Below are 54,936 nucleotides of genomic sequence, written 5' to 3' on the forward strand. Positions count from 1 at the left end.
CTTCCCGTCTTCGTCCTCACCACGGGGCTGCTGGCGATGCTGCCCGGAGCGGGTCAGGCACTCATCCTGCGGCAGACGCTCGACGGTGGGCGGCGGGTGGCGTGGGCCAGCATCGCCGGCACCTGTACCGGACTGCTGATCTGGACCACGGCAGCGGCGTCGGGACTGTCGGCGGTCCTGCTGGCCGAACCCCGCGCCTACGCGGCGGTGCGCGCCGCCGGCGGCGTACTGCTGGCCGTCATCGGGGTGAGCACGCTGCTGTCCCTGCGACGGCCCGCGCGCGGCGGCACCGCGCCGGCGGACGGCGCGCCGGCCGGCTACTGGCGGGGATACCTCGCGGGTCTGGCCACCAACCTCGGCAATCCGAAGGCCGGCGTCTTCGCCATCTCGCTGCTGCCGCAGTTCGTCACCCCGGACGGGCCGGTTCTGCTCTCCAGCGTCGCCCTGGGTGCGCTCTGGGCGCTCGTCACCGGCACCTGGTACGCGCTGTTCACCTGGGCCGTCGACCGGGGGCGGAGCCTGGTCGCCAGGCCGACCGTCCACCGACGCCTCCAGTTGGTGACCGGGTGCGTGCTGCTCTGCCTCGGTGCCGGCGTCGCCGCCGGCGTCTAGCCGCGAAATGCGCTGACGTGCCACTCCCGACCGAGTTCAGTCGGCGGGCTTCTCCCAGACCGAGACGTGCTGACGGCTCTCGCTGGTGAACGGCGCCCGGTTCCACCCGTCCCAGCGGTCCCGCAACCGCAGCCCGGCGAGCTGGGCCATCAGGTCGAGTTCCGCCGGCCACACGTACCGGAAGGGGATCGACCGGTACTCCCCGCGACCGTCGACGATGCGGACGTAGTTGGAGCTGGTCGCCTGGGTGGCCACGTCGTAGATGTCGTACGCCCATCCGGTCGGGGAGACCTGGAAGGGCACCACGTTCTGCCCGGGCGGGAGCCGGCGCAGCTCGGGGACCAGCACCTCGATCACGAAGCGGCCACCGGGGGCCAGGTGCGCGGCGGCGTTGCGGAAGCAGGCCACCTGGGCCTCCTGGGTGGTCAGGTTCATGATCGTGTTGAAGACCAGGTACGCCAGGGAGAACGTCCCGTCCACCCGGCTGGTGGCGAAGTCGCCGATCGTCACGCCGATCGCGTCGCCGCCGGGCTTGGCGCGCAGCCGGTCGACCATCGCCCGGGACAGGTCGATGCCGTGTACCGGTACACCGCGGGCGGCCAGCGGCAGCGCGACGCGTCCGGTCCCGACGCCCAGTTCGAGGGCCCGGCCGGCGCCGGCGAGCTCGGCCAGCACGTCGACCGTGGCCGCCACGACGGCGGGGTCGAACATCTCGCTCGTCCGGTCGTCGTAGGTCGCCGCCACCGCTTCGCCGAAGTATCCGTCCGCATCCCGCATCGCCGGACCGTACCGCCGGAGCCGGCGGCGGCGCCCGTGATTTACCGGTCGTCCCAGGGGCGCGCGATCCAGAGGTACGCCACGGGCCGCGGGAGCCGGCCGGTGGGCTAGTCCGGCCCGACCGCTCCGTCCACCTCGGAGGGTCCGCCGGTGAGTGCGCCGTGCGCCTCGACGGGCAGCTCGCGGAGCCGGTCCATGCGCGCGTTGTGCCGGCTCGCCAGAATGTCGGGCGTGCGGGGCATCATCCTGGACGGCGCGCACGAGAAGATTCCACGGAGAGGGACGTCGCATGGCTGAGGTGCTGTTGTTCCACCACGCGCAGGGGCTGACACCGGGTGTCCGCGACTTCGCCGACCGGCTGAGAGCAGCCGGGCACACGGTGCACACCCCGGATCTCTACGACGGGAAGACCTTCGACACCCTGGAGGAGGGCCTCGACTACGGCCGGACGGTCGGATTCGACGTGATCCTGGAGCGCGGTCGGCTCACGGCCGAGGGGCTGCCCGCCGGGTTGGTGTACGCCGGGTTCTCGCTCGGGGTCATGCCGGCGCAGTTGCTGGCCCAGACCCGACCGGGCGCGACGGGTGCCCTGCTCTTCCACAGCTGCATTCCGACGTCCGAGTTCGGCGGGGAGTGGCCGGCCGGCGTGCCGGTCCAGGTGCACGGGATGGACGCCGACGAGTTCTTCGTCGACGAGGGTGACCTCGACGCCGCCCGCGCCCTCGTCGCAGCCGCCCCCGACGCCGAACTGTTCCTGTACCCCGGTCCGCAGCACCTGTTCGCCGACAGCAGCCTGCCCTCCTACCACGAGCCGGCGGCCGCGCTGCTCACCGAGCGGGTGCTGGGCTTCCTCGACCGCATCGGCTAGTGCCTTGACCACAAACGTTGGCCGGGTTGGTCATGCGGCTCGGCTCGCGGGTTGACCCCAGCGGCGGTGTCGTTCGCTGCGGATCTTGGCGCGGTGGCGGCGTTGGGCGGCCAGGACGTCGGGGTGGCGGGCGTTGGCGTTGCGCCAGCGCAGGTAGGCGTGCAGGCCGCGGGCCAGGACGGTGTGGTTGGGGTAGTCCGAGCCGGCGATGACGAAGGTGCGTAGCGGCCCGAAGTGCGCCTCGATCGGGTTTGCCCAGGAGGCGTAGGTCGGGGTGAAACACAACTCGACCTTGTTCCGGGCCGCCCACTGTCGGATCGCGAAGCCCTTATGCGCGGACAGGTTGTCCAAGATGATGTAGATCGGGGCGCCGTCAGGGCGGGCGGCTCGGATCGACTTGAGTGCGGCGAGGGTGTTCGTCGCCGATTTCTGTCTGCGGACCACACCCCAGAGGGTGTCGTCGCCGATCGAGTAGCAGCCGTGGAACTGCCGCACGCCGTGCAGCTTGTGGTAGTTCGCCGCGAGCCTGCGTGGGCGGCTCTTGGGCTGCCAGCCGACGCCGCCGTGCGGGCGGATCGTCAGCGGCCCGAACTCATCGAACGCGAAGGTGCGGTGCGGGAAGTGCTCGATCACGTGCTCGATACGGGCCAGCTTCTGCTCCCGCTGGGGGTCTGTGGACTCCTTCCACGTCTTCGTGCGTTGGAAGGTGATCTGGTGGCGGCGCAGCACCTGCCGTAGTCGTTCCCGCCCGATGATCACCCTCCGATCAGGGTTGTCAGCGAGGTATTCGGCGAGCTTGCGCACGCTCCAGCAGGTGAACGGCCGTCCCAGCTTGACGGGACGGGTGTTGGCCGTCGCGACGATGAACGCCTCGTCGTCGCTACTGATTCGGCGGGGACGGCCACCCGCCCACTGAGGGTCCAGGCTGGCCATGCCCATCTCGTTGAACCGGTGGATCACCTGCCGAACGGAATCCTCGTCGGCCTGCACGAGCCGGGCGATGACCGGCACACTGTTCCCGCCAGCTGAGGCGAGCACAACCATCGCCCGCCGCAGCCGCACGACCGAGCCGGTGCCCCGACGCACCAGACGCTGCAGCCGCTGACCCTCTTGATCACTTAATCGACGTACCCGAACCGGCTCTGCCACCCCGACAGCCTGACGGCCCCACGCCGGCCCAGCCCTTCACCCAGGCCGGCGTGTCACCAACACCGCCAACGTTTGTGGTCAGAGCACTAGCTGCCCGGCCGCCGGCGTCACCGGCGGGATCGCCTTCGTGCCGCCCCGGTCACCGGGGCGGCGGAACGCTGCCGTCCTCGCCCGTCGGTGGCAGCGAGTCCGGCAGCCCGAACCCGGCGAAGTGCTCGGCCCCCAGGAACGAGGTGATCTCGGCGATCCGGCCGTCCCGCAGCGTCAGCACGTTGATCGACCAGGCCAGGTACGGCCCGGCGCCCTCCGTGCGCAGGTACGACGCCACCGCCGGCTGCCCGTTCGCGCCGGTCGTCCGGTGCCGCCAGCTCCCACACCGGGTCATCGGCAGCTCGCGGGCGAAGTCGGTGACCGCCGCCAGCCCCCGGTACCACTGCGGCAGCGGCGGCATCGACCAGGTGACGTCCTCGGTCAGCAGCGCGACCAGCGCCTCGGTGTCGCCGTTCTCCAGGGCGGTCGCGTAGCCGGTGACGATCTCCCGCAGCCGGGTGTCGTCGAGGCGGCGCAGGGTCCGCTGCTGGCTGACCGGCGGCACCCGGTCGGCCACCAGCCGTCGGGCGCGCGCCAGCGCCGAGTTCACCGAGGTGACCGAGGTGCGCATCATGGTGGCGATCTCGGCGGCGGAGAAGCCCAGCACCTCGAAGAGCAGCAGCGCCGCCCGCTGGTTGCCCGGCAGGTGCTGCAGGGCCGCGACGAAGGCCAGCTCGACGGCCTCGCGCTGCTCGTAGCGTACGTCGGGGGCGGCCGGACCGTCGGCGAGCCCGGCGTCGGGGTAGGGGCCCAGCCAGGCGACGTGGCCCGCCGGGGCGCTGTCCAGCACCGCCCGTTCGCTGGCCGGGCCGAGGTCCACCGGGAGCGCCCGGCGGGCGCGCCCGGCAACCGCGTCCAGGCAGGTACGGGTGGCCACCGTGTACAGCCACGAGCGCAACGAGCTGCGCCCCTCGAAGCGCGGCAGCCCGCGCCACGCCCGCAGGAGTGCCTCCTGCAGGGCGTCGTCGGCGTCGTGGGCGGAGCCGAGCATCCGGTAGCAGTGCGCGTGCAACTCCCGGCGCAGCGGCGCCACCAGGTCGTCGAACGCGGCACGGTCACCCTCGCGCGCCCGGTCCAGCCCGGCGTCGCGGGCGTCGTCGGCGACGTGCGGAGAAACAGCCCTCACGAGCGACGATTCTGCCGTACGACGGAAGTCTCCACTCCGAACGCGCGCACGCCACGACCCGGGAGGACCCGATGAGCAGCACATCCACCGCACCTGTCACCACCGCGACCCTGGAGGTCCCCGACGGGCGACTGCACTACGAGGTACGCGGACGGGGGCCGCTGGTGGCGCTGGTCGCCGCCCCGATGGACGCCGGGGCGTTCGCGCCGCTGGCCGACCTGCTGGCCGCCGACCACACGGTGCTCACCACCGATCCGCGGGGTATCAACCGCAGTCTGTTGCATGACCCGCACCAGGACTCGACCCCGCAGTTGCGCGCCGACGACGTCGCCCGGCTGATCGCCCACCTCGACGCCGGCCCGGCTGCCGTGCTCGGCTCCAGCGGCGGCGCGGTGACCGTCCTCGCCCTCGCCCAGGCCCACCCGGAGCGGGCGCACACCATCATCGCGCACGAGCCGCCGTTGATCGGCCTGCTCGACGACCGCGAGGACCGCTTCGCCCGGGAGGACGCCATGATCGCCACGTACCTGGCCGGGGACCGGCTGGGCGCCGGGCGGCAGTTCCTCGCCAACGCGAACATCGAGCTGCCCGAGCCGGTGGTCCAGGGCATGTTCGGCGGCGAACCCGCCCCGCAGGCCGCCGCCGACGAGCACTTCCAGTACGTCCACATGATCCGCGGGACCACCCGGTTCCAGCCGGACGTCACCGCGCTGCGGAAAGGCCCGACGCGGGTCGTCGTGGGCCTGGGCGAGGAGTCGACCGGCCAGGTCTGCGACCTCACCTCCCGGGCGCTGGCCGAGGCGCTCGGCACCGCGCCGACGATGTTCCCCGGTGGTCACATCGGCTTCGTGGAGGATCCGAAGCGGTTCGCCGCCCGCCTGCGGGAGGTTCTCGCCGAGGGCTGACGGCGGCTGGCGTCGGCCGGTCGATCCTCGGCCGGCTCACCGACCGGCCACGCCGCCTCACCCGTCCAGGCGCTCGGCGGCCGCGGCCCGCACCTCGGCCGTCTCGATCGGGTCGTCGCGCAGGTAACGCAACCGTTCCCGGGCCGTGCCGTCCAGCGCCACCCGCCGGGCCGACAGCAGCCGCACGTCCGCCTCGCAGTCCCACAGGCCTTCGGCGAAGCGCCGTTGCACCCCGGCCGGGTCCAGCGCCGCGTGCGCGCGCAGGTAGGCGGCACGTTCGTAGGAGTGCGGGCTGAACCAGAGCCGGCGCAGCCTGGGCAGGACCTCCCGTGCCTGCGCCCCGCCGATCCGGGCCAGCCCCTCGACGAGCTTGTCGTAGCCGCACCGGTCGTCGTGCGTGTCCAACCAGTCGAGCCCGGACAGCAGCGCCGGGACGTCACCGGCGTCCCCGTGGGCGGCGAGCAGTTGCAGGGCCGGCCAGGTCAGCGGGTGGGCGTCGGCGCGTACCCACGCGCGGGCGGCCGGCAGGGCTGGCGGGCCGACGGCGAGCAGCGGTCGGCTCAGTGGAGCGGCCAGCCCGGCGGCGGCCAGCTCCTCCGCCACGTCGAGCAGGGCTGGTTCGGGTGGGCGGAAGCCCAGTTCGCGCAGGACCATCCGCCACTGGGTGGAGCGGTCCCGGTCGCGCAGTATCTCCAGCAGCACCGCCGACGGTTCCTCCCGCCCGGGCCGGTGCGGCCGCTGCGGTCCGTCGTCGCGCACCGCGTCGGCTATGCGCGGGTCGCGGTCCGCCCAGGCCCGCCACGGCGGGCAATGCCGCCACTCGCGGGCCTGCTCCGGCGCGTCCGGCCGGCGCATCACCGCCGGGTACAGGTCGTCCCACCAGGCCTCGGGCCACGTGCGGGCCACCTGCGTGAGTGCCTCGTTCCACCGGGGCCCCTCCCGGACGTACCGGCGCACCCCCTCGACCGCCTCCTCGACGCCGGCCCGGCCGAGCACGTCGAGGACCTCCAGGGTCGCGGTGAAGGCGTTGTCGTCGTCGTGCTCCTCGGCGGGCGAGTCGTACCAGTCACCCAGGATCGGCTCCAGCGGCAGTGCGAGGTCCCGGACCAGGCGGGCCAGGTAGACGGCGCGCTCGTCCACCACCCACCAGAACCGCCGGTCGCGGCGCAGGCAGTCGCGTACCAGGGCGGGGGCCGCCGGGTCCACCATGGCGCGGTGCGCGCCACGGCCCAACCCGCGCTGCAACGCCCCGGCCAGGGTGCTGGACGGGGCGTAGTGCCAGCCGTGCTCGTCGCCGTCGCTCATCGGGCGACAGTGTGCCGCCCGCGCACCGGGGCGGCATCCGGATTACCCGCCCGGGACCAACGCCCCTGCCGGTCGGCGGCGGGCAGACTGGATACTCGCGCCGTCGCAGCGTGTCGCGGTCGCCGCGCGCCGGGACGCCGTGACACGCCGCATCCCAGTCGGGACCGCAGGAGGTGGACATGCGCCGCGTCGTGAAGCTGCTGTACGAGGCCCAGCGCCGGATGTACCCGGGTGACCGCCCCAGCCGGCTGGCGCGGGTGATGAACCGGGTGGACGCCGCCCAGTTCGCCACCGGGGTGCTCGCCCCGCGCCGCGCGGTCACCCTGGAGGTATGCGGGCGGCGTACCGGCCGGAGGATCGCCGTGCCGGTGGTGGTGGCCGATCTCGACGGTGACCGCTACCTGGTCTCCATGCTCGGCGAGAACGCCAACTGGGTACGCAACGTCCGGGCGGCCGGCGGACAGGCGGTGCTGCGCCACGGCGGGCGGGAGCACGTGCTGCTGCGGGAGGTCGACGTCGCCCGGCGCGCCCCGATCTTGCGCCGCCATCTCCACCTGGCCCCCGGAGCCCGGCCGCACCTGCCGGTCGACCGGCGCGCCCCGCTGGCGGAGTTCGAGGCGGTCGCCGCCCGGTACCCGGTGTTCCGGGTGGAACCCGCGCCGCGACCCTGACCGGTCTCGATCAGGTCGACATCGTGCGTCGGATCGCACCACCGCGTTGACGGCGCCGCCGGCCTCGGCTTCGCTGTGCCCGAGGCGGCGGCGACCGCCCGGAACGGGGGAGACGGGGATGGAATCCACGGTGGAGGAACCGACGCCGCGACGGGGACGCGGGCGCGGGTGGCTGGCGGTGCTCATGGCCGGGGTGCTGGCCGGCGGCGCGGCCGGGGTGCTTGCCCTGCGACCGAGCACCGACGGCCCGTCGGCGGAGGCCACCGCTCCCGCCGTGGCGCCCCGGGACCTGCTGGCCGGGCTGCCGGCGCGGGTGGTTCCCCCGCCCACCCTGGCGGACCTCCCGACCGACCGCGCGGTCGGTCCGGCCGCCTTCCTGTACCACGTCGAGCAGCCGGGCGGCTTCGACGAGGCCACCGGCACCCTCCGCCAGCGCGACATCCACCTGGTCACCCGCGCGGGCCAGCAGTTCCGGGTCGGACGCACCCCGGCGACCGTCGGCCCGGTGAACCAGTCGCTGTCCCCGGACGGCCGGTGGCTGGCCGCACGCCGGGGTGGGCAGTGGTGGATCCGGGACCTCACCGACACGACGGAGCGGGCGGTGCCGACCGGGTACGAGCTGTGGTGTTGGTCCACCGATTCGGGTGCGGTGGTGCTCGCCGAGCTGTCGCAGTCGAGCCGCGCCTTCGCGGTGCTCTCCATGCGCGACGGGTCGTTGCGGCGACTCGACGTGGCGGCCACCCCGCTGACCGACGCGGTCACCCTGGTCGACGGGCGGCACCTCGTCCTGGTCGACCTGACCCCGGCCGCCCCGGGCGCCGGGGCCCGGCCGGAGCTGGCTGTCACGGTGCGGGACATCGACACCGCTGCCACCCGGACCGTGCCGGTGCTGCGGCCCGGGCAGCTGGGTCCCGGCGAGTCCTTCAACGCGATCGTGCCGCTGGTGGACGGCGGCGGAACGCCGGCCCGGGTCTGGGTGCAGGTGGGCCGGCCGGACCTGCAACCGACCGACCTGCCCGAGGGCATGCCGGCGATCCCGGCGAGCGCACTGCTCGGGGTCGACGTCCGTTCCGGGGAGCCCGCCGGGCGGATCGACCTGTCCCCGGTCGCGACGGGCTCCGCCGAAGTGTACGAGGGCATCGTCGGCGCCGATGTCGTGCTGACCCGACGGACCCGGGAGCGGACCGAGCTGGTCGCCGTCGAGCCGGGCGCCGGGAGTCGCCGGGTGCTGACCACGCTGCCGGCCCTCACCAGGGTGCTGGTGCCCGGCCGGCAGTGGTGAGACCGGCTCAGCCGGCGTCGGCCAGGCGGGCGGCGCGGGCGTACAGGTAGCGCTGTTGCGGCAGGTTCATCGACCGCCGAGCCGCCTCCTCGTACGCCGCCCGCGCCGCGCCGAGGTCACCGGTCCGCTCCAGCAGGTGCGCGCGGGCGGCGGGCAGCCGCGGGTCGGCGGCGAGCCGTGGGTCGGCCGCCAGCCCGGCGAGCAGGTCGAGCCCGGCGTGGGCGCCCCGGGCCATGGCCACCGCGACCGCGTGGTTCAGCGCCACCACCGGGTTGTCGGACAGGCCGGTCAGCACCGCGTAGAGCGCCTCGATCTGCGGCCAGTCGGTCTCCTCGGCGCTCGGGGCCTCGTCGTGCAGCGCCGCGATCGCCGCCTGCACCTGGTACGGCCCGACCTCGCCGCGCGGCAGCACCGCGCTGACCAGCGCGACGCCCTCGGCGATCTGGTCGGCGCGCCACCGGCTGCGGTCCTGCTCGGCCATCGGGACCAGCTCGCCGTTCGGCCCCACCCGGGCCGGCCCCCGCGCGTCGGTGAGCAGCATCAACGCCAGCAGCCCGGTCACCTCGGCGTCGTCGGGGAGCAGCCGGTGCAGCATCCGGGTGAGCCGGATCGCCTCGGTGGACAGGTCCACCCGGCGCAGCAGCGGGCCGGCCGTGCTGGCGTACCCCTCGTTGAAGATCAGATAGAGCACGTGCCGGACGGCGGCCAGGCGGGCCTCCCGGTCCGGCCCGGTGGGCAGGCCGAACGGCACGCCGCTGTCCCGGATGCGCTGCTTGGCGCGGGTGATCCGGCGGGTCATCGTGCCCTCCGGGACCAGGAACGCCCGGGCCACCTCGGCGGTGCTCAGGCCGCCGACGGCCCGCAGGGTCAGCGCGATCTGCGCGGCCGGGGGCAGCTCCGGGTGGCAGCAGAGGAAGAGCAGCACCAGGCTGTCGTCCTCCGGGGTCCGGCGGTCCGCCGGGGGAGCGAGCCACTGCTCGGGCGGCAGCCGCCGGGCGACGTCGTCCTCGCGCCGCCGCCGGGCCTGCTCGCTGCGGAGCAGGTCGGTCAGGCGCCGCGCCGCGACGGTGATCAGCCAGGCGCGCGGGTCATCGGGTACGCCGTCGACCGGCCACCGGGTCGCCGCCGCGAGCAGCGCCTCCTGGGTGGCGTCCTCGGCGGTGTCGAAGTGCCCGTAGCGGCGCACCACCGCGCCGAGGACCTGCGGCGTCAGGCGGCGCAGCAGGTCCTCGACGGCGTCGGCGGTCATCAGCCGTTCAGGTCCTCGATGCCCTCGGCGACCGGCCGCACGTCCACGTACTCGCCCTCGGCGTCCGGGTTGACGAACCGCGCGGCGATCCGGGTGGCCCGGTCGAAGCTGTCACACTCCACGATCGTGAAGCCGGCCAGCACCTCCTGCGTCTCCGGGTAGGGGCCGTCGGTCACCACGGGCGCACCCTCGCGCAGCCGGACCCGCCGGGCGTGCACCGGGGCGGTCAGCCCTCGGCCGTCGACCAGCTCGCCCGACTCCGCGATCTCCTTGTGCACCGCCTCCATGTGGGCGTGCATCGCCGCGACCTGCTCCGGCGACATCGGCGGCCGGTCGTCGGCGGGGCGGCCCGCCATCGCGTCGTAGTCCCGCTGCGAGCCGTACAGCATGATCATGTACTTCACGTGTCACTCCTCTCGGCCGGACCCTTGCGGGCCTTCACCGGGTACGTCGAAGCCGAGGGGTCGACGCGGACACCAGGCCGGTCAGGGTCGCGCGGCGATCTGGGCGACGAACGCCCGCCAGGCGGTGGAGGCGAAGGCGAGGGTCGGACCAGTCGGATCCTTGGAGTCGCGGACGGCGACCACGCCGGGGAGATTGTCGGCGACCTCGACGCAGTTGCCGCCGCTGGTGCCGCTACGGGTGGACTTCCGCCACCGTGCGCCAGTCAGTTCCATTGATTCGCTACTTCCTTGATCAGGTCCAGTGACTGCCGCCGCGACAGTGCCTCGTTGCGGACGCTCTCCCACCGTTCGAAGAGCGTATCCAGATCGGACGGCCGGTCCAGGACATCGCCGCCCAGCTGGCTCTCCAGGTGGCCGACCCAACTTCCGTCGGCCATGTGTGCCAACGACAGCGGGCCGGACAGACCGGCGTGAAGGCCGACCTCCGGCGGGATGACGTGAATGCTGACGTGGGGTCGCTCCGCGCAGGCTACAAGCTTCAACAGTTGCTCGACCATGAGTTTCTCGCACCCGTCGCCGGTCCGTCGGACGGCAGCTTCGTCGACGACCACGACGAGTTGGGGCGGGACCTCCCGGCTGAGGATCGTCTGCCGCTCGATGCGCGCGATCACCCGGCGTTCCACTTCGTCATCGGTGAGGCGCGGGTCCAGCCGCAGCACGGCGCGGGCGTACGCCTCGGTCTGGAGGAGACCTGGGATCAGGTTTGGCTCGAAGTACCGGAGTTGCGTCGCCCCGCGCTCGGCGTCCAGCCACGGCAGGAACCACGACGGCGCGCCGAGCTTGGCCACCAGACGTTCGAACAGTCCGCCGCTGGTCAGTGCGCGATCGGCTCCCTTGATGAAGTCCATCGTCAGGGCGCGCGTGCTGCCCTCGACGGCGCTGACATGTGACGCGCTGAAACCCGCAGCTCGGCCGAACGCCTCCTGTGTCAAGCCGGCGGCCCCGCGGGCCCGGCGTATCTCGCCCACGATGAAGGTGGCGAGCGGACTGGGAACGTCGGCCATTCAGGGTGCCCCAAACTGATGATCAACTACTCATGCCGCCACAGGCTTGATGCTCGTTCCGCCAGCTCAGCCCGGACCCGCGAGACGCCTTCCGAGCGTAGTGCCCTCCACAGCAGAGTGTCACCAGCGAACCGCTGGCGTAGTCCGACCGCTCAGCGGGACTTGCTCGGGGCCGCCTCGGCGATGAGGCGGGGCGGCCCTTCCCGATTCCACGAGGAGGCCCGCTGTGCTGTTCCGTTTCTGGCGCCGCAAGCCCGAGACCCCGATCCCGCTTTCGCGCCTGATGCCGCGCAACGAGCGGCCCAGGTGGGCAGCGCCGTCGAACGCCATGTTCCCGACCTCGGACCAGACCCATGCCGGCAACCAGACCCCGACAAGCCGCTGGCGGGCGAACGGAGGTCGCTGGTGACCGTCGGCGACGTGATCACGGTCCCCGAGGACTTCTACCGCTTCGGCACGGGCCCGCTCGTCATGCACGTCTGCAAGGTGCTGGGCCGGCGCCAGGTCGAGGGCGCGCTCTGGGTCGAGCTGGTCGGCCGCGACGTACGCCCGGACGGCTCTATCGACCCGCGGGAGCGATTCGCGCTCGTCCAGCTGGACCGAACAGTGGTGGTGAGACGGTGAGCCGGCCACCTCGACCGCACCTTCCGATGCGCCCCCTGTGGCGGTGTCGGGCCTGCGGCGCGGAGTGGCCCTGCCAGCCGGCGCGGCTGGCACTGCTGGTCGAGTACCGCGAGGACCGCGTCGCGCTGCTGGTCCACCTGAGCACCCTGATGGCCGAGGCCGGCGCGCAGCTCTCCCAGCTCAACGGGCACGCGGTGCCGGAGAACCTCACCGAGCGTTTCCTGACCTGGGCCCGGGCCCGTTAGTCAGCACAGGTCAGCTCGCCACCCCGGAGGCGAGCAGCGCGGCGGTGGGCAGGGCGAGCAGCCCGTCGGCACCCCGGTAGCGGGCGGACAGTTCCAGGTAGCGGCGCCGCAGCGCCTCGCGCGTCGCCGGCGGCTGCCGCTCCAGCAGCAGCCCCGGGATGCCGAGGCCACTGGCCGGTCCGGTCCACCACTCGTCCGGGTCGGCCCGGTGCGTCCAGGTCAGCGTCCGGCACCGCACGTCGTCCAGCCCCGCCCCGGCGAGCAGCCCAGTCAGCCCCTCCTCGGTACGCGGGAAGTCCCGCTCCGCCGTCACTCGCGGCAGCTCACCACCGTCCACGTCGGCGAACACCTCGCCCCAGAGCCGTTGCAGGGGCGGCTGCGGCCAGGGCCAGACGGTGACGGCGATCCGGCCGCCGGGGCGTACCGTGCGGCCGAGCTCGGCCACCGCGGCGGCCGGGTCGCCGACGTGGTTCAGCACGAAGTTGGCCACGGCGGCGTCCACGCCGCCGGTGGCCACCGGCAGGTGCGGCAGGGCGGCGTGGGCCAGCCGGGCGCCGGGCACGGCCCGCCGGGCGCTGGCCAGCATCGACCCCTCGGCGTCCACCGCGACCACGGTGGCGCCACGACCGGCCGCCAGCGCCGCCACCGTGCCGGGACCGGTGCCCACGTCGAGCACCCGCATGCCGGCCCCGGCGCGCGCCGCGTCCAGCAGCGCCCCCGCCGGGTACGCGCAGAGCCGGGCGAAACTGCGCTCGTACGCCGCCGCGCGCCCCGCCCAGGGGTCCCGTTCGTGGTCGTCAAAATCGATCGCCGTCATGGGCGGGCAGCCTAGCGGTCCGGGCCTACCGTGGATCCATGACGACGGTGTGGGTGGTGCTCGGGGTGGCCGGCGCGGTCGTGGCATCGACGGTCGGCTGGGTCGCCTGGCGGGACCGGCAGCGGACGGCTTCGGCGGAGGACCGGGTCGCCGGGCGGGCCGCGCTGGTGGCGCAGCAGCGCTACGAGCGGGACCGGCACCTCTCCCAACACAACGTCATCCGCCGCGGCGAGGAACGTTTCTGACGATCGTCGTCCGCCCGTGGTCCCGGCGGTCGTCGCCCGGCATGATCAAACCACGGTCGGGGTACACCGACCGCATCGGCCGCGACGCCTGGGAGGGCAACTGTGACGGCACGCTCGGGATCGCAGTCGCGCGGCTCGCTCGCCGCGGCGGTGGTGGCGCTGGTGGTGGCGGCCGGTTGCGCCGTCGGCGGGGTGGGGGAGAGCGGACCGCAGGAGCCGCGCGAACCGGCGCCGGGCCAGTCCCGGCAGGCCGCCTCGCCGGGCCCGCAGACCACCCGGGCCGACGGCACCACCAGCGTCGAGGAGTTCAAGACCGACATCGGCGACGCGGTGAACATCGCCGAGGACTACTGGGGCGCCCAGTTCAAGGCCTCCGGCCAGCAGTTCCGCCCGATCCGCCGGATCGTCCCCTACCAGCGCGACGGGGAGGTCGCCTGCGGCGGCCAGGCGCTGCCGCGCAACAACGCCGTCTACTGCTCCCAGGGCGACTTCATCGCCTACGACGTCAACTGGTCGGTGGCCGCGTTCCGCCAGGTCGGCGACGCGTTCGTGTTCTACCTGCTCGGCCACGAGTACGCCCACGGCATCCAGGTACGCCTCGGCATCCGCTACAACTTCACCATCCAGCAGGAGTTGCAGGCCGACTGCATGGCCGGGGCGTACCTGGGTGACTCGGTCCGCTCGGGCGTGCTGAAGCTGGACACGGGCGACCTCGACGAGTTCCGCGAGGGGCTGCTCGCCGTCGGCGACGACCCCGACCAGCCGTGGTTCGCGGAGGGCTCCCACGGCACCGCCGAGCAGCGCACCGACTCGTTCTTCCACGGCTACGAGAACTCCCTGGACGCCTGCGACCTCGGCTGAGCGGGATCGCCCAGGTCACCTTCGGCGGGGAGGGCGGCGGGCCGCTCGGGCCGGGCTGAGAGGATCGCCCCGACACCACCCCGGCCGGAGGAGGCCCCCGCTGAGCAGCCCACACCCCGCCGCCGTGCTCTTCGACATGGACGGCACCCTGGTCGACAGCGAGAAGCTGTGGGACGTCGCACTGCGCGAGCTGGCGGCCGAGTACGGCGGCACGCTCTCCGACGCTGCGCGGCGCGCCGTGATCGGCACGAGCATGGCCGAGTCGATGCGGATCGTGCACGACGACCTCGGCCAGCCCGAGCGGGACCCGCAGGCCAGCATCGACTGGATCAACGCCCGGATCCTGGAGCTGTTCCGCACCGGGCTGCGCTGGCGACCCGGCGCGCTGGCCCTGCTGCGGGCGGTACGCGCCGCCGGCATCCCCACCGCGCTGGTGACCTCCAGCGGGCGACCGCTGGTCGAGGTGGCCCTGGACACCCTCGGGCGGGACAGCTTCGACGCGGTGGTCTGCGGCGACGAGGTGGACCTGGCCAAGCCGCACCCGGAGCCGTACCTGACGGCGGCGCGGCTGCTGGACGTGCCGATCGGCCGGTGCGTGGCGATCGAGGACTCGCCGACCGGGGTGGCCAGCGCGCTCGCCGCCGGTGCGGCGGTGCTGGCGGTGCCCGCGGAGGTGCCGATCGCGCCGATCGACGGCGTACACCAGGTGGAGAGCCTGACCGCGGCGGACCTGGAGCTGCTGGCCGCGCTGCTCGGCGAACCGCCGGCCTGAACCACGCGCGAAGGGGCCCCGCCGGTCGGCGGGGCCCCTTCGTCGCGGAGTGGCTCGGGTCATTCGTGCGCGATGGCGCCCAGCACGTTGATCCGCGCGGCGCGCACCGCGGGCAGCACCGCGGCGATCACCCCGATGATCGCGGCCAGCCCGAGGAAGACCCCCATCTGGCCCCAGGGCAGGACCAGGTCGGTGATGCCCTCGTCCTTGAGCGCCTCGACCACCGCCGCGCCGAGGCCGGTGCCGACCACCACGCCGAGCAGCGCACCGAAGACCGAGATCACCACCGCCTCGACGGTGATCATCCGCATGGTCTGCGCCCGGCGCAGCCCGATCGCCCGCAGCAGGCCCAGCTCGCGGGTCCGCTCCAGCACCGACAGGGCCAGGGTGTTGATGATGCCCAGCACCGCGATCACGATGGCCAGCGCCAGCAGGATCTGGATCATCCGCAGCGGGGTGTCCAGCTGGCTGGTCTGCTGCTCGATGAAGGCGGCCCGGTCGGCCACCGACACCTCGGGGCTGTCGGCGAGCAGCGTCTCGACCTGCGGCTGCACGTCGGCGACCCGGGTGCCGGGGGCGAGTTGCAGGAAGCCCTGGATCGGCTGCGGGATGGCGAAGTTCCGCGCCGCCTGCGGCGGCAGCACCACCGGGTTGGTCAGCTGCGAGCTCTCGTAGATGCCGCTGACCGTGTACGTGCGGGCCTCGCCCCGGGACAGCTGGACGCTGACCGTCGAGCCGACCGACACGTTGCGGGACTTCGCGGTGTCCGAGCTGAACAGCATCTGATCCGGTGCCAGCCGGCTGATGTCACCGGCGGTGGCCTTCGCCCCGAAGATCCGCTCCAGCGCCGCGACGTTGCTCGACGCCGCCACCCAGGTGCGCTCGCCGTTGACCACCGCCATGTCGCCGTACTCGCCGTCGACCATCTGGACGCCCGGGATGGCGGCGGCCTTCTCCAGCACCGCCGGGTCGAAGCTCGGCGGGCGGGGACCGCCCTGCACCCCGGCGATCACCAACTCGGCCTTGATCTGGTCCTCGGCCAGCGCGCTGATGCTGCCCTTGGCCGAGTCGAGGATCACCGTAACGCCGGTGACCAGCGCGATGCCGACCATCAGCGCCGCCGCGGTGATCGCGGTGCGGCGCGGGTTACGACCCGAGTTGAGCCGACCCAGCTTGCCCGGCACCGACCAGGCGAACAGCGCCCCGAGCAGGGACACCACCGGCCGGCTGATCAGCGGGGTCAGCAGCGCCACCCCGATGAAGGCGAACAGCACGCCGCCGAGGATGGTGGCCAGGGTGTTGTCCCCGGCGTTGCCGCTGAGCCCCAGGAAGAGCAACGTGCCGCCGATCCCGGTGACGATCGCGCCGGCCACCGTCACCTTGGTCAGCGGGCGGTCCGGGGTGGCCACGTCCTGCATCGCCGCGATCGGCGGGATCCGCGACGCCCGCAGCGCCGGCAGCAGCGCCGCCACCACGGTGATCACCAGACCCACCGAGAACGCGCCGATCACCGCGGCCGCCGGCACGCCGATGCCGGCCAGCGCCAGCCCGCCCGCCAGCTTGCCGAACAGGTACGCCAGCAGCGCGCCGACGCCGATGCCGGCGCCCAGGCCGAGCACGGAGGCGATCAGGCCCACCGCCACGGCCTCCAGCACCACCGAGCCGATGATCTGCCGGCCGCTGGCCCCGATGGCCCGCATCAGCGCCAGCTCCCGGGTGCGCTGCGCCACGATGATCGAGAAGGTGTTGAGGATGAGGAAGGTGCCGACCAGCAGCGCCACCGCGGCGAAGCCGAGCAGGATCTTGTTGAAGAAGGAGAGCCCCTCCTTCAGCCCCGCCGAGGCGTCGGCGGAGAGTTGCTCGCCGGTCTTGACCTCGAAGTCGCCGCCGACCGCGGCGGCGATGTCGTCGCGCAGCGCGGTCTCGCCGACCCCGTCGGCGGCCTTCACGCTGATGTTGGTGAACACCTCCGGCTCGCCGAGCATCAGCCGCTGCGCCACCGGGGTGGTGAAGGCGATCTCGTTGGCCCCGCCGAGGGAGTCCCGGTCACCGCTGTAACCGAAGACGCCCACCACGGTGAAGTCCTTCTTCGGCTCCAGGGTCAGCACGCCGACCCGGTCACCGACCTTCACCTTCGCGGCCTGCGCCAGCGCCCCGTTGATCACGATCTCGTCATCGGCGCGCGGCTCGTGGCCCTCGCGCAGCTTGACCAGGTCGCTCTCGCCCACCCAGTTCTCGCCGAGCTGCGGCGGACCGAAGGAGGTGACCACCTTGCCGTTGCTGCCGATCAGGCGGGCGCCGTCGGCGGCGACGATCCCGGTGGCCTCGGCCACCCCGCCGACCGTGCGGACCTTCTCCAGCGTCGCGGCCGGCATCGCCGCGGGCACCTGCTCACCCTCGGTCTCGCTGAGTTCGATCTTCGGCTTGGCGGAGACGTTGACGTCGACACCCTCGTACGCGTCGGCGAAGACGGCGTCGAACGAGCGGCCGAGCGTGTCGGTCAGCACGAACGCGCCGGAGACGAACATGACGCCCAGCACCACGGCCAGGCCGGAGAGGATGAGGCGCACCTTGCGCGCCAGCAGGCTCTTCCAGGTTGCGCGGAACATCAGCGCGCCACCTCGGCCGGCGTGTCGAGCTTCTTCATGGTGTCCAGCACGGTGTCGGCGGTCGGCTCGATCAGCTCCGAGACGATCTGCCCGTCGGCCAGGAAGATCACCCGGTCGGCGTACGCGGCGGCGGTCGGGTCGTGGGTGACCATCACGATGGTCTGGCCGTGCTGGCGTACCGAGTTGCGCAGGAAGTTGAGCACCTCCGCGCCGGAGCGGGAGTCGAGGTTGCCGGTCGGCTCGTCGGCGAAGATCACCTCGGGTCGGGCGACCAGCGCCCGGGCGCACGCCACCCGCTGCTGCTGACCGCCGGAGAGCTGCGCCGGGCGGTGCCCCAGCCGGTCCCGCAGACCGACCGTGTCGATCACCGTGTCGTACCAGGCCTGCTCGGGCTTGCGGCCGGCGATGGAGAGCGGCAGCAGGATGTTCTCCTGGGCGGTCAGCGTCGGCAGCAGGTTGAACTGCTGGAAGATGAAACCGACCTTGTCCCGCCGCAGCTTCGTCAGGCCGGCGTCGCCGAGCCCGGTCACCGTGGTGTCGCCGATGTGCACCGTGCCCTTGGTCACCGAGTCCAGCCCCGCCAGGCAGTGCATCAGCGTCGACTTGCCCGAACCGGACGGGCCCATGATCGCCGTGAACCGGCCGCGCTCGAACTCGGCGCTCACCCCCCGCAGCGCGGCGACCTGCGCCTCGCCGCTGCCGTACACCTTCCACACGTCGCTGGCCCTGGCCGCGGCCTGCGCCTGCCGGCCTACCGTCGCCGTCACGTCATATACCTCTTCCGTCTGCCTGCGGTGATCCCCGCCGCCCCCGCTGGTCGGTGGGGCTGGTTCCATCCTCGGTGCCGCGCGCCCCGATTCCGTCCGACTCCCGGGGGAGCGGATGCGGATTTCGCACTGCGGGTCGGCCCCGACCCGGGATCAGGGTTGCCCCTGAGCCGACGACCGGTCGAGCGTGTTTCCGCCCGCCGGGACGGCGCCGGAACCCGACGCTAGAACCTGACGCCACGTCATGGTCAACCGCGCCGCGCCGTCGTTCGTCACGGTAGGTGACGACGGCAACAGTGCCGTCGTCCGAACGGCGACTCCTCACGTACGCGTGGCGCGGTAGCCGCAGCGGGTGCCGGGCGTACCGCAGGCCTGCGGGCGAAGGCGATGCCGGCTGCGAGGGGATGCGCTCAAGCCCGGCCGGGGCGTCCGCCGCCGGGCTGGACACGCCTCTGGTGGACCTGCCGGCCACCGTAGCGGTCAGCGTCGCTCCGGGTGAGCGCGTCCGAGGGCGCCGGCCCGGCCCCACCGTCCGGGGATGTTGAACAGCTGGATCCGGCCCATGCTCGGGGGCACGGCCGGTCTGGTCACGAAGTGCTCCCCGCGCGGCTCCATTCCGAGCATGGTCCGCAGCAACAGCAAGGGGGTGCCCGTGGACCACGCCTGTGGACTGCACGCCGTGGGGTACAGGACCGGGTACCTGGTCAGCGTCCGGTCGTAGCCGCCGAAGGCCTCCGGCAGCCTGCCGTCGAAGAACTCGGCGGCGTCGATGATGCCCTCGGCGATGCGCCCTGCCTCGTCGGTGAAGCCGTAGCGCCGAAGGCCCCAGGCGATGAACGCGTTGTCGAAGGGCCAGACGGTGCCGACGTGGTAGCCGATGGGGTTGTAGCGTCCCTGTCCCTCGGCGAGGGTGCGCACGCCCCAGCCGGAGAAGAGTCGGGGTCCGAGCAGGTGTTCGGCGATCTTTCCGGCCCGGGACTGCTCGACGATGCCGCTCCACAGCAGGTGTCCGATGTTGGAGGAGAGGGCGTCGACCTGGCGGCCGTCGCCGTCGAGGGCGAGGGCGTAGTGTTCCCCGTCCTCGACCCAGAAGTCCCGGTTGAAGCGTTGCTTGAGCTCGGCCGCCTCGCGTTCGAGCCGGTCGGCGTAGGCCGGGTCGTTCCAGAACTGTCGGGCCAGCCGGGCGCCGCGGATCTTGGCGTCGTAGGCGTAGCCCTGCAGCTCGCAGGTCGCCCGGGGCAGCGCGGGCATGGTGCCGTCCCGGAAGGAGATCGAGTCCCAGGAGTCCTTCCAGCACTGGTTCTCCAGGCCGGTTTCCTCGTTGCGGCGCTGGTACCAGACGTAGCCGTCGCCCATCAGGTCGCCGTACTCGTCGATCCAGTGGAGTGCCGCTCTGGCGGACCGCTCGAGAAGCCGAACCGCGGCGGCGTCCCCGGTCCACCGCTCGTACTCGTCGAGCAGGATCACGTAGAGAGCAGTTGAGTCGGCGCTGCCGTAGTACGGCGAATGCGGCTGCTCCTCGAATCCGGTTGTCTCCCCGTACCGCAGTTCGTGGAGGATCTTCCCCGGCTCCTCCTCGCGGAAGTCATCCAGGACGTTGCCCTGCGTCAGAGCCAGCAGGCGCAGCGTCGTGGCCGCGAGGTCCGGTGTGAAGGGCAGTGTCTGCAGGCTGGTAAGGATGCTGTCCCGACCGAAGATCGCCATGAACCACGGCAGGCCGGCGGCGGGCAGGGCATGCCCACCGGCGGTCAACGGCATGAAACGCAGCGCGGCAAGATCAGCCAGGCTGCGCCGGTAGGTCATCGCCAACGTGTGAGAGTCGCAGGTCAGGCGGGGTGCCTCCGCGAGCCACCGGTCGAGATCGTGCCGCAGCTGCCTGCTGGCCCGACCGGGTCTGCCCTGCAGGCCTTCCCGAAGATCACGTCCGTCCGCGCCCAGTGCTCGCACCTGCACTTCGGTGGCCCACTGGCCGTGCGGTTCGAGTTGGACGTCGTAGGTCAGTCCCTGCTCGTCGATCCGGACCGGCGCCGTGGAGGAGACCAGGGTCTCCCGGCGGAACGTCTCCCGTTGATAGCCGAGGCGTAGGCACCCGTCTTCGATCCGGGTGTAGTATCTGCCGCTCTTGTTGCGCACATCCTTGATCTCGAAGAGGTCGGCGAAGTCGCTCTCGACGTCGATCCGGACTTGCAGGTCGATGGCTTCGGCTTCGTGGTTGATCACCGTCAACCGTTCGGTGAAGCTCTCGCCGATCGAGCGCTCCCGGATGGCCGACACTCTGGTGTCGACGAGCGGGGTCGGGACGGTCGCCACGACGAAGAAGCGGGCCTCGAAATACTCGACTTCCTCGGCGCTGAGCGGGCTGACCCGTGCGCCGTTGATGGACAGCGTCCACTTCGACAGGAATCGGGTGTCGAACGAGAAGAGACCGGTCGGGATGGTCGGAGACGCGTCGATGTCGCCGTTCTCCTCACTGACCACGAACGTGTTGCCGTCCAGCAGTCGGACCAGTCCGTCGCTCATGCCGGCCGGTTCCGCTCCTGGGCGAACTCGCGTGGGTGGCGCGCGCCGGGTGGCCCCGGCATGACCCGCTGGATGAAGCGGGCCAGCCGCACGTCGCCCTCCGCCCTGAGTTCGTTTCGCACCCACGCCGCGTAGACGTGCGACCTGCCACTGACGATCCGGTCGAAGGCCGCCTTGCTGGCCTGAATCAGGCAGTCGGCCTCGCCCTCCTCGTCTCGCGAGACGCGGAGATCGCCGCGTGTGATCACCACGAACCAGCGGTCGACGTCGTGGTCGTGGGCGAGGTCGAACCGGATGGTTCCGCTGGCGTCCTCCAGCAGGGGCTCGTGGCCGCGACGGCCGAGCGCTTCGAAGAAGCTCGCGGTGGGATTCGACATGAGCCTCCCTTCGATGTGCTCCCAACGCCCGGATGAGTGCACCTCACCATGGCCGGGAACCAGGCGCCGCCGCATCACCCGCATCGGGTGAAGTTGGGGCACCCTGCGCGGCTGCCCCGATCTCATCCTTCGCGGGTGATGCCGCGGCACCACCATCTGCGCGACGCTGCCTCTTGGCCGGCGGATCTGTTCGGGGGTGATGCGATGTCGGAGACGACCAGAGAGTTCTTTGACGCGCTCGAACGTCACGGCCACGAACGCCTGCTGAAGAAGACGAACGGCACCATACGCTTCGACCTCGAGCACGAGCACGAGGTCGACCACTGGTTCGTGGAGATCCGCGGGGGTGTCGTCCGGGTGTCACAGCAGAACAGCGACGCCGACACGGTTGTCCGCTCCGACAACGCCTTCTTCGATCGGATGGTGCGGGGCGAAGCCAAACCGCTCCCGGCGTGGCTGAGGAACGACATCACGACCGAAGGGAAGTTTCAGTTCATCGTCCTGCTGGAGCGGCTCTTCGCACCGCCGCCCGGCGCGCGACATCCGCGGCTGGCTGTCCGTGACGGGGGCAGCGATGAAAAGTGACCTCGTCATGATCCTGGACGGCAACATTTTCGTGTTGAGCGATGGCAGTGGCGACATAGAAGCGAAACCCGCTGTCCCGTGCGGGTTCTTCTCGTTCGACACCCGGTTCCTGTCGCTGTGGCGGCTGACCGTCGACGGCGAACGGGTGAGCACGCTGGCCATGGACGACCGGTCGTACTTCGAGGTGCGGTTCTTCCTGGTGCCGGGCGCTCCGACGCACTATGTGGACGCCAAGGTGTCGGTGATCCGCGAACGGTCGGTGGCCGGCAGCTTCGAGGAGCGGTTGACGGTGCTCAACCATTCCGGGGAAACGGCCGAGTTCACCGTCCGCGTGGACGCGGACTGTGACTTCATCCCGCTGATCATGGCCGGAGAGGAGAGCACGCCGGTTGGCCGGCTGTACCGGCGCGTCGAAGACGGGCGCCTGCACCTCGGCTATCAGCGGGAGAAGCTGTGGCGGGAGACCGTGATTTCGACGACGGAGCCGGCGCAGGTCGACGAACACGGGCTGACGCACCACATCCGAATTGACCCCCACGGGAAGTGGACCACCACGCTGCACGTCCGAGGGTTGGTGCTGCGCCCGGACGGTGAGGACGTTCGAGAGCATGTTCATCCCGGCCGCCGCCGACGCGGCAGGTCCGAACTCCAGCGGGACCTCCAGCAGTGGCTCGGCAGGGCTCCGCAGCTGGCATGCGACTGGGAGCCTCTGGAGCGGACCTATCGGCGTAGTCTCGTCGATCTGGCCGCCCTGCGGTATTCGCCACTGACGCTACCGGCCGAGCCGATGCCCGCGGCGGGCCTGCCGTGGAACGCGACCCTCACCGGCCGTGACCCCATTCTCACCAGCCTGCAGGCGCTTCCGTTCGCGCCCGAGCTCGCCCTCGCGACGCTGCGCATGCTCGGCATCGACCAGGGGACTGTGCTGGACGACTTCCGGGACGAGGAGCCGGGCAAGATCCTGCGCGAGTTCCGTTACGGCGAGATGGTCGCGTTCGAAGAACGCCCGCAGTCGCCGTACTACGGAGCCGCCGACATCACACCGCTCTACGTGATCCTGCTCGACGAGTACGAGCGGTGGACCGGGGACGCTGCCGTGGTCCTCGAGTTCGAGGACGAGGCGCGGGCGGCCCTGCGCTGGATCGACGAGTACGGCGACCTGATGGGCGACGGCTACGTCTGGTACCAGCGCCGCAACGAGGAAACCGGCCTGGAGAACCAGTGCTGGAAGGAAGCCTGGAACTCGATCTCCTTCCGCGACGGCCGGCTGCCCAGCCTGCCCCGCGCCACCTGCGAACTGCAGGGCTACGCCTACGACGCCAAGATCCGCGGCGCCCGGCTGGCCCGCGAGTTCTGGAACGACCCCGCATACGCCGACCGGCTCGAACGCGAGGCGGCCGAGCTCAAGCAACGCTTCAACCGGGACTTCTGGGTCGAGGACGGGGAATACTACGCCCTCGCCCTCGACGGCGACGGCCGCCAGGTCGACGCGCTGTCCTCCAACATCGGACACCTGCTGTGGAGCGGCATCGTCGAGCAGTCCCGGGCCGGAAAGATCGCCGAACACCTGCTCGGACCCCGACTCTTCTCCGGCTGGGGCGTGCGCACCCTCGCCGAGGGACAGGGACGCTACAACCCCATCGGCTACCACGTCGGCACCGTCTGGCCCTTCGACAACGCGTTCATCGCCTGGGGCCTTCGGCGCTACGGCTTCACCGACGAGGCAGGGCGCATCGCCGAGGGCATCATCGACGCGTCCTGGCACTTCCAGGGGCGCCTGCCGGAGGCCTTCGGCGGCTACGACCGCGAGCTGATCAGACTCCCCGTCACGTACCCCTCAGCGAGCAGCCCGCAGGCCATGGCCACCGGAGCGCCCCTGCTGATGGTCCGCACCCTGCTCGGCCTCGAGCCGTACGGGGAGGATCTGGTGATCGCGCCGGCGCTGCCCGAGCGGTTCGGCCGGATCGAACTGCTCGACATTCCAGGGCGATGGGGGCGGGTCGACGCCTTCGGAAGCGTGGATCCCGACAGGAGTAGCCAGGCCGGATGATGAGCCCGACGGCATCACGCTGACCACTGCGGGTGACCCGGGCGAGGAGGCCTCACTGCCGGGGCCGCACCAGGCCCGTCTCGTACGCCAGCACCACCGCCTGCACCCGGTCGCGCAGCCCGAGCTTGGTCAGCACGTGCCCGACGTGGGTCTTGATGGTGGTCTCGCTGACCGACAGCGCCGCGGCGATCTCCGCGTTGGACAGCCCGCGGGCCACCTGCACCAGCACCTCCCGCTCCCGTTCGGTGAGCGAGTTGAGCGCCTTCGGCGGGGTGGCCGCCGGGTCGGGCAGCACGTCGGCGAAGCGGTCCAGCAGCCGCTTCAGGATGCGTGGCGCGACCACCGCCTCGCCGGCGGCGACCGTGCGGATCGCGGTCACCAGGTCCTCCGCGGGTACGTCCTTGGCCAGGAAGCCGCTGGCGCCGGCGCGCAGCGCCCCCACCACGTACTCGTCCAGGTCGAACGTGGTCAGGATGAGCACCCGCACCGGCAGCCGGGCGTCGACGATGGCCCGGGTGGCCGCCACCCCGTCCATCCGGGGCATCCGGATGTCCATCAGCACCACGTCCGGCAGCAGCCGCCGGGACAGCTCCACCGCCTCCTGGCCGTCGCCGGCCTCGGCCACGATGTCCAGGTCCTCCTCGGTGCCGAGCACCATCCGGAAGCCGGTACGCAGCAGCGGCTGGTCGTCGGCGAGCAGGATCCGCACCGGCCGTGTCGCCGCCGTACCGTCGCTCATGAGCTCTCCCTGTCCTGCCGGTGGTGCGGTCGGGCGCGCCTGCGGTGGTGCCGCGCCGGGTCCGCTCGGCCGGCGGCGCCCGCCCGGTGCTCCCGGGTCACGCCGCCGCCCCGACCGACTCCACCGGAATCCGCGCCGACACCCGGAAACCGCCCCCCGGTCGGGGACCGGTCCGCAGGGTCCCACCGTAGAGGCCGACCCGCTCCCGCATGCCGACCAGGCCGTGCCCGATCCGGTCGGGTCCCGGTCCCGGCCCGCGCCCGGTGTCGGTGACCTCCACCGTCAGGCAGCCGTCGGCGACGGTGAGCCGCACCTGCGCGGTGGCCTCCCCGGCGTGCTTGAGCGCGTTGGTCAACGCCTCCTGCACGATCCGGTAGACGGTCAGTGACACGCCCTCCTCCACCGGCCCGGGCGTGCCCTCGACGTGCAGGGTCACCGGCAGGCCCGCCTCCCGTACCTGCTCGACCAGCGCCTCGATCCCCGCCAGGCCGGGCTGCGGGGTCAGGTCCGCCGCCGGCTCCGCGTCCGTGCGCAGCACGTCCAGCAGGCGGCGCATCTCCCGCAGAGTGACCCGGCTGGTGTCCTCGATGGTGGCGATGGCCTCGTCGGCGGCGTCCGGGTCGCGGCGCAGCACCCGACGCGCCCCGGTGGCCAGCACCCCCATCACGCTCACGTGGTGGGCGACCACGTCGTGCAGCTCCCGGGCGATCCGGCGCCGCTCGTCGGCGACCGCCTGCTCGGCCAGGGAACGCTGGTTCTCCTCGGCCACCCGGGCCCGCTCCCGCAGCGCCCGCACCGACATGCGCCGCGCCTGCACCGCCCGACCCACCGCGTACGACAACAGGGCCATGAGCAGGTTGTTGAGCAGCAGGTAGCCGGGGCCCACCGCCAGCACCCCCTCCGGCGGGGCGACCAGATTGGCCACCCCCACCGGCACCCAGAGCAGCACCGCGGCCAGCACCGCCTGCCGCGCCGGCCGGTGCGCGGCCATCGTGTACGTCAGGACCATGAACGCCAGGCCCTGCGTGCCGGGGGCGAGCTTGAGCAGCACCGGCAGCATCAGGGTGGCCACGGCCAGACCCACCGCCGTCCACGGGGCGACCCGGCGCAGCGCCACCGGGGCGGCCGCGAGCAGGCTCCACGCCAGCGCGCCCGGCATCCGCCCGGGCCAGAACTCCGGCGGGGTGAGCAGCAGGAAGGCGACCTCCAGCAGCACCAGGGCGGCGGCGAAGAGCGCGTCACCGGCGAGCGGTCGGCGCTGCCACCATCGCGCGGGTCCGTCGGTCATACCGCGACGCTAGCCGCCGCCCGGCGCGCCAGGTCGTCGCCGACGGTGAACCCGCCCTCCTCCTCAGGGAGGAGACGGCCTCCGCCCGGTCGTGGTGTGGGGGTAGGCGGCGGCCGGTCACTTCCTGTATCGGGGCCGGCCGAACGGGGTGCCGAGCAGCCGGTCACTGGTCGGCGCCGACGGGCGGTCGAGCGGGGTGTCGGGCGGCGCAGGGACGGCCGGTCACTCGTCGGCGCCGGGGGCGGCCGGGCCGGAGCGGGCGTCGCGCAGCGGGTCGGCGGCCGCCGACCGGTCCGGGAACGGCGGCGGGGTGCCCCCGAAGGTCGGGCAATGCGCCTGGTGGCTGCACCAGTCGCAGAGCCGGCTCGGCCGGGGCCGGAAATCCTGCCGTTCGGTGGCCTGCTCGATGGCCTGCCAGAGCGCCACCACCGTGCGCTCGAAGCGCAGCAGCTCCTCGGCGTCGGGGGAGTAGTCGCAGACCTCGGCGTCCTTGAGGTAGAGCAGGCGCAGCACCCGCGGCACCACCCCCCGGGTGCGCCACAGCACCAGCGCGTAGAACTTCAGCTGGAACAGCGCGCGCGCCTCGAACGCCTCCCGGGGCGCGCCGCCGGTCTTGTAGTCGACCACCCGCAGCGCGCCGTCCGGAGCGACGTCGAGGCGGTCGAGGTAGCCCCGGATGAGCAGCTGCTCGTCGACCACCGCCGAGATCAGGCTCTCCCGCTCGGCCGGCTCCAGCCGGCGCGGGTCCTCCACCGCGAAGTAGCCCTCCAGCAGCCCCGCCGCCGAGCGCAGGAACTCGGCGGTGCCCGCCTCGTCGCCCGGGTCGAACAGGCCCGCCAGCTCGGGCTGCTCGGTGACCAGCCGGTCCCACTGCGGGGCCACCAGGCCACCGGCGGCGTCCGGGGTGCGCCCGCCGGCCGGCAGGTCGAACAGCCGCTCCAGCACCGCGTGCACCAGGGTGCCCCGGGCCTGCTCGACCGTCGGGCGCTCGGGCAGCCGGTCGATGCTGCGGAACCGGTAGAGCAGCGGGCAGGTCTTGAAATCCGCCGCCCGCGACGGCGACAACGACGCCCGGATGGTGGCCGGCAGCGCCGCCGCCGGAGTGGCCTGCTCGTCGATCACCGGTTCCGCCGTCATGCCCCGAAGGTTAGGGCACCGGTGTGACAGGGCCGTGATCGGCGCACCGGAGCATGATCCGCACGGCGTAGCATCGGGGCGGTGAAACCCCGCAGCCGAGCGCCCCGCCGGTCCGGCCGACGTACCGGCCTGACCGTGGGCCGGGTGTTCGGGGTGCCGCTGCACGTCAACGTGTCGATGCTGCTGCTCACCCTGCTGATCACCGTGACGTACGCCGAGTTCGCCCGCGACCGGCTCGACCTCGGCCCGCTCGGCGGTTACCTGATCGGCCTCGGCTTCGTCGTCTCGCTGCTCGGCTCGGTGCTGCTGCACGAGCTCGGTCACGCGCTGACCGCCCGCCGGTACGGCATCGGTGTGCGCGGGATCACCCTGGAACTGCTCGGTGGGTACACCGAGATGGAGTCCGACGCCCCCAACCCCCGGGTCGACCTGCTGGTCTCGCTGGCCGGGCCGGCGGTCTCCGCCGTGCTCGGCGCGATCGCCGTCGGCGTCACCATGGCCCTGCCCCCGCACACCCTGGCCCACCAGCTAGCGCTGCAGGTGGCGCTGAGCAACGTGATCGTCGCGCTCTTCAACATCCTGCCCGGGCTGCCGCTGGACGGCGGCCGGGCGCTGCGCGCCGCCGTCTGGGCGCTCACCCGGGACCGGCACCGGGCCACCGAGATCGCCGGCTGGGTGGGGCGCGCCGTCGCGGTCGGCACGGCGGTGCTGGTGGTGCTGCTGACCGTGCAGCGGCTGCTGGTGCCGCTGGCCCTGCCGCTGATGCTGCTGGTCGCCGTCACCCTCTGGCGCGGCGCCGGCCAGTCGATCCGGTTCGCCCGGATCAGTCGCCGGGTGCCGTTGATCGACCTGGCCCGGCTGGCCCGGCCGGTCTTCGGCGTGCCCACCGGCACCCCGCTGGCCGAGGCGCAGCGCCGGCACGCCGCGCAGGCGCCGGCCGGGGCGGCGGTCACCGTGGTCGACGGCGCCGGCCGGCCGGTCGCCCTGGTGGACCCGGCCGCAGCGGACGCCGTACCCCCGGAACGCCGGCCCTGGGTGGCGGTGGACGCGGTGGCCCGGCCGCTGGACCGGCTGCCCACGCTGCCGGCCGGGGTGGCCGGCGACCGGGTGATGGAGACGGTGCAGCGCCACCCGGCCGCACAGTACGTGGTGACGGCAGGCGAAGATGTGGTCGGCGTTCTGCACATCGGGGATCTCGCCCAGGTCCTCGAACCCACACGGAAGATGAACAGGTGACCGCAGCACATCCCCCCGCCCTCCCGGCCGAGAACGGCACACCGGCGCCCGTCGCCGTCCCGGACCTGCCCCCGGTGCACCGGGGGCCGTTCCGCCCCGGCGACCGGGTGCAGCTGACCGACCCGAAGGGGCGGATGCACACGGTCGTCCTGGAGCCCGGCAAGGCGTTCCACACCCACCGCGGCATCCTGGAGCACGACGCGCTGATCGGGCAGCCCGACGGCAGCGTGGTGACCACCTCCGGCGGCGGCACCGCGTTCCTCGCGCTGCGCCCGCTGCTGTCGGACTACGTGCTGTCGATGCCGCGCGGCGCGCAGGTGATCTACCCGAAGGACTCGGCGCAGATCGTCGCGATGGGCGACATCTTCCCCGGCGCGAAGGTGCTGGAGGCGGGCGCGGGCTCCGGGGCGCTGACCTGTTCGCTGCTGCGCGCCGTCGGCACCGGCGGCGAGCTGCACTCGTACGAGCTGCGCGACGACTTCGCCCAGATCGCCCGGCGCAACGTCGAGTCCTTCTTCGGCGCCCCGCACCCGGCCTGGAAGCTGCACGTCGGGGACGTCGCCGACTGCCCGGAGACCGGTTTCGACCGGATCATCCTGGACATGCTCACCCCGTGGGAGACCCTCGACATGGTCGAGCGGGCGCTGCTGCCCGGCGGCGTGTTCATCGGCTACGTCGCCACCACTCCGCAGCTGTCCGAGCTGGTGGAGGCGCTGCGCGAGCGTGGCGGCTGGACCGAGCCGCGGGCCTGGGAGTCGCTGGTGCGCGACTGGCACGCCGAGGGGCTGGCGGTCCGCCCGGACCACCGGATGATCGCGCACACCGCGTTCCTGGTCTCCGCGCGTAAGCTCGCCCCGGGCGTCACCGCCCCGCCGCGGCGTCGCAAGCCCAGCAAGGGCGCCGAGGCGTACGCCGAGCGCAAGCAGGCGCTGCGCGAGGCGGCGGCGGCCCGGCAGGCGGCGGCCGCCCAGGCCGCCGGGGTGCAACCCGCCACGACGGGCGAGGCGGACGCGTCGTGACGGCGGAGCGGGGCGGCTGGGAGTGAGCGGGCTGATTCCGCCGGCCGGTGCGGGTCGGCGGCGCGACCTGGGGGAGATGGCATGAGTCAGCCGGGCTTCGGCGGTGGTGGGGATCTGCCGGCGGTGTTCCCGGACTGGTCGCCCTACCAGGACCTCGAATCGGCGGCGCGGGCCTACCTTCGGGACCCGGACATCGCCCTGGAGGCGCTCGGTGGGGTGCTGCGCGGCGCGTCCGTGCTCGGCTTCACCCTGGAACGCTTCGTCAACGAGGTCAACGGGGTGTGGCAGGAGGTCGTCGTCTGCGACGGCAGCCGGCTGGTGCTCTGGCACGGCGAGGACGTGCCGCCGGGGGAGGGGCCGCCCGGGTCGATGACCTCGTCGCTGCGGGTGGTGCCGGTCTCCACCGTCACCGAGGTCGGCTGCCGGCGGCGGCTGACCCGCGCCGACAGCGGCGAGGTCCGGGTCGACAGCATCGACGTCTACCTGCTGCTGACCTCGCTGGACGAGGCGCCACCCGGCGACGAGATCGTGGGGGCGCCCCGGCACGACGCGCTGCGCTTCGGCAAGACGCTCGACGACGGCGGCGCCGGCCAGATCGCCCGGCTGGAGGAGTTCGCCCGGCTGGTCGCCTCCGTGGTGGGCCGCCCGGTGCTCTGAGGGCCCGACCGACGCACGCGGGGCCGCCGACGACGATGTCGTCCGCGGCCCCGCAACGTCTGTGCCCGCTCGGGCGGGTCAGTCCTCCTCGGCCTCCGGGCCGGCCACCTCGACGCCGTCGCTGTCGCGCACGACGTGGATGCACTCGCCCGGGCACTCCTTCGCCGAGTCGATCACCTCCAGGCGCAGGTGCTCCGGCACGTCGACCCGGCTGCCCGGGGCCAGTCGCAGCTCGCCGTCGGGGCCCTTGACGTACGCCAGGCCGTCGACGTCGAACTCGAAGACCTCCGGCGCGTACTGCACGCAGAGCCCGTCGCCCGTGCAGAGATCCTGGTCCACCCAGACCTGAAGCTGGTCCGTCACGACCTCCGCCACGATGCACCCCCCATGTTCTCCCGTCCCACGCCCCGACGGTACCCGAACGCCCGTACCCGACCCGGAGGCGACCCTTGGCGATCAAGGTTCGGTGACGAGGGCGTTGCGTAGGACCGAATCGGCCTCATAGCGGCTAGTGTTAGGGCAGAACGTTCAAGCCCCCCGGGGAGGTGGGACGTGGCACGCAGCGACGACGCGGACTCGCGCGCCGCACGGTGGGAGAAGGAAGCCCACGATCTCTCCACGCAGGTCGCGTTCCTGCAAGAGGAACTCGCTCTGGTGCGGCGCAAGTTGACCGAAAGCCCCCGACACGTCCGGCAGCTCGAAGAGCGGCTGGCGGCCACCCAGGCACAGTTGGCGCGGCTGACCGAGAACAACGACCGGCTCGTGAGCACCCTCAAGGAGGCTCGCGCGCAGATCGTGACGCTCAAGGAGGAGATCGACCGGCTGGCGCAGCCACCGAGTGGCTACGGCGTCTTCCTCGCGCGGCACGACGACGGCACGGTGGACATCTTCACCGGCGGACGCAAGCTCCGGGTCGCCGTCTCGCCCTCGCTGGACGCCGCCGACCTGCGGCGTGGCCAGGAGGTCCTGCTCAACGACGCGCTCAACATCGTTGACGCCTTCGGCTACGAGCGGGTCGGCGAGGTGGTGATGCTCAAGGAGATCCTCACGGGTCCCGACGGCAGCACCGGCGACCGCGCGCTGGTGGTATCGCACTCCGACGAGGAGCGCATCGTGCACCTCGCGGAGACCCTGATCGGCTCGCCGATCCGGGCCGGCGACTCGCTCATGATCGAACCCCGCTCGGCGTACGCGTACGAGCGGATTCCGAAGAGCGAGGTCGAGGAGCTGGTCCTGGAGGAGGTGCCCGACGTCGACTACGGCGACATCGGTGGCCTCCAGTCGCAGATCGAGCAGATCCGCGACGCGGTGGAGCTGCCCTTCCTGCACGCCGACCTGTTCCGCGAGCACCAGCTCCGGCCGCCGAAGGGCATCCTGCTCTACGGGCCGCCCGGCTGCGGCAAGACGCTGATCGCCAAGGCGGTGGCCAACTCGCTCGCCAAGAAGATCGCCGAGCGCCGGGGTGAGGAGAAGCACACCAGCTTCTTCCTCAACATCAAGGGCCCCGAGCTGCTCAACAAGTACGTCGGCGAGACCGAGCGGCACATCCGGCTGATCTTCCAGCGGGCCCGGGAGAAGGCCGGCGAGGGCACCCCCGTCATCGTCTTCTTCGACGAGATGGACTCCGTCTTCCGCACCCGCGGCTCCGGCGTCTCCTCCGACGTCGAGAACACCATCGTCCCGCAGCTGCTCAGCGAGATCGACGGTGTGGAGGGGCTGGAGAACGTCATCGTGATCGGCGCCTCCAACCGGGAGGACATGATCGACCCGGCCATCCTGCGCCCCGGCCGGCTCGACGTGAAGATCAAGATCGAGCGTCCGGACGCCGAGGCGGCCAAGGACATCTTCTCGAAGTACATCCTTGCCGGGCTGCCCCTGCACCCGGACGACCTCGCCGAGCACGGCGCTGACCCGCAGGCCACCGTGGCGGCGATGATCGACGCGGTCGTGCTCCGGATGTACTCCGAGACCGAGGAGAACCGCTTCCTCGAGGTGACCTACGCCAACGGCGACAAGGAAGTCCTCTACTTCAAGGACTTCAACTCCGGCGCCATGATCCAGAACATCGTCGACCGCGGCAAGAAGATGGCGATCAAGGAGTTCCTCACCTCCGGGCGCAAGGGTCTGCGCCTGCAGCACCTGCTCGACGCCTGCGTCGACGAGTTCCGCGAGAACGAGGACCTGCCCAACACCACCAACCCGGACGACTGGGCCCGGATCTCCGGCAAGAAGGGCGAGCGGATCGTCTACATCCGTACGCTCGTCTCCGGCGGCAAGGGCGCCGAGGCCGGCCGGTCCATCGAGACCGCCAGCAACACCGGCCAGTACCTCTGACCGGACGACGAGGAAGCCCCGCGGCGCCCGCGCCGCGGGGCTTCCTCGCATGTCACGACACGTTCACCTGGGCGACGCGTCCCCAGGGAGTGGAATGCCGGACTCGTCGGTAGACTTCGCACACCGCCGTCGACCGTCCGAGGAGCTTCGTGTCGTCCGAGCTCACCGTCGCCGACCCGCCCACCACGGCGGTCGAGGACGCGCACTCGCCCGCCCCGGCCCGGCGCCCCTGGGGACGGGTCCTGGTCGTGCTCGCGGCGCTCGTGGCGGCCTGGGCCGTACCCGCCGCCACGCACGCCCTGCACGGCGACTGGCTGCTGCCCCCGCTCGTACTGCTCGCCACCGCCAGCGTGCTGCGCGGCGGCCGTACCCTGCTCGACCGGCTGGTGCTCGCGCTCGCCCTGCTGCTCGGCGCGGCCACCGCCGGCGGACTGCTCTTCGCCGTCTGGCCCTGGGGCATGCGGCCCGTGCCGCTGACCGGCCTCGCCCTCACCGTGGTCGTCCTCGCCGCCGCCGCGCTGCGCCGACGCCCCCGCCTGCCGCGCCCCGGCCGGGTCGACCTGTTCCCCGTCGCCGGCACCGCCGCGATGCTCACGTACCTCTGCGCGCCCTGGCAGCGCGCCACCGACCTCGCCGACCAGCTGACCATCCTCGCCCGCGGCGAGGACAACTGGCGGCACCTGGCCCTCTTCGACGTCGTCGGCCGCCTCGGCGGCTACGCCTTCGTCGACCCCGCCGCCGCCAAGGGCCAGATCCTCTCCCAACTGCTCTACTACCCCCAGGGCTGGCACCTGGTCACCGCCCTGCTCGACGGCTTCCTCACCCCCGTCGGCACCGCGCCCCGCGGTCCGGCCGCCCTCGACCACTACGCCGGCTGGCTCATGGCCAGCTTCGGACTCCTCGTGCTGGTGCTGCTCTGGGCCGCGCACCGCATCGCCGGACCCGTCCATCCGCTGCACCGCATCGTGCTCACCGTCGTCGTCGGCGCCCTGATCCTCGGCACCCAACTGCCCCGCCTGCTCGTCTCCGGCTACCCGACCGAGATCCTCGGGCTCGCCCTCACCGTGCTGCTCGCCGCGCTGGTCGGCCGGCCGCTCGCCAACACCCGCGAACAGGTCGTCCTGCTCGCCGCGCTGCTCGTCGCCATCGGCTTCACCTACTACCTGTTCCTCCCGCCCGCCGCGGTGCTGGTGCTCTGCTGGGTGCTCGGCCACCGGCGGGAGGCGCTGCGCCGCTGGCCCACCGTGCTCGCCGTCGGTCTCCTCACCGCCCCCCTCGCCCTGGTCGCCCCGCTGCTTGGCGTGCTCCGCGCCAAGCAGACCGAGGCGCTGGCCATCAACGGCGGCATCGAGGCCCGCACCGAAGCCTGGCGCGCCCTCATCTGGCTGGGCGGCATCGTCGGGGTGGCCCTGCTCGTGCAGGTCCGCCGCGCCGACCCCACCTGGCGGCGCTGGCTGCTCGTCGCCGCCATCGGCGTCGCCCTGCCGTTGGGCATCGCCCGGTACAACACCACCTCCGGCGTCGAGCCGGGCTACTACTTCATCAAGTCCACCCACCTGGCCACCGCGCTGCTCGTCGTCGGCGCCGCCGCCGTGGTCCGGCTGCTGCCCGTACCCCGGCCCGGCCGGTCCCCGCGCGGCATCGCGTCCACCGTCGCCGGCGTGCTCACCGGCGTCGTCGTCATGGCCGTCGCCGTCACGCTCTGCGGCGTCACCGGCTGGCACCCCAGCCTGCTCATCGCCAACGAGCGGACCTGGACGCAACGGTGGGTGCACCAGGACGTGCACCTGCCGTCCAAAGAGGCGTGGGTCTGCGCCGCCGTCGTGCAGCGGTACCCCGACCTGCCCGACACCACCACCATCGTCCTCGACCGCGGCCCCTACCGGGGCTACGTCGAGACCCTCTGCGTCGACGCCCTGCACGGCACCACCGCGCGCACCGAACCCGGCGTATACAACCTGGACTTCCTCGAACCCGAGCGCACCGACCAGATTGTCCGGCGGGTCTCCGGGCCGATCCGCTTCATCACCGCCGACCCCCGCGCCGAACGCCGGGTCCAGCGGCTGATCAGGAAGGACCCGTCGCTGCGCCACCGGATCAGCTTCGTCCCCCTCACCGTTCCGGAGTGCGACGTGCTCCCCTCCGAGCCGCCCCCGGTGCCCGGCGCCCCGCCCGCGACACCCGAGCCGCCTGTGGCGGCGTGCCCCCCTACGCCCTGAGGCGGACTACGCTCGACGTGACGGGGGACCGGGTCGGGCGAGCGAAGCGGGTAGGTCGATGAGCGTAAGACGGATCATGGGCACCGAGGTCGAGTACGGGATCTCCGTGCCCGGCCAGGCCGGAGCCAACCCGATGGTCACCTCCTCCCAGGTGGTCAACGCCTACGGAGCGCGCCCCGAACTCAACCGTGGCGGCCGGGCGCGCTGGGACTACGAGGAGGAGTCGCCACTGCGCGACGCCCGCGGCTTCACCTACTCCGGAGCCGCGTACGACCCCGCCGAGGCGCTCGCCGACGAGGACCTCGGCCTGGCCAACGTGATACTCACCAACGGCGCGCGGCTCTACGTCGACCACGCCCACCCCGAATACTCCACCCCCGAGGTGACCAACCCGCTGGACCTGGTGCGCTGGGACAAGGCGGGGGAGCGGGTGATGGCCGAGGCCGCCCGCCGCGCCGCCACCATCCCGGGCACCCACCCGATCCACCTCTACAAGAACAACACCGACAACAAGGGCGCCAGCTACGGCGCGCACGAGAACTACCTCATGCGCCGGCAGACCCCGTTCGCCGACATCGTGGCGTACCTGACGCCGTTCTTCGTCACCCGGCAGATCGTCTGCGGCGCCGGCCGGGTCGGCATCGGCCAGGACGGCGGCCAGAGCGGCTTCCAGATTTCCCAGCGAGCCGACTTCTTCGAGGTCGAGGTCGGCCTGGAGACCACCCTCAAGCGGCCCATCATCAACACCCGGGACGAGCCGCACGCCGACGCCGACAAGTACCGGCGGTTGCACGTCATCATCGGCGACGCCAACCTCTCGGAGATCTCCACCTACCTCAAGCTCGGCACCACCGCGCTGATCCTCACCATGATCGAGGAGAAGGCGCTCGGCGCCGACCTGGGCATTGCCGACCCGGTCAGCGAACTGCGCGCGGTCAGCCACGACCCGTCGCTGAAGCACCTGATGCGGATGCGCGACGGCCGCCGGCTGACCGCCCTCGACGTCCAGTGGGCCTACCTGGAGCGGGTCCGGTCCTTTGTCGACGACCGGTACGGCGACGACGTCGACGAGCAGACCACGGACGTGCTGGACCGGTGGGAGAGCGTGCTGGACCGGCTCGGCCGCGACGCGTTCCTCTGCGCCGACGAGCTGGACTGGGTGGCCAAGCTGCGGCTGCTGGAGGGCTACCGGGAGCGGGAGAAGCTCGGCTGGGGCTCGCACAAGCTCCAGCTGGTCGACCTGCAGTACTCCGACGTGCGCCCGGAGAAGGGCCTCTACCACCGGCTGGTGTCCCGCGGGTCGATGAAGACGCTGCTCGACGACGAACAGACCCGCACCGCGATGGTCCAGCCGCCGGAGGACACCCGCGCCTACTTCCGGGGCCGCTGCCTGGCCCAGTACGCCTCCGAGGTGGTCGCCGCCAGCTGGGACTCGGTGATCTTCGACGTGGGCCGGGAATCGCTGGTCCGGGTGCCGATGATGGAGCCGGAACGGGGCACCCGCGCGCACGTCGGCGCCCTGTTCGACCGGTGCGAGAGCGCCAAGGACCTGCTGGAGACGCTCACCGGCGGCTGACCGGCCGCCGACGTACGCCCGTCGGGTGCCGCGAGCCGGCGCGCGGCGGGCTTTTCGTCGCTCAGGCGAGGTAAGTTCATCGCAGACGATCGTGGAGGAGGCAGCCATGGCCACTCGTGACAGCGGCGGGCAGTCGCAGTCGGGCAAGGCCCGTCAGGGCGAGGAGATCGAGGACGTCACCACCGAGGCGAACCCGGAGGTCGCCGAGCGGCACGCCGAGATCACCGAGGACGTCGACGACCTGCTCGACGAGATCGACTCCGTCCTCGAGGAGAACGCAGAAGAGTTCGTGAGGGGCTATGTACAGAAAGGGGGCCAGTGAGGCATATGTCCGACTTGCCCTCGGACAAGGTGTGCCCGCAGTGCAAGCGGGCACTTCCCCTCACTGAGTTCCACCGCGACCGCCGACGGGTGGACGGGCTGGCCTTCTACTGCAAGGCCTGCGCGACCGCCCGGTCGGAGGCGAGCCGCCGCAGGCGCGGCATCGCCCCGCAGAAGAGGTCTCCGGTGCCGGTCGCCGAGGGTCTCAAGTGGTGCCCGGACTGGGAGCAGATCAAGCCGGTGGAGGACTTTCCCAGCACCACCACAAAGGTGAGCGGCCGGCACAGCTACTGCAAACCCTGCCATAATGCGCGGGGCAAGGAGATCCGGCAACGGCTCTACGGTGGTAGTCGCGAGTACCACCTGCGTTGGCGGTACGGCATAGGAGAGAAGGAGTTCCAGGAGCTCCTGGCCGAACAGGGCGGCGTCTGCGCGATCTGCGGCGGCGAAGATCCGCAACACCTGGACCACGATCATCGCACCGGATGGGTGCGCGGGATACTCTGCTTCAACTGCAACGGTGGTCTTGGCCAGTTCCGTGACAGTCCCACGAGGCTGGCCAGGGCGATCACGTACCTGAGAGGAACCACGTGGCAGCGGGCTTTGATCCATCCGGGCGTCTACCAGATGTGTTCACCAACGCGGGGACGTCCTCCTTCACCTCGTTCCTGAGCAGGGTGGCCCCCGAGATGCTGCCCGGCCGACGGCCGCTGCCGCCGGGCATGGCCGCCGACCTGGCGCCGCACGCGACGACCATCGTGGCCATCTCGGGCGCCGGTGGCGTGGTGATGGCCGGCGACCGGCGGGCCACCATGGGCAACCTGATCGCCCAGCGCGACATCGAGAAGGTGCACCCGGCCGACGCGTACTCGCTGGTCGGCATCGCGGGCACGGCCGGCATCGGCATCGAGCTGATGCGACTGTTCCAGGTGGAGCTGGAGCACTACGAGAAGATCGAGGGCGCGATGCTCTCGCTCGACGGCAAGGCCAACCGGCTCGCCTCGATGATCCGCGGCAACCTGGGCGCGGCCATGCAGGGGCTCGCGGTCGTGCCGCTCTTCGCCGGCTTCGACCTGGCCGCGAAGGACCCGGCGACGGCCGGTCGGATCTTCAGCTTCGACGTCACCGGCGGCCCCTACGAGGAGACCGGCTACGACGCGATCGGCTCGGGCTCGCTCTTCGCCAAGTCCGCCCTGAAGAAGCGCTTCCGCGCCGGGATCTCCCTGGACGACGCGGTCCGGCTCGCCGTCGAGGCGCTCTACGACGCCGCGGACGACGACACCGCCACCGGCGGCCCGGACCTGACCCGGCGGATCTACCCGGTGGTGATGACGGCGACGGCCGATGGCACCCACCGGCTCACCGACGCCGAGACGGCGGCGATCGCCGAGGCGGTCGTGGCCGCGCGGATGGAGAACCCGGGCGGCTGAGGCCCGCTCCCACCTCACAGTCAGCAGTCGTCAGCACAGCGCCCGAAGGAGAACCGCCGCCGTGGCCATGCAGTTCTACGCCTCGCCCGAGCAGATCATGCGCGACCGCTCCGAGCTGGCCCGTAAGGGCGTCGCCCGGGGGCGCAGCGCGGTGGTCCTGAGCTATGAGGGCGGGGTGCTCTTCGTCGCGGAGAACCTCTCCAGCGCCCTGCACAAGGTCAGCGAGATCTACGACCGGATCGGCTTCGCCGCGGTCGGCCGTTACAACGAGTTCGAGAACCTGCGCCGGGCCGGGGTGCGGATGGCCGACCTGAACGGCCTGAGCTACGACCGGCGTGACGTCACCGGCCGGGCGCTGGCGAACGCGTTCGCGCAGACGCTGGGCTCGATCTTCACCGAGCAGTCCAAGCCGTTCGAGGTGGAGATCTGCGTCGCGCAGGTGGGTGCCACCGCCGAGGACGACGAGCTGTACCGGATCACCTACGACGGTTCGGTCAACGACGAGCCGGGCCGGATGGCCATGGGCGGTCAGGCCGAGGCGATCACCGGGGTGTTGAAGGCGCAGCACCGGCCGGAGATGTCGTTGAGCGAGGCGGTCAGGGTGGCCGTGCAGGCGCTGAGCAGCGTCGGCGGTGAGGGTGGGGCGGCCCGGACGATCGCCGCCAACCAGCTGGAGGTGGCGGTCCTGGACCGGCGCCGGGTGGGGCGTACCTTCCGGCGGGTCACCGGGGCGGCGCTGACCGCGCTGCTCGACGGGGACGCGGCGGGTGACGCCCCGCCGGTCGGCGGCCGGGCGAAGACGCCGACGGTGCCGACGGAGGAGGCGCACAAGCCTTCCACCTCGGCCGCGTCCGCGGACCTGGAGGGTCAGCCGGAGGAGACGCCGGAGGCGTAGCGGTACCTGGTTCGCGGGGGTCGGGGACTTCCCCGGCCCCTGCGGCATGTCCGGGTCCGCGCGGGGCCGCCGGGGCCGCTGAACCGGCCGTCGCGTCGTCGGTACGCCCCAACGGCGACCGGGGCTCGTCCCGGTCGGCCGACGGCGCCGGGACGCGCCTCCGGGTGTCTGCGGCGGGTGTCCGAGCCACGGATACGGCGACGGCCGCCCGGCGCCTGCCGGACGGCCGTTCACCTTCCAAACGGTCAGCGCTTGCGCAGCAGCGGCTTGGCCAGGGCCCAGTAGCCGGCGGCGATGGCGTTGAAGACGCCCATGCCGGGGGGCGAGTCGACGTTCGACGGGGCGACCCGGGCGGTCATCAGCTCGGCGATGACCCCGTCGGGCACGATCCGCTCGTCCTGGAGCTGCCGGCGGCGGGACTTCAGCCAGGCCCGGTTGGTCCAGAGCCAGCCCCAGCCGCGGAACTTCTGCGTGACCCAGCCGCCGGCGAGCGCGGCGGCGAGCATGGCCGCCTCGGTGAGCAGCAGGACCGGGGCGAGCACCACCAGCGTCCGGGTCTCGTACGCGGTGAGCAGCGTGACCAGCCGGTTGCGCTCGACCAGGTAGAGCTTGAGGGCGTTGCGGGAGAACTCGTAGTGGTGCCGGACGACGGCGTCCGGGACGTACTCCAGCCGGAGCCCGCGCTGCCAGAGGCGCAGGCTGAGCTCGGTGTCCTCGTGGTAGGCGAAGTACTCGGCGGCGAAGCCGTCCAGCTCCCGCCACAGCTCCCGGTTGATGACGAAGCAGCAGCCGCTGAGCGACGGCACGGTGGTGCGAACGGCGTGGGCGCTGGCCGGCTCGCCGTTGCCGCCGGCCCAGGACAGCCCGGTGAAGTGCAGCGGGTTGCCGGAGGTGTTGATCAGCTCCGGGTTGTCGGCGAGGCGGATGGAGGCCATGGCGGCGCCCACGCCCGGCTCGCCGGCCACGGCGACGACCTTGGCCAGGGCGTCGGGGGCGACGACGGCGTCGCTGTTGACGAAGGCCAGCCACTCGCCGGTGGCCTCGGCGGCGCCGACGCGGCAGCCGCCGGAGTAGCCGGTGTTCTCCTCGGGGCGGATCACCCGGACGCCGGGGAAGCCCTTGACGACGTCGATGCCGTCGCCGGTGCAGCCGTTGTCGACCACGACCAGGTCGATGTCGACGTCGGTGCTGTCCAGCACGGCACGGGCGGCGTCGACCAGGTACGGCTCGGCGCCGTAGGCCAGCATCACCGCGGTCACCTGCGGGCGGGTCATCGGATGCCTCCGGATACTCCGGTCGCCACGGCGTCGTCGAGGAACCGGGTCGGGGTGGGGGTGGGGCGGGACTGGCGGCGCAGCAGCAGCGCCATGGCGGCGGCCACCACGACCGAGCCGACGGTGTAGGCCAGCTCGACGCGGAGCGCCACCGACGCCGGGGTGAGGGTCACGGCGACCAGGGCGGCCACGCCGACGGTCCAGGCGAGGGCCTGGGCGCGGTGCCGGTCGAGGGCGAGCAGCGCCTGGCCGAGGACCATCGCCCACAGGTAGGCCAGGGTCGCCACGGCCAGCCAGGCGAAGTCGCCGTGTCCGAGCACGTCGGCGGCGTCGAACAGGGTGCCCACCAGCCAGGGGCCGAGGGCGATCGCGCCGATCGCGCCGAGGACGCCGAGCGCGGTGACGATGCCGAGCGCCCGGCGCAGCAGGCTGTGGAAGCCGCGCAGGTCGCCGGTGGTGGCCGAGGTGGCCAGGCCGGGCAGCAGCGACGCCTGCAGGGAGGCGAAGACGAACAGCGGGATGCGGACCAGCACCAGCGCGGAGAGCAGCGCCCCGGCGGTGGCGACGTCCGACGGGTCGAGCAGCCGTACGTTGATCACGCCGACGTTCACCACGACCTGGGAGAGCAGGCTGGAGACGGTGAGCAGGCCGAGGCCGCGCAGCAGCGCGCCCCAGGCGACCGGTACGCCGCCGCCGGCGGCACGCAGCACCGGTGGCAGGGTGAGCAGTACGCCGGCCAGCGGGGCGATCACCAGCACCAGCCCGTACCACAGGGGTGAGGTGACGCCGGTGAGCCCGAGCACGGCCACCATGGCGATCCGTAGTCCGCCGTCGACGCCGAGCTGGGTGCCGTACCAGGGGAAGAGTTGCAGGCCGGAGAGGACGCCGCGGGTGGTGTAGGCGACGGCCATGGCGACGAGCGCGCCGATCAGCACGGTGACCATGGCGCCGTCGCCGGCGAAGAGCCGGTCGGTGAGCGGCCCGTGCGCGGCGAGGATCACCACGACCATCACGGCGAGCACACCGGCGGCGAGGACGGCGCCCCGGGCCAGCACGGGACCGGGCGGCAGTCCCTGGCTGCGGCGGGCGGCGACGACCCGGGCCACCTCCTGCTCGACGGGCATGAACACGCCGATGCCGAGGGTGAAGACGATCGACCAGAGCACCGACAGGGAGGAGTAGTCGGCCTCGGTGAGGCTGTGCCCGGCCACCGCGAGGTGGACGTAGGAGGCCAGCCCGAGCAGGGCCAGCCCGGCACCCACGGCGAGGGTGCCGGGCGGGACGAGGTGGAGCAGCCGCCGGATCACCGGCGGATGAGCGCCAGCGTGAGTACCGCGAACGCGCGACCGAGGTAGATCATCGCCTTGGCGGGGGAGTGGCTGGGGGTGCCGGCCATCCGCTTGCGCATGGCCACCGGCACCTGCCGGATCTTGTAGCCGCGGCGGGCGGTGTGCACCAGCGTCTCGACGGTGTCGCCGAGGTACTCGGCCGGGTACCAGCCGGCGAACATCTCGATGACCCGCCGGTTGGCGGCGCGGAAGCCCGAGGTGGTGTCGGTGAGCTTGGTCTTGGCGACCTTGGAGAGCACGGCGGAGAGCATGACCATGGCCCAGCGGCGGGGGCCGCGGACGGTGTAGTCGCCCTCGCCGGCGAACCGGGCGCCGATCACCAGGTCGGTGTCGTCGAGCAGGTCGACGAGCTTCGGCACGTAGCGCGGGTCGTGCTGGCCGTCGGCGTCGATCTGGATGGCGACGTCGTAGTCGTTGTCCCGGGCGTACCGGTAGCCGAGCCGCATGGCCCCGCCGACGCCGAGGTTGTACGGCAGCTTGGCGACCCGCGCGCCGGCGGCGGCGGCCACCGCCGCGGTGCGGTCGGTGGAGCCGTCGTCGACCACCAGCACGTCGACGCCGGGCAGCTCGCCGCGGACCTCGCCGACGACCTCGGCGATCGAGCCGGACTCGTTGAGCGCGGGGATGATGATCAGAACGCGCTTGCCGTTAACCATCGTGGGACACCAGTTCGTCTCGGGCTGATTCGGTGCGGGCCGCGCGGTCGGCGTCGACCTGGGCGCGGAGCAGGGCGAAGTCTTCGGCCAGGGTGCGGGTCTCCTCCTCCAGGGCGCTGACCTCCCAGCTGAGGTGCACGCACACCAGCAGCAGGAAGACGATGCCGAGGAAGAGCACGAGGCTGACGCCGGAGACCACCCCGAAGAAGCCGGCCACGTTGTCGAGCAGGCGGGGGAACAGCGACAGCGGAATGACGATCAGGAGTACGGCCAGCCAGAGCATGCCGTACTTCTCGCGGAGCTGCCGGCGACGCAGCAGCTCGACGATGGTGACCAGCAGGAGCAGGCCGGTCAGACCGGTGACCAGGGTGAGCTTCATGCGACCTTCCACGGGGCGGGTGGAGTGGGGGAGTCGAAGGCGTCGGACAGCGTGTCACGCCAGTCCGGCAGCGGCGGAAGACCTGCGGCCGCCCAGCGGTCGTGCCCTAGCACACTGTACGCCGGTCGCGCGGCCGGACGCGGAAACCGGTCGCTGGTCGTGGGTCTCACCCGCTCCGGGTCGAGCCCGGCCAGGGTGAAGGTGGCGCGGGCCAGGCCGCACCAGGTGGTCCGGCCGGAGCAGGTGCCGTGGTAGACCCCGGCCGGGGCGCGGCCGGCCAGCGCCGCGTCGGCCAGCGCCACCAGCTGGGTGGCCAGCGCGTACGACCAGGTGGGCTGGCCCTGCTGGTCGTCGACCACGTCGAGCTGCTCGCGCTGCTCGGCGAGGCGGAGCATGGTGGCCACGAAGTTCGGCCCGTGCGCGCCGTAGAGCCACGCGGTACGGACGACGTAGCCGGTTTCCGGGAGGAATCGGGCCACGGCCCGCTCCCCGGCCAGCTTGCTGCGGCCGTACGCATTGACCGGGTCGGTGGGCGCGTCCTCGGCGTACGGCTGCTCGGCGTCGCCGGGGAAGACGTAGTCGGTGGAGACGTGCAGCAGCCGCGCGCCGGTGGCCGCGCAGGCCCGCGCGAGGTGCGCGACCGCGTCGCCGTTGACCGCGGTGGCCGCCGCCTCGTCCTGCTCCGCGCCGTCGACGTCGGTCCACGCGGCGGTGTTGAACACCACGTCGTGGCCGGCGACGGCGGCGTGGACGGCCTCGCCGTCGGTAATGTCCAGCTCGGCGCGGGTGGCGGCGGTCACCTTCAGGTCCGGCCGGGTCGCGAGCACGGCCAGCAGGTCCCGGCCGAGCATCCCGCCCGCGCCGGTGACGAGCACTCGGCTCATGCGCCCTTGGTCGCCTTCAGCGGCTCCCACCAGGCCCGGTTGTCCCGGTACCACTGCACCGTCTCGGCCAGGCCGCGGTCCAGGTCGATGCTCGGGGCGTACCCCAGCTCGGCGCTGATCTTGCTGATGTCCAGCGAGTAGCGGCGGTCGTGGCCCTTGCGGTCGGCGACCGGGACCACCCGGTCCCAGTCGGCGCCGCACGCCTCGAGCAGCCGGCCGGTGAGCTCCTTGTTGCTCAGCTCGGTGCCGCCGCCGATGTTGTAGACCTCGCCGGCGCGGCCCTTCTGCTGCACCAGGGCGATGCCCCGGCAGTGGTCGTGCACGTGCAGCCAGTCGCGGACGTTGCCGCCGTCGCCGTAGAGCGGGACGGTGCCGCCGTCGAGCAGGTTGGTCACGAACAGCGGGATGACCTTCTCCGGGAACTGGTACGGCCCGTAGTTGTTCGAGCAGCGGGTGACCACCACGTCCATGCCGTGGGTGCGGTGGTAGGCCAGCGCCAGCAGGTCCGAGCCGGCCTTGGAGGCCGAGTACGGGGAGTTCGGGGCCAGCGGCCAGGTCTCCGTCCAGGAGCCCTCGTCGATCGAGCCGTACACCTCGTCGGTGGAGACGTGCACGAAGCGGCCGGTGCCGTGCCGCAGCGCGGCGTCCAGCAGCGTCTGGGTGCCCAGCACGTTGGTGGTGACGAACGGCGCGGCGCCGGCGATCGAGCGGTCGACGTGCGATTCGGCGGCGAAGTGCACGATCACGTCGTGATCGGCGACGACCTGGTCGACCAGGGCCTGGTCGCAGATGTCGCCCTGCACGAAGCGCAGCCGCGCGTCCTCGCGCACCGGGGCGAGGTTGTTCAGGTTGCCTGAGTAGGTCAACTTGTCCAACACCGTCACCGCGGTGGGCTCGACGGCAGGCACCCCGGCAGCGTCGCCGCCGGGCACGCCCAGCAGCATCCGTACGTACTCCGACCCGATGAATCCGGCTCCGCCGGTGACGAGAATCCTCACGGGTCCGGAAGTGTACGCGAATCCTCGCGGACCCCGGGGGACGGCGACCCCGGTGTCCGGTTGACGCCGATGCAGGTAGTCTCCCCGGGTGCGTGGAATCCTTCTCGCTGGTGGCACCGGATCCCGGCTCTGGCCGATCACCCGGGCGGTCTCCAAGCAGCTGATGCCGATCTTCGACAAGCCGATGGTCTACTACCCGCTGTCGACCCTGGTGATGTCCGGGGTGCGGGAGATCCTGGTGATCACGACGCCGGAGGACCAGTCCCAGTTCGAGCGGCTGCTCGGTGACGGCAGCCAGTGGGGCCTGCGGCTGGAGTACGTCACCCAGGCCCGCCCGGAGGGCATCGCGCAGGCGTTCGTGCTCGGCGCGGACTTCATCGGCGACGAGTCGGTGGCGCTGATCCTGGGCGACAACATCTTCCACGGCGTGGGCCTGGGCCGGCAGCTCGCCGCGCACGGCGACCCGGTCGGCGGGCGGGTGTTCGCGTACCCGGTGGCCAACCCGGAGGCGTACGGCGTGGTCGACTTCGACGACGAGGGCAAGGTGCTGTCGATCGAGGAGAAGCCGGAGAAGCCGAAGTCCCGGTACGCGGTGCCGGGCCTGTACTTCTACGACAACCGGGTGGTGGGCATCGCCCGCGACCTCAAGCCCAGCGCCCGGGGCGAGCTGGAGATCACCGCGGTCAACGAGGCGTACCGGGAGGCCGGGGAGCTGTCGGTGACCGTGCTGGACCGGGGCACTGCCTGGCTGGACACCGGCACCTTCGCCTCGATGATGCAGGCCGGCGAGTTCGTCCGGGTGATCGAGGAGCGCCAGGGCATGAAGATCGGCTGCGTCGAGGAGGTGGCTTGGCGGGCCGGCCTGATCGACGACGACCGGCTGCGCGCGCTGGCCGAGCCGCTGACCAAGAGCGGTTACGGCGACTACCTGCTCGGCCTGCTGGCCGAGAAGCACGGCCAGGCGGTGGCCCGCTGATGAAGATCCGGCAGCTGGGTATCGAGGGCGCCTGGGAGATCAGCCCGCAGCAGCACGGCGACCCGCGCGGGCTGTTCATGGAGTGGTACCGCTTCGACCGCCTCGCCGAGGCGGTCGGGCATCCGATGCGGCTGGCCCAGGCCAACCTGTCGGTCTCCGCGCGCGGCGTGGTGCGCGGCATCCACTTCGCCGACGTGCCCCCGGGCCAGGCCAAGTACGTCACCTGCGTACGCGGCGCGGTGCTGGACGTGATCGTGGACCTGCGGGTCGGCTCGCCGACGTTCGGCCGGTGGGAGGGCGTCCGGCTCGACGACGTCGACCGGCGCGCGGTCTACCTCAGCGAGGGGCTGGGGCACGGCTTCTGCGCGCTGACCGACGACGCGACGCTGAGCTACCTCTGCTCGACCACCTACAACCCGACCGGCGAGCACGCGGTGCACCCGCTCGACGCCGACCTGGCCATCGAGTGGCCGGCCGAGGCCCCGCAGCTCTCCGCCCGGGACGCCGCCGCGCCGACGCTGGCGCAGGCCCGCGAGTCCGGCCTGCTGCCCGAGTACGACGCCTGCCGGGCGTTCACGGCGAGCCTGCGGCCGGACGGAATGTCGTACTCGGACGGTATGTGATCGACCGGAGAGCACGACCTGTGCGGTGACAGTGACGAACGGGGCCTCCGGGCGGCTAGTGTCACTGCATGGAGCGGCGAATCTTCGGCCTCGAGACCGAGTACGGCGTCACCTGTACCTACCGCGGGCAGCGTCGGCTGTCCCCTGACGAGGTCGCCCGGTACCTCTTCCGCCGCGTCGTGTCGTGGGGCCGGTCCAGCAACGTGTTCCTGCGCAACGGTGCCCGGCTCTACCTGGACGTCGGCTCACACCCGGAGTACGCCACCCCGGAGTGCGACTCGGTGGTGGACCTGGTGGCCCACGACCGGGCCGGCGAGCGGATCCTGGAGGGGCTGCTCATCGACGCCGAGAAGCGGCTGCACGACGAGGGCATCGCCGGTGAGATCTACCTGTTCAAGAACAACACCGACTCGGCCGGCAACTCGTACGGCTGCCACGAGAACTACCTGGTCTCCCGGCACGGGGAGTTCGGCCGGCTGGCCGACGTGCTCATCCCGTTCCTGGTCACCCGCCAACTGATCTGCGGCGCCGGCAAGGTGCTGCAGACCCCGCGCGGCGCGGTGTACTGCCTGTCGCAGCGGGCGGAGCACATCTGGGAGGGCGTCTCCTCGGCGACCACCCGCAGCCGTCCGATCATCAACACCCGCGACGAGCCGCACGCGGACGCCGAGCGGTACCGCCGGCTGCACGTGATCGTCGGTGACTCGAACATGAACGAGGTCACCACGCTGCTCAAGGTGGGCAGCGCCGACATCGTGCTGCGGATGATCGAGGCCGGGGTGGTGATGCGCGACCTGACGCTGGAGAACCCCATCCGGGCGATCCGGGAGGTCTCGCACGACATCACCGGCCGGCGCAAGGTGCGGCTGGCCTCCGGCAAGGAGGTCAGCGCACTGGAGATCCAGCAGGAATACCTGGCCAAGGCGACCGAGTTCGTCGAGCGCCGGGGCGGCGACCAGACCGCCAAGCGGGTGGTGGAGCTGTGGGGCCGGGTGCTCAGCGCGGTGGAGAGCGGCGACCTGGACCCGGTGGCCCGCGAGATCGACTGGGTGACCAAGCTGCGGCTGATCGAGCGCTACCAGCGCAAGCACGACCTGCCGCTGTCGCACCCCCGGGTGGCGCAGATGGACCTGGCCTACCACGACCTGCGTCGCGGCCGGGGCCTCTACGGGCTGCTGGAGCGGCGCGGGCAGGTCGACCGGGTGGCCACCGACCCGGAGATCTTCGAGGCGAAGGAGACCCCGCCGCAGACCACCCGGGCCCGGCTGCGGGGCGAGTTCATCCGGCACGCCCAGGAGAAGCGGCGCGACTTCACCGTCGACTGGGTGCACCTGAAGCTCAACGACCAGGCCCAGCGCACCGTGCTCTGCAAGGACCCGTTCCGGGCGTACGACGAGCGGGTGGAACGCCTGATCGCCAGCATGTGAGGACGTCGGCGGCCGGTGCCGGGCACCGGCCGCCGACGCACCGGTACGCTGGCGTCGCGATGAACACTTCCTCACCCTCCGACCGCGATCGCGGCACCGAGAAGCTGAACTGGGTCGAACGGCGCCGGGAGAAGATCCGCGCCGAGATCGAGCGCAACCGCCGCGGCGAGTACACCGTGCCGACCTGGGTGCTCGCGGTCGCGCTGATCGCCATCGTCGGCGGCTGGCTGGCACTGATCTTCCTCGTCGGCTGATCCCGCCCGGCGCGCTCGGCTGATCCCGCGCGGCGCGGTTCGCGGCGAGTCGCGGTGACCGCCGTCCAGGACACCGCGACACACCGCAAACGGTGGAACGGGCCGACGGGCCGCGCCGAGCCGGGGCGGTCAGGCCGCCAGGCGGGCCGCGTGCCGGCCGGCGGCGGCCGCCGCCAGGAAGTAGGCGTGGTCGGCGTCCAGGCCCCGGCCCATCGTGGACAGCGTCACCGGCAGGGCGCGCAGCGCCGCGTCCAGGCCGTCGGTCGGCACCCGGACCAGGGTGTGCCGCCCCGCGAGGGTGGCAAGGGTGGCGTCCACCTCCGCCGCCAGCGCCGCGTCCAGGCCGTCCGGTACGACGAGGTCCGCCGGGGCCAGGGCGACCCGGCCGTACGCGGTGAGGCTGTGGTGGGAGACGCCGCGGTGCCGGGGGCGCGGGTCGGCGTCGGAGATCCGCAGCGAGCCGACCGGCCGGCCGCCGAGGGTGGCGACGGCGTTGACCGCCTCGCCGACGGCGACCCCGGAGAAGCCCCAGGTCGTCCCGGTGCCCAGGTTGCCCGGGCCCTGGGCGACGATCGCCACGTCGGCGCGGAGCACGTGCCGGGCGGCCAGCAGGCCGCTGTGCAGGGTGGTCGCCTCCAGGTCGCCGCCGAACGCCTGCCCGACGCTGACCGTGCCCACCAACTGCCCACGCAGCCCGTCCAGGGTGCGGGAGAACCAGGCCGGCAGCGCGCCGCCGTCGGTGAGCAGGTACGCCACCCGGGCGTCGGGGGACTCGGCGCGTACGCCGGCCAGGATCGCCGGCAGCGCCGAGTGCAGGTCGGCGGTGACCACCGGCAGCCCGTCCAGGCTCTCCGCCCGGGCCAGCAGCTCGTGGTGCGGGGATGCCTCCTCGTCCACCCCGAGCATGATCGCCTGCAACGGGGTGTAGCGGGCCTTGACCAGGTGGCCGGCCTCGCGGGTGTCGCCGGCCTGCGGCGGGTCCGGCGGCAGCCGGTCGGGCAGCGCCACGACCAGGGCGTAGCCGCCGGTGCCCAGGCCCATCAGCAGGGCGCCGGCGTTGAGCAGCACCCGGTCGCCGGGCGCCGGGTCACCGACCAGGGCGGGGTACGCCAGGGCGCGCAGGGCGCCGCCGTCGGCCAGGTCGACGTCGAGTTCCACCGCGCCGGCCCACCGCCGTCGTACCGCCGTCACCGTTCCGGACCGCCATCGCACCATGCCGGGCACGCTATCCGCGCCCGGCGGCGACGCCGCGCCCGGGTCAGGGCCGGCCGGGCCGCCGTTGGTCCTGCTCCTGGTCCTGGGTACGCCGGGCGCGGCGGCCGGCGGTGCCGGGCATCGACCGGGTCGGGTCGAGGAAGACGTAGCGGATCTCCCGGTAACGCCCGGTGAGCCGGCGCTCGGCCTCGTCCGCGGCGGCCTCGATGTCGGCGCCGGTGGCGTCGTCGTGGAAGTCGACCTTGGCGGCCACCAGGATCTCCTCCGGGCCCAGCAACATGGTCATCAGGGTGTCGACCCGGTCGACCGTCGGCAGGCCGGCCAGTTGCCGCTCGATCTCGTGGTGCAACCGCTCCGGCACGGACCGGCCGACCAGCAGCGAGACGTTGCTCCTGGCGAGGATGGCGGCGACCACCAGCAGCAGCAGACCGATCGCGATCGAGGCGAGTCCGTCCCACAGCTCGTCGCCGGTGAGGTGGGACAGGCCCAGCCCGACGGCGGCGAGGAACAGACCGACGAGGGCGGCGCTGTCCTCCAGGAACACCGCCTTGACGGTGGTGTCGGCGGTCAGCCGCAGGAACCGGCGCGGGCTGGTCCGCCAGCGGCGCGACTCCTTGCGCACCTGGCGCACCGCCCGGGTCAGCGAGACCGACTCGATGACGAAGGACACCCCCAGCACGACGTAGGAGACGAGGTAGTCCCCGCTGTGCCGGTGTACCACGATGGTGGTCACACCGTGGGTGACGGCGAAGCCCGCCCCGGCGACGAAGGTGAACAGCGCGGCGAGGAACGCCCAGACGTAGCTCTCCTTGCCGTACCCGAAGGGGTGCCGGGTGTCGGCGGGCCGCGCGCCCCGGCGCAGCGCCAGGTAGAGCAGCACCTCGGTGGTGGTGTCGGCGACCGAGTGGGCGGCCTCGGAGAGCATCGCCGCGGAGCCGGAGATCAGGCCGGCGACCAGCTTGGCCACCGCGATGGCGAGGTTCGCCGCGCCCGCCACCACGACGGTGCTGACGCTCTCGGCCTTGACTTCGCCCTCCGACATGCGCCTCACCCTAGGGCGGTCGGGCCGCCGCCGCGCGGTGACCGGCGGCAGCGCGTCGCGCGCCGCGCCCGCGCGGGTGCACGGCCGCGGCGCGCGGGCTGCTAGCGTTCACACGTGTCGCGGAGCCGTACCGAACGCCTGGTCAACCTGGTGATCTGTCTCCTGTCCACGCGACGGTTCCTGACCGCCGCGCAGATCGCCGCGACCGTGCCCGGTTACGAGCACGATCCGGACGACGCCAAGGAGCACGAGGCGTTCCAGCGCAAGTTCGAGCGGGACAAGGCCGAGCTGCGTGAGCTGGGCGTGCCGCTGGAGACCGGCACGGCCAGCGTCTTCGACGCCGAGCCCGGCTACCGGATCGCCCACCGGGAGTACGCGCTGCCGGAGATCCCCCTGGAACCCGACGAGGCCGCGGCGGTGGGCATCGCCGCGCGGCTCTGGCAGCACGCCGGGCTGGCCGCCGCCGCCTCCTCCGGGCTGGCGAAGCTGCGCGCGGCCGGCGTCGACGTGGACCCGCAGGCCACCCTGGGCCTGGAGCCGATGGTCACGGTCGATCCGGCGTTCGCGCCGCTGACCGCCGCCGCGCGGGACCGCCGTGAGGTCGGCTTCGACTACCGGGTGCCCGACCGGGACGCGCCGACCCGCCGCCGGTTGCAGCCGTGGGGCGTGGTCTGCTGGCGCGGCCGCTGGTACGTGGTCGGCCACGACCTGGACCGGGACGCCACCCGCTGCTTCCGGCTCTCCCGGGTGGTGGGCGCGGTCCGGGTCACCGGCGAGCCGGGCGGCTACGAGCCGCCGGCCGGGGTCGACCTGATCAGCCACGTGGCCCGCTGGTCCGGGCCGGTCGAGCGCACCGGCCGGGCCACCGTGCTGGCGGCCCCGGGTCGCGCCGCCGGCCTGCGGCGCTGGGCCGTGCAGACCCTGCCGGGTCCCGACGGCGACCGGCTGGTCCTGCCGTACGCCGACCCGGACTCCCTCGCCGGCCACCTCGTCGGGTACGGCCCGGACGTGCGGGTGCTGGAACCGCCGGAGGTGCGCGACGCGGTGATCCAACGGCTCAAGGAGATCGCCGTCCGGCAGGACGACCTGGCCGTGGCCGGAGGTCCCCGGTGACCCGGCCGGCCGCCCGGGGCGGCTCCCGCACCTCCGCCGACCGGCTGGCCCGACTGCTCAACCTGGTGCCCTACCTGCTCGCCCGCCCCGGCATCGAGATCGCCGAGGCGGCCGGCGACCTGGGCGTCACCGAGCGGCAGCTGCGCGAGGACCTGGAGCTGCTCTGGGTCTGCGGGCTGCCGGGCTACGGCCCGGGTGACCTGATCGACATGGCTTTCGACGGCGACCGGGTCACCATCACCTACGACGCCGGCATCGACCGGCCGCTGCGGTTGACCCCGGACGAGGCGCTGGCCCTGGTGGTGGCGCTGCGGATGCTCGCGGAGACGCCCGGGGTGGCCAACCGGGAGGCCGTGGAGCGCGCGCTGGCGAAGATCGAGAACGCGGCCGGCGACCTGGTCGGCGCGCCGGTGGCGGTGCGGCTGCCCGGGGACACCCGGCAGGTCGAGGCGCTGCGGTCGGCGGTCGAGGGCGGCCGGGCGCTGCGGATCACCTACTACACGGCGGCGCGGGACGAGACCAGCGAGCGCACCATCGACCCGCTGCGGATGCTGATGGTCGGCGGCCGGGCGTACGTGGAGGCGTGGTGCCGCCGGGCCGAGGCGGTCCGGCTGTTCCGGGCCGACCGGATCGACGCGGTCGCCGAGTTGGACGAGCGGGCGGTGGTGCCGCCGCAGGCGCGCCCGCACGACCTCACCGACGGGGTGTTCCGCCCCTCGCCGGACCTGCCGCTGATCACCCTGCGGATCGGTCGGGGCGAGCGGTGGATCACCGAGTACTACCCGTGCGAGCGGGTGGAGGCCGGCGACGGCGACCAGTGGCTGGTCTCGCTGCGGGTGACCGACCTGGGCTGGGCCCGCCGGTTCGTGCTCGGGCTGGGGCCGGACGTCACCGTGGTCGCCCCGGCCGAGCTGGCCGAACAGGTGCGGGCGCAGGCGCTCGCCGCGCTGGAGGCGTACGGCACGCCGGTGGGCGACGGCACGCCGTCGGCCGACCCGGCGGTGGGGGCCGTCACCCAGTAGGCTGACCGCCGTGGTGAAGTGGATCGTTCTCGCGGTGGTGCTGTTCGCCCTCGTCGTGCTGGCCCTGGCGGTCCGGCCGGTGCTGGCGCGGCTGCCCCGGCTGCGTCGGGCGGCGGTCGCGCTGCAGCGCCGCCAGGCCGACGCGGACGCGCTGCGCGAGGCCGCCGAGGCGCTCTCCGAGCGGGCCGAGACGCTCCAGCGGCAGGTCGAGACGACCCAGCAGCGGGTCGAGCTGATCAAGGCCAAGCGGGGTAAGTGATCGACCCCGGTCGGTGAATCGCGCGCCGGCTGCGCGAAGCGGGTTCCTTTCGCGCACGGATGGACGTCGTCAGGTGGTTGACGGGACACGCGAGGGTGGTCAAGACTTCACCGGCCGGACGCGTCACCAGCGGCCCGGCGGGTGGCAACGGCTCTCGACGCACGTACGATGGGCTGCGACACACCCTTCGACACAGAGCGACTGGAGCTTCCCATGGGTGCCCTCAAGCCGTGGCACATCGCCGTACTCGTGGTCGTGCTGATCCTGCTCTTCGGCGCGAAGCGGCTCCCCGACGCGGCCCGCTCGCTGGGCCGCTCGCTGCGGATCATCAAGGCGGAGACCAAGAGCCTGCAGGACGACGACCGCGACCTGGCCGAGAAGGCCGACGCGCAGGCCGGCTACCAGCCGCTGCCGCCGCACGCGGGTCAGCAGCCCTACGCGCAGCAGCAGTACGCCCCGCAGCAGGCCCCGCAGCAGCCCGTCGCCCCGCCGGTCGACCCGGTGCAGCGCGTCCGCGACAACTGACCGAAGGGCCCGAGCACCGTGGCCTTCGCGCTTCGCAAGCGCGGCCCGAGCGAGTTCGAACGGGCCGCCGACGGCTCCATGACGCTCATGGAGCACATCCGTGAGCTGCGCAACCGTCTCTTCCGCGCCTCGCTGGCGATCATGGTCGGCTTCGGCTTCGGCATCTGGCTCTCCGGTCCGGTGCTGCACCTGTTGCAGCAGCCGTACTGCGACCTGCCGAAGGCGCGCCTGGTCAATGGGTCGTGCAACTTCGTCCAGCTCGGCCCGGCCGACCTCTTCCTGCTCCAGCTGAAGGTCGGCCTCTGGGTGGGTCTGATCATCGCCGCGCCGATCTGGCTCTACCAGCTGTGGGCGTTCATCGCGCCGGGCCTGCACCGGCACGAGCGGCGGTACGCGTACTTCTTCACCGCCCTGGCGGCGCCGCTGTTCGCCGCGGGCGCGGTGCTGGCGTACTTCGTCACCGCCAAGGGGCTGGAGTTCCTGCTCAACGTCTCCGGCGGCGGCGACATCACCACCACGCTGGACATCACCCGGTACATCTCCTTCGTCACCAACCTGATCCTGCTGTTCGGGGTGGCGTTCGAGTTCCCGTTGATCGTGCTGATGCTCAACTTCGTCGGCCTGGCCAGCGCGCGGAAGCTGCTGGGCTGGTGGCGGGTGGCGGTCTTCGTGTTCTTCGCCTTCTCGGCGGTGGTCACGCCGACCCCCGACCCGTTCGGCATGACCGCGCTGGCGATCTGCCTCTGCGCGCTCTACTTCGCCGCGGTCGGGGTGGCCTTCATCAACGACAAGCGGCGGGGTCGGGGCAAGGAGATCTACTCCGACCTCAGCGACGACGAGGTGTCGCCGCTGGAGCTGGACACCGAGCCGGTCGAGGCGTCCGCGCGGGTGGACTACTCCGGGCCGGTCGGCGCTCCCGCGCCGGTCGCCGCGCCCGCCCCGATCGACCGCCGCTTCGACGACATGACCTGACGGCGTCCGCGCCCCGGGTTGCCCACGACGCCGCCCCCGCCTGCCGGGGGCGGCGTCGCCGTGTCATCCTCTCGCCGCACGACGAGAGCCGGCGGGAGGTCAGGGAGCGGCGACGGGTCGAGACAGGCATGGGCCGGGTCCCGTTCGGGACCCGGCCGGCGGGAACGTCCTGATCGGGGCTAGCTCGAGTAGCCGCGCGAGGCGATCCAGTCGGCGAGCTTGTCGTCGGTCATCCAGTAGCTCTTGGCCGGGTCGTACGGGTCGGCGACCTTCATCGTGTCACCGCCGTCGCGGTAACCGACGATGCTCAGATAGTGGCCGCCCTCGTACGAGTACCGGTGGCCCTCGGTGTCGACGGCGGTGCCCATGATGTTGGCTACCACGCCACGGTTGGCGTCGACCGCCTCCACCACATTGGTGCGCAGCTCGGCTTCCTGCTGCGGGTCGGCCTCGGCGCCCTCGATCTCGGTCGTCTCGTAGCCGCCGGCGGTCATCTCGTTGAGCACGCGGGTGGTGACGTCGACCGAGTCGGTGCCGGCCGGGGTGGTGCCCAGCTTGTCGGCGACCTCGCGTTGGCTCACGACCTTGCCCTGGGTGGACAGGGCGATCCGGGTTGCGGCGGGCGCGCAGTAGTAGGAGTTCGGCTGTCGCTGATAGTCGTAGTGGAGCACTCGCTGACCGTCCTCCGGAGGAGGCGCCGGCGGAGGCGCGGGCGGAGGCGCGGGCGGCGGCGGGGGCTGGTCGGCGGAGGCGGGCACGCTCTGCACCTGGGCTGGGTGCGACGGGGTCATCGGATCGGCGGACGCCTGGGCGGCGATCGCCGAGCCAGTGAAGGCGCCGCTGGCCAGCACGGCAACGGACAGCACGCTCTTACGGAACAGCGGATTCATCGTGATGCTCCCCTCGACTGGTCTTACCCTGCCGTCGCCCGCCGCTTACCCGGGCCGGGTCCGCGAAAACGCGCGACACTACCCGAGAAGCGGGGGTTCCGGCCGGCTTTGCGCAATCACGCGCGGAAATCCCGTAGGAGGAGTAAAAGGGGCTCGGGGCGCGCGAAGGTTGGGGCGAAAGGTGGCGGTGGGACCGGCGCGACGGGAGGGACTTCGGCGCCGGTCATCCCATGGCGGCCAGCGCCCCTGCTGA

The 54,936-nt window shown here is 72.6% G+C and carries 58 protein-coding genes (1 of these 58 cut by a window edge); 32 read left to right on the forward strand and 26 right to left on the reverse strand.

The annotated features are described in order from the left end of the window. Nucleotides 1–612, forward strand: the 3' portion of a protein-coding gene (locus tag ACTWM8_RS14025; RefSeq protein WP_446214207.1) for a LysE family translocator. Its footprint begins 12 nt before the window's first position; only the last 612 of its 624 coding nucleotides appear in the window; its start codon lies off the left edge, out of view; it ends in the stop codon at nt 610–612. 36 nt (nt 613–648) lie between these two features. On the opposite strand, the gene ACTWM8_RS14030 is transcribed toward ACTWM8_RS14025, so the two are convergent. After that, entirely contained in the window at nt 649–1,389 is a 741-nt protein-coding gene (locus tag ACTWM8_RS14030; RefSeq protein ID WP_446214209.1) for a class I SAM-dependent DNA methyltransferase, read from the reverse strand. Nucleotides 1,390–1,678: 289 nt separating this feature from the next. Here ACTWM8_RS14030 and ACTWM8_RS14035 point away from each other — a divergent pair, with 289 nt between their 5' ends. Continuing rightward, entirely contained in the window at nt 1,679–2,257 is a 579-nt protein-coding gene (locus ACTWM8_RS14035; protein ID WP_446214211.1) for a dienelactone hydrolase family protein, read from the forward strand. A 30-nt stretch (nt 2,258–2,287) separates the two neighbouring features. On the opposite strand, the gene ACTWM8_RS14040 is transcribed toward ACTWM8_RS14035, so the two are convergent. Both ACTWM8_RS14040 and ACTWM8_RS14045 read right to left on the reverse strand, forming a co-directional pair. After that, the gene (locus ACTWM8_RS14040; RefSeq protein WP_446210232.1) at nt 2,288–3,406 is read right to left on the reverse strand and encodes an IS630 family transposase; all 1,119 of its coding nucleotides are present in this window, start codon (nt 3,404–3,406) and stop codon (nt 2,288–2,290) included. A 139-nt stretch (nt 3,407–3,545) separates the two neighbouring features. Continuing rightward, nucleotides 3,546–4,622 carry a sigma-70 family RNA polymerase sigma factor gene (locus tag ACTWM8_RS14045; protein WP_446214213.1) on the reverse strand — a complete coding sequence of 359 codons (1,077 nt, stop codon included), beginning with the start codon at nt 4,620–4,622 and terminating at the stop codon, nt 3,546–3,548. 71 nt (nt 4,623–4,693) lie between these two features. On the opposite strand from ACTWM8_RS14045, the gene ACTWM8_RS14050 reads away from it, so the two are divergent. Then, nucleotides 4,694–5,527, forward strand: a complete 834-nt coding sequence (locus tag ACTWM8_RS14050) for an alpha/beta fold hydrolase (protein WP_446214215.1) — start codon at nt 4,694–4,696, stop codon at nt 5,525–5,527. Nucleotides 5,528–5,584: 57 nt separating this feature from the next. Here ACTWM8_RS14050 and ACTWM8_RS14055 read toward each other — a convergent pair whose 3' ends face one another. Further along, nucleotides 5,585–6,832, reverse strand: a complete 1,248-nt coding sequence (locus ACTWM8_RS14055; protein WP_446214216.1) for a hypothetical protein — start codon at nt 6,830–6,832, stop codon at nt 5,585–5,587. 179 nt (nt 6,833–7,011) lie between these two features. On the opposite strand from ACTWM8_RS14055, the gene ACTWM8_RS14060 reads away from it, so the two are divergent. Together ACTWM8_RS14060 and ACTWM8_RS14065 are read left to right on the forward strand one after the other, a co-directional pair. Next, nucleotides 7,012–7,503, forward strand: coding sequence for a nitroreductase/quinone reductase family protein (locus ACTWM8_RS14060; RefSeq protein ID WP_446214218.1), 492 nt, complete (start codon nt 7,012–7,014; stop codon nt 7,501–7,503). Nucleotides 7,504–7,621: 118 nt separating this feature from the next. Next, nucleotides 7,622–8,785: a hypothetical protein gene (locus tag ACTWM8_RS14065; RefSeq protein ID WP_446214220.1), complete on the forward strand. Its 1,164-nt coding sequence runs from the start codon at nt 7,622–7,624 to the stop codon at nt 8,783–8,785. A gap of 7 nt (nt 8,786–8,792) precedes the next feature. Here the strand turns inward: ACTWM8_RS14065 and ACTWM8_RS14070 are convergent, their stop codons facing one another. The 4 genes from ACTWM8_RS14070 to ACTWM8_RS14085 form a co-directional block, all read right to left on the reverse strand. Next, nucleotides 8,793–10,034, reverse strand: a complete 1,242-nt coding sequence (locus tag ACTWM8_RS14070) for an RNA polymerase sigma factor (protein WP_446214221.1) — start codon at nt 10,032–10,034, stop codon at nt 8,793–8,795. Then, the gene (locus ACTWM8_RS14075) at nt 10,034–10,429 is read right to left on the reverse strand and encodes a YciI family protein (protein ID WP_446214550.1); all 396 of its coding nucleotides are present in this window, start codon (nt 10,427–10,429) and stop codon (nt 10,034–10,036) included. Before ACTWM8_RS14075 ends, ACTWM8_RS14070 begins: the two co-directional genes overlap by 1 nt. Nucleotides 10,430–10,519: 90 nt before the next feature. Further along, nucleotides 10,520–10,711 carry a DUF397 domain-containing protein gene (locus ACTWM8_RS14080; protein WP_446214223.1) on the reverse strand — a complete coding sequence of 64 codons (192 nt, stop codon included), beginning with the start codon at nt 10,709–10,711 and terminating at the stop codon, nt 10,520–10,522. Further along, nucleotides 10,702–11,502 (reverse strand): helix-turn-helix domain-containing protein, encoded by an 801-nt coding sequence (locus ACTWM8_RS14085; protein ID WP_446214224.1) that lies wholly within the window; start codon nt 11,500–11,502, stop codon nt 10,702–10,704. Before ACTWM8_RS14085 ends, ACTWM8_RS14080 begins: the two co-directional genes overlap by 10 nt. Before the next feature lie 226 nt (nt 11,503–11,728). Between ACTWM8_RS14085 and ACTWM8_RS14090 the strand changes: the two genes are divergently transcribed. From ACTWM8_RS14090 to ACTWM8_RS14100, 3 genes are read left to right on the forward strand one after another with little or no spacing between them, the layout of a single operon-like run. Beyond that, nucleotides 11,729–11,911 carry a hypothetical protein gene (locus ACTWM8_RS14090; protein ID WP_446214226.1) on the forward strand — a complete coding sequence of 61 codons (183 nt, stop codon included), beginning with the start codon at nt 11,729–11,731 and terminating at the stop codon, nt 11,909–11,911. Then, complete coding sequence (locus ACTWM8_RS14095) at nt 11,908–12,126, forward strand: hypothetical protein (RefSeq protein ID WP_446214228.1); 219 nt, start codon at nt 11,908–11,910, stop codon at nt 12,124–12,126. Before ACTWM8_RS14090 ends, ACTWM8_RS14095 begins: the two co-directional genes overlap by 4 nt. Before the next feature lie 26 nt (nt 12,127–12,152). Then, nucleotides 12,153–12,371: a flavin reductase gene (locus ACTWM8_RS14100; RefSeq protein WP_446214229.1), complete on the forward strand. Its 219-nt coding sequence runs from the start codon at nt 12,153–12,155 to the stop codon at nt 12,369–12,371. A gap of 10 nt (nt 12,372–12,381) precedes the next feature. Here ACTWM8_RS14100 and ACTWM8_RS14105 read toward each other — a convergent pair whose 3' ends face one another. Continuing rightward, complete coding sequence (locus ACTWM8_RS14105; protein ID WP_446214231.1) at nt 12,382–13,188, reverse strand: class I SAM-dependent methyltransferase; 807 nt, start codon at nt 13,186–13,188, stop codon at nt 12,382–12,384. Between the two features lie 38 nt (nt 13,189–13,226). Between ACTWM8_RS14105 and ACTWM8_RS14110 the strand changes: the two genes are divergently transcribed. The 3 genes from ACTWM8_RS14110 (at nt 13,227) to ACTWM8_RS14120 (ending at nt 15,066) form a co-directional block, all read left to right on the forward strand. After that, nucleotides 13,227–13,433, forward strand: a complete 207-nt coding sequence (locus ACTWM8_RS14110; protein ID WP_446214232.1) for a hypothetical protein — start codon at nt 13,227–13,229, stop codon at nt 13,431–13,433. A gap of 102 nt (nt 13,434–13,535) precedes the next feature. Beyond that, complete coding sequence (locus ACTWM8_RS14115) at nt 13,536–14,294, forward strand: neutral zinc metallopeptidase (protein ID WP_446214234.1); 759 nt, start codon at nt 13,536–13,538, stop codon at nt 14,292–14,294. Between the two features lie 124 nt (nt 14,295–14,418). Continuing rightward, entirely contained in the window at nt 14,419–15,066 is a 648-nt protein-coding gene (locus tag ACTWM8_RS14120; protein WP_446214235.1) for an HAD family hydrolase, read from the forward strand. 59 nt (nt 15,067–15,125) lie between these two features. Here the strand turns inward: ACTWM8_RS14120 and ACTWM8_RS14125 are convergent, their stop codons facing one another. The 4 genes from ACTWM8_RS14125 to ACTWM8_RS14140 form a co-directional block, all read right to left on the reverse strand. Next, complete coding sequence (locus ACTWM8_RS14125; RefSeq protein WP_446214236.1) at nt 15,126–17,675, reverse strand: ABC transporter permease; 2,550 nt, start codon at nt 17,673–17,675, stop codon at nt 15,126–15,128. Then, a complete protein-coding gene (locus tag ACTWM8_RS14130; RefSeq protein ID WP_280841395.1) occupies nt 17,675–18,442 on the reverse strand; it encodes an ABC transporter ATP-binding protein in 768 nt (255 codons plus the stop codon). Before ACTWM8_RS14130 ends, ACTWM8_RS14125 begins: the two co-directional genes overlap by 1 nt. Nucleotides 18,443–18,922: 480 nt before the next feature. Next, nucleotides 18,923–20,962 (reverse strand): amylo-alpha-1,6-glucosidase, encoded by a 2,040-nt coding sequence (locus tag ACTWM8_RS14135; RefSeq protein ID WP_446214237.1) that lies wholly within the window; start codon nt 20,960–20,962, stop codon nt 18,923–18,925. Beyond that, the gene (locus tag ACTWM8_RS14140; RefSeq protein WP_446214238.1) at nt 20,959–21,339 is read right to left on the reverse strand and encodes an SCP2 sterol-binding domain-containing protein; all 381 of its coding nucleotides are present in this window, start codon (nt 21,337–21,339) and stop codon (nt 20,959–20,961) included. Before ACTWM8_RS14140 ends, ACTWM8_RS14135 begins: the two co-directional genes overlap by 4 nt. Before the next feature lie 204 nt (nt 21,340–21,543). Between ACTWM8_RS14140 and ACTWM8_RS14145 the strand changes: the two genes are divergently transcribed. Both ACTWM8_RS14145 and ACTWM8_RS14150 read left to right on the forward strand, forming a co-directional pair. Beyond that, nucleotides 21,544–21,924 (forward strand): SCP2 sterol-binding domain-containing protein, encoded by a 381-nt coding sequence (locus ACTWM8_RS14145; RefSeq protein ID WP_446214239.1) that lies wholly within the window; start codon nt 21,544–21,546, stop codon nt 21,922–21,924. Next, nucleotides 21,914–23,974 (forward strand): amylo-alpha-1,6-glucosidase, encoded by a 2,061-nt coding sequence (locus tag ACTWM8_RS14150; protein WP_446214551.1) that lies wholly within the window; start codon nt 21,914–21,916, stop codon nt 23,972–23,974. Before ACTWM8_RS14145 ends, ACTWM8_RS14150 begins: the two co-directional genes overlap by 11 nt. Nucleotides 23,975–24,026: 52 nt before the next feature. Here the strand turns inward: ACTWM8_RS14150 and ACTWM8_RS14155 are convergent, their stop codons facing one another. The 3 genes from ACTWM8_RS14155 to ACTWM8_RS14165 all read right to left on the reverse strand — a co-directional run bounded on the left by ACTWM8_RS14155 (nt 24,027) and on the right by ACTWM8_RS14165 (nt 27,138). Next, nucleotides 24,027–24,713 carry a response regulator gene (locus ACTWM8_RS14155; protein ID WP_446214240.1) on the reverse strand — a complete coding sequence of 229 codons (687 nt, stop codon included), beginning with the start codon at nt 24,711–24,713 and terminating at the stop codon, nt 24,027–24,029. 97 nt (nt 24,714–24,810) lie between these two features. Next, the gene (locus ACTWM8_RS14160) at nt 24,811–26,001 is read right to left on the reverse strand and encodes a sensor histidine kinase (RefSeq protein ID WP_446214241.1); all 1,191 of its coding nucleotides are present in this window, start codon (nt 25,999–26,001) and stop codon (nt 24,811–24,813) included. 222 nt (nt 26,002–26,223) lie between these two features. Continuing rightward, nucleotides 26,224–27,138, reverse strand: a complete 915-nt coding sequence (locus ACTWM8_RS14165; RefSeq protein WP_357619223.1) for a RecB family exonuclease — start codon at nt 27,136–27,138, stop codon at nt 26,224–26,226. 81 nt (nt 27,139–27,219) lie between these two features. On the opposite strand from ACTWM8_RS14165, the gene ACTWM8_RS14170 reads away from it, so the two are divergent. From ACTWM8_RS14170 to ACTWM8_RS14180, 3 genes are all read left to right on the forward strand, one after another. Beyond that, nucleotides 27,220–28,374 (forward strand): M50 family metallopeptidase, encoded by a 1,155-nt coding sequence (locus ACTWM8_RS14170; RefSeq protein WP_446214242.1) that lies wholly within the window; start codon nt 27,220–27,222, stop codon nt 28,372–28,374. A gap of 65 nt (nt 28,375–28,439) precedes the next feature. After that, entirely contained in the window at nt 28,440–29,393 is a 954-nt protein-coding gene (locus ACTWM8_RS14175) for a tRNA (adenine-N1)-methyltransferase (RefSeq protein ID WP_446214552.1), read from the forward strand. Between the two features lie 81 nt (nt 29,394–29,474). Next, nucleotides 29,475–30,050 carry a hypothetical protein gene (locus ACTWM8_RS14180; protein ID WP_446214243.1) on the forward strand — a complete coding sequence of 192 codons (576 nt, stop codon included), beginning with the start codon at nt 29,475–29,477 and terminating at the stop codon, nt 30,048–30,050. A 78-nt stretch (nt 30,051–30,128) separates the two neighbouring features. Here the strand turns inward: ACTWM8_RS14180 and ACTWM8_RS14185 are convergent, their stop codons facing one another. After that, nucleotides 30,129–30,425 carry a ferredoxin gene (locus tag ACTWM8_RS14185; RefSeq protein ID WP_446214244.1) on the reverse strand — a complete coding sequence of 99 codons (297 nt, stop codon included), beginning with the start codon at nt 30,423–30,425 and terminating at the stop codon, nt 30,129–30,131. 177 nt (nt 30,426–30,602) lie between these two features. On the opposite strand from ACTWM8_RS14185, the gene arc reads away from it, so the two are divergent. The 7 genes from arc (at nt 30,603) to prcA (ending at nt 38,825) form a co-directional block, all read left to right on the forward strand. Next, a complete protein-coding gene (gene arc, locus ACTWM8_RS14190) occupies nt 30,603–32,384 on the forward strand; it encodes a proteasome ATPase (RefSeq protein ID WP_377606461.1) in 1,782 nt (593 codons plus the stop codon). 149 nt (nt 32,385–32,533) lie between these two features. Then, entirely contained in the window at nt 32,534–34,603 is a 2,070-nt protein-coding gene (locus ACTWM8_RS14195; protein WP_446214245.1) for a hypothetical protein, read from the forward strand. A 58-nt stretch (nt 34,604–34,661) separates the two neighbouring features. Then, the gene (gene dop, locus ACTWM8_RS14200; RefSeq protein WP_154937330.1) at nt 34,662–36,179 is read left to right on the forward strand and encodes a depupylase/deamidase Dop; all 1,518 of its coding nucleotides are present in this window, start codon (nt 34,662–34,664) and stop codon (nt 36,177–36,179) included. A gap of 106 nt (nt 36,180–36,285) precedes the next feature. Next, nucleotides 36,286–36,501 carry a ubiquitin-like protein Pup gene (locus ACTWM8_RS14205; protein WP_074477166.1) on the forward strand — a complete coding sequence of 72 codons (216 nt, stop codon included), beginning with the start codon at nt 36,286–36,288 and terminating at the stop codon, nt 36,499–36,501. Nucleotides 36,502–36,590: 89 nt separating this feature from the next. Further along, complete coding sequence (locus tag ACTWM8_RS14210) at nt 36,591–37,172, forward strand: endonuclease VII domain-containing protein (protein WP_446214246.1); 582 nt, start codon at nt 36,591–36,593, stop codon at nt 37,170–37,172. Beyond that, nucleotides 37,091–37,930, forward strand: a complete 840-nt coding sequence (gene prcB, locus ACTWM8_RS14215; protein WP_211364354.1) for a proteasome subunit beta — start codon at nt 37,091–37,093, stop codon at nt 37,928–37,930. Before ACTWM8_RS14210 ends, prcB begins: the two co-directional genes overlap by 82 nt. Before the next feature lie 61 nt (nt 37,931–37,991). Beyond that, entirely contained in the window at nt 37,992–38,825 is an 834-nt protein-coding gene (gene prcA, locus ACTWM8_RS14220; RefSeq protein WP_446214247.1) for a proteasome subunit alpha, read from the forward strand. A 245-nt stretch (nt 38,826–39,070) separates the two neighbouring features. On the opposite strand, the gene ACTWM8_RS14225 is transcribed toward prcA, so the two are convergent. The 6 genes from ACTWM8_RS14225 to rfbB are packed head-to-tail and all read right to left on the reverse strand — an operon-like array spanning nt 39,071 to nt 44,365. Next, entirely contained in the window at nt 39,071–40,099 is a 1,029-nt protein-coding gene (locus tag ACTWM8_RS14225; protein ID WP_446214248.1) for a glycosyltransferase family 2 protein, read from the reverse strand. Continuing rightward, nucleotides 40,096–41,406, reverse strand: coding sequence for a lipopolysaccharide biosynthesis protein (locus ACTWM8_RS14230; protein WP_446214249.1), 1,311 nt, complete (start codon nt 41,404–41,406; stop codon nt 40,096–40,098). Before ACTWM8_RS14230 ends, ACTWM8_RS14225 begins: the two co-directional genes overlap by 4 nt. Beyond that, complete coding sequence (locus ACTWM8_RS14235) at nt 41,403–42,104, reverse strand: glycosyltransferase family 2 protein (protein WP_377606446.1); 702 nt, start codon at nt 42,102–42,104, stop codon at nt 41,403–41,405. Before ACTWM8_RS14235 ends, ACTWM8_RS14230 begins: the two co-directional genes overlap by 4 nt. Continuing rightward, nucleotides 42,097–42,483 (reverse strand): DUF2304 domain-containing protein, encoded by a 387-nt coding sequence (locus ACTWM8_RS14240; protein ID WP_154937316.1) that lies wholly within the window; start codon nt 42,481–42,483, stop codon nt 42,097–42,099. The genes ACTWM8_RS14235 and ACTWM8_RS14240 overlap by 8 nt, the downstream gene beginning before the upstream one ends. Next, nucleotides 42,480–43,367, reverse strand: coding sequence for a dTDP-4-dehydrorhamnose reductase (gene rfbD, locus ACTWM8_RS14245; protein ID WP_446214250.1), 888 nt, complete (start codon nt 43,365–43,367; stop codon nt 42,480–42,482). The genes ACTWM8_RS14240 and rfbD overlap by 4 nt, the downstream gene beginning before the upstream one ends. Further along, a complete protein-coding gene (rfbB, locus tag ACTWM8_RS14250; protein ID WP_446214251.1) occupies nt 43,364–44,365 on the reverse strand; it encodes a dTDP-glucose 4,6-dehydratase in 1,002 nt (333 codons plus the stop codon). The genes rfbD and rfbB overlap by 4 nt, the downstream gene beginning before the upstream one ends. Nucleotides 44,366–44,453: 88 nt before the next feature. Here rfbB and rfbA point away from each other — a divergent pair, with 88 nt between their 5' ends. The 4 genes from rfbA (at nt 44,454) to ACTWM8_RS14270 (ending at nt 47,645) form a co-directional block, all read left to right on the forward strand. After that, on the forward strand, nt 44,454–45,341 hold the full coding sequence (gene rfbA / locus ACTWM8_RS14255; protein ID WP_446214252.1) for a glucose-1-phosphate thymidylyltransferase RfbA: 888 nt from the start codon (nt 44,454–44,456) through the stop codon (nt 45,339–45,341). Beyond that, nucleotides 45,341–45,964, forward strand: coding sequence for a dTDP-4-dehydrorhamnose 3,5-epimerase family protein (locus ACTWM8_RS14260; RefSeq protein ID WP_446214253.1), 624 nt, complete (start codon nt 45,341–45,343; stop codon nt 45,962–45,964). Before rfbA ends, ACTWM8_RS14260 begins: the two co-directional genes overlap by 1 nt. 68 nt (nt 45,965–46,032) lie before the next feature. Then, complete coding sequence (gene pafA / locus ACTWM8_RS14265; protein ID WP_358004855.1) at nt 46,033–47,391, forward strand: Pup--protein ligase; 1,359 nt, start codon at nt 46,033–46,035, stop codon at nt 47,389–47,391. 59 nt (nt 47,392–47,450) lie between these two features. Further along, on the forward strand, nt 47,451–47,645 hold the full coding sequence (locus ACTWM8_RS14270) for a hypothetical protein (protein ID WP_154937302.1): 195 nt from the start codon (nt 47,451–47,453) through the stop codon (nt 47,643–47,645). Nucleotides 47,646–47,774: 129 nt separating this feature from the next. Here the strand turns inward: ACTWM8_RS14270 and ACTWM8_RS14275 are convergent, their stop codons facing one another. After that, a complete protein-coding gene (locus ACTWM8_RS14275; protein ID WP_446214254.1) occupies nt 47,775–48,860 on the reverse strand; it encodes a DUF3866 family protein in 1,086 nt (361 codons plus the stop codon). 43 nt (nt 48,861–48,903) lie between these two features. Continuing rightward, nucleotides 48,904–49,902, reverse strand: a complete 999-nt coding sequence (locus ACTWM8_RS14280; RefSeq protein ID WP_446214255.1) for a cation diffusion facilitator family transporter — start codon at nt 49,900–49,902, stop codon at nt 48,904–48,906. A 114-nt stretch (nt 49,903–50,016) separates the two neighbouring features. On the opposite strand from ACTWM8_RS14280, the gene ACTWM8_RS14285 reads away from it, so the two are divergent. The 5 genes from ACTWM8_RS14285 (at nt 50,017) to tatC (ending at nt 53,793) form a co-directional block, all read left to right on the forward strand. Next, the gene (locus tag ACTWM8_RS14285) at nt 50,017–51,015 is read left to right on the forward strand and encodes a helix-turn-helix transcriptional regulator (protein WP_357616283.1); all 999 of its coding nucleotides are present in this window, start codon (nt 50,017–50,019) and stop codon (nt 51,013–51,015) included. Then, nucleotides 51,012–52,037, forward strand: a complete 1,026-nt coding sequence (locus ACTWM8_RS14290) for a helix-turn-helix transcriptional regulator (protein ID WP_446214256.1) — start codon at nt 51,012–51,014, stop codon at nt 52,035–52,037. The genes ACTWM8_RS14285 and ACTWM8_RS14290 overlap by 4 nt, the downstream gene beginning before the upstream one ends. A gap of 10 nt (nt 52,038–52,047) precedes the next feature. Then, nucleotides 52,048–52,296 carry a hypothetical protein gene (locus ACTWM8_RS14295; protein WP_280841467.1) on the forward strand — a complete coding sequence of 83 codons (249 nt, stop codon included), beginning with the start codon at nt 52,048–52,050 and terminating at the stop codon, nt 52,294–52,296. A gap of 213 nt (nt 52,297–52,509) precedes the next feature. Continuing rightward, complete coding sequence (gene tatA / locus ACTWM8_RS14300; RefSeq protein ID WP_088962283.1) at nt 52,510–52,821, forward strand: Sec-independent protein translocase subunit TatA; 312 nt, start codon at nt 52,510–52,512, stop codon at nt 52,819–52,821. A gap of 18 nt (nt 52,822–52,839) precedes the next feature. Next, nucleotides 52,840–53,793 (forward strand): twin-arginine translocase subunit TatC, encoded by a 954-nt coding sequence (gene tatC / locus ACTWM8_RS14305; protein ID WP_446214257.1) that lies wholly within the window; start codon nt 52,840–52,842, stop codon nt 53,791–53,793. Nucleotides 53,794–53,972: 179 nt separating this feature from the next. Here tatC and ACTWM8_RS14310 read toward each other — a convergent pair whose 3' ends face one another. Continuing rightward, on the reverse strand, nt 53,973–54,683 hold the full coding sequence (locus tag ACTWM8_RS14310; RefSeq protein ID WP_446214258.1) for a C39 family peptidase: 711 nt from the start codon (nt 54,681–54,683) through the stop codon (nt 53,973–53,975). Nucleotides 54,684–54,936: the final 253 nt, after the last annotated feature.

It is taken from the genome of Micromonospora sp. IBSANI012 (genome assembly GCF_052814045.1).

What these genes read in the sequence shown, in the direction of transcription:
- ACTWM8_RS14030 (WP_446214209.1), bottom strand. Translation starts at nt 1,389, where the DNA reads ATGCGGGATGCGGACGGATACTTCGGCGAAGCGGTGGCGGCGACCTAC.
- ACTWM8_RS14035 (WP_446214211.1), top strand. Translation starts at nt 1,679, where the DNA reads ATGGCTGAGGTGCTGTTGTTCCACCACGCGCAGGGGCTGACACCGGGT.
- ACTWM8_RS14050 (WP_446214215.1), top strand. Translation starts at nt 4,694, where the DNA reads ATGAGCAGCACATCCACCGCACCTGTCACCACCGCGACCCTGGAGGTC.
- ACTWM8_RS14055 (WP_446214216.1), bottom strand. Translation starts at nt 6,832, where the DNA reads ATGAGCGACGGCGACGAGCACGGCTGGCACTACGCCCCGTCCAGCACC.
- ACTWM8_RS14060 (WP_446214218.1), top strand. Translation starts at nt 7,012, where the DNA reads ATGCGCCGCGTCGTGAAGCTGCTGTACGAGGCCCAGCGCCGGATGTAC.
- ACTWM8_RS14065 (WP_446214220.1), top strand. Translation starts at nt 7,622, where the DNA reads ATGGAATCCACGGTGGAGGAACCGACGCCGCGACGGGGACGCGGGCGC.
- ACTWM8_RS14070 (WP_446214221.1), bottom strand. Translation starts at nt 10,034, where the DNA reads ATGACCGCCGACGCCGTCGAGGACCTGCTGCGCCGCCTGACGCCGCAG.
- ACTWM8_RS14075 (WP_446214550.1), bottom strand. Translation starts at nt 10,429, where the DNA reads ATGATCATGCTGTACGGCTCGCAGCGGGACTACGACGCGATGGCGGGC.
- ACTWM8_RS14080 (WP_446214223.1), bottom strand. Translation starts at nt 10,711, where the DNA reads ATGGAACTGACTGGCGCACGGTGGCGGAAGTCCACCCGTAGCGGCACC.
- ACTWM8_RS14085 (WP_446214224.1), bottom strand. Translation starts at nt 11,502, where the DNA reads ATGGCCGACGTTCCCAGTCCGCTCGCCACCTTCATCGTGGGCGAGATA.
- ACTWM8_RS14100 (WP_446214229.1), top strand. Translation starts at nt 12,153, where the DNA reads ATGCGCCCCCTGTGGCGGTGTCGGGCCTGCGGCGCGGAGTGGCCCTGC.
- ACTWM8_RS14105 (WP_446214231.1), bottom strand. Translation starts at nt 13,188, where the DNA reads ATGACGGCGATCGATTTTGACGACCACGAACGGGACCCCTGGGCGGGG.
- ACTWM8_RS14110 (WP_446214232.1), top strand. Translation starts at nt 13,227, where the DNA reads ATGACGACGGTGTGGGTGGTGCTCGGGGTGGCCGGCGCGGTCGTGGCA.
- ACTWM8_RS14125 (WP_446214236.1), bottom strand. Translation starts at nt 17,675, where the DNA reads ATGTTCCGCGCAACCTGGAAGAGCCTGCTGGCGCGCAAGGTGCGCCTC.
- ACTWM8_RS14135 (WP_446214237.1), bottom strand. Translation starts at nt 20,962, where the DNA reads ATGAGCGACGGACTGGTCCGACTGCTGGACGGCAACACGTTCGTGGTC.
- ACTWM8_RS14140 (WP_446214238.1), bottom strand. Translation starts at nt 21,339, where the DNA reads ATGTCGAATCCCACCGCGAGCTTCTTCGAAGCGCTCGGCCGTCGCGGC.
- ACTWM8_RS14145 (WP_446214239.1), top strand. Translation starts at nt 21,544, where the DNA reads ATGTCGGAGACGACCAGAGAGTTCTTTGACGCGCTCGAACGTCACGGC.
- ACTWM8_RS14150 (WP_446214551.1), top strand. Translation starts at nt 21,914, where the DNA reads ATGAAAAGTGACCTCGTCATGATCCTGGACGGCAACATTTTCGTGTTG.
- ACTWM8_RS14155 (WP_446214240.1), bottom strand. Translation starts at nt 24,713, where the DNA reads ATGAGCGACGGTACGGCGGCGACACGGCCGGTGCGGATCCTGCTCGCC.
- ACTWM8_RS14160 (WP_446214241.1), bottom strand. Translation starts at nt 26,001, where the DNA reads ATGACCGACGGACCCGCGCGATGGTGGCAGCGCCGACCGCTCGCCGGT.
- ACTWM8_RS14165 (WP_357619223.1), bottom strand. Translation starts at nt 27,138, where the DNA reads ATGACGGCGGAACCGGTGATCGACGAGCAGGCCACTCCGGCGGCGGCG.
- ACTWM8_RS14180 (WP_446214243.1), top strand. Translation starts at nt 29,475, where the DNA reads ATGAGTCAGCCGGGCTTCGGCGGTGGTGGGGATCTGCCGGCGGTGTTC.
- dop (WP_154937330.1), top strand. Translation starts at nt 34,662, where the DNA reads ATGAGCGTAAGACGGATCATGGGCACCGAGGTCGAGTACGGGATCTCC.
- ACTWM8_RS14205 (WP_074477166.1), top strand. Translation starts at nt 36,286, where the DNA reads ATGGCCACTCGTGACAGCGGCGGGCAGTCGCAGTCGGGCAAGGCCCGT.
- ACTWM8_RS14225 (WP_446214248.1), bottom strand. Translation starts at nt 40,099, where the DNA reads ATGACCCGCCCGCAGGTGACCGCGGTGATGCTGGCCTACGGCGCCGAG.
- ACTWM8_RS14235 (WP_377606446.1), bottom strand. Translation starts at nt 42,104, where the DNA reads ATGGTTAACGGCAAGCGCGTTCTGATCATCATCCCCGCGCTCAACGAG.
- ACTWM8_RS14240 (WP_154937316.1), bottom strand. Translation starts at nt 42,483, where the DNA reads ATGAAGCTCACCCTGGTCACCGGTCTGACCGGCCTGCTCCTGCTGGTC.
- rfbD (WP_446214250.1), bottom strand. Translation starts at nt 43,367, where the DNA reads ATGAGCCGAGTGCTCGTCACCGGCGCGGGCGGGATGCTCGGCCGGGAC.
- ACTWM8_RS14260 (WP_446214253.1), top strand. Translation starts at nt 45,341, where the DNA reads ATGAAGATCCGGCAGCTGGGTATCGAGGGCGCCTGGGAGATCAGCCCG.
- pafA (WP_358004855.1), top strand. Translation starts at nt 46,033, where the DNA reads ATGGAGCGGCGAATCTTCGGCCTCGAGACCGAGTACGGCGTCACCTGT.
- ACTWM8_RS14270 (WP_154937302.1), top strand. Translation starts at nt 47,451, where the DNA reads ATGAACACTTCCTCACCCTCCGACCGCGATCGCGGCACCGAGAAGCTG.
- ACTWM8_RS14275 (WP_446214254.1), bottom strand. Translation starts at nt 48,860, where the DNA reads ATGGTGCGATGGCGGTCCGGAACGGTGACGGCGGTACGACGGCGGTGG.
- ACTWM8_RS14280 (WP_446214255.1), bottom strand. Translation starts at nt 49,902, where the DNA reads ATGTCGGAGGGCGAAGTCAAGGCCGAGAGCGTCAGCACCGTCGTGGTG.
- tatA (WP_088962283.1), top strand. Translation starts at nt 52,510, where the DNA reads ATGGGTGCCCTCAAGCCGTGGCACATCGCCGTACTCGTGGTCGTGCTG.
- ACTWM8_RS14310 (WP_446214258.1), bottom strand. Translation starts at nt 54,683, where the DNA reads ATGAATCCGCTGTTCCGTAAGAGCGTGCTGTCCGTTGCCGTGCTGGCC.